Here is a 54,391-nt window from a genome sequence, read left to right as displayed (position 1 = left end):
GGCCCGCGTCGGCCCGCTGCAGGCCCACCGCCGCCTGGGGCAAGGCGGCCTGCCAGAGACCGAACAGCCGTGGCAGGAAGTGGTGGATGCGGGCATCGTGTTCGGCGGCGAAGCACTGGTGGATCAGGCCTTCCAGGCGTCGCCGGTCGGACCAGTGGTGGGCTTCACGCCATTCCAGTGACGATCCCTGGGGGGCGGGGAAAGGACGGTCGCGCATCGGGGCGTCTCCAAGACGGTTCCCCGATACTATGGCGGGAGCAACTTAACGCAGGCTTAAGCGCGCCGCCGGAGCCGGGCCGCTCACTCAGGGGCGGATGTAGGCTCAGCCCGCGTCTTGGTGCTCGGCCAGTCCGAAGCGCAGACGACGCCGGCACGTGGCCGGCGTCGTCGCTGACGATCCCGGGCGCGTCAGCTCGACTTGCCGGGCTGCTTGACCAGGCGGAGATAGGGTTTCTGCTCGTCCCAGCCCTCCGGGAACAGCGTCCTGGCTTCCTCGTTGGTCACCGACGGCACGATGATGCAGTCGTCGCCGTTCTGCCAGTTCACCGGGGTGGCCAGCTTGTGCGTGTCGGTGAGCTGCAGGCTGTCGAGTACGCGCAGGATCTCGTCGAAGTGGCGCCCGGTGCTGGCCGGGTAGGTCAGCGTCAGGCGGATCTTCTTGTTGGGATCGATGATGAAGACGCTGCGCACCGTCAGGGTGTCGTTGGCGTTGGGATGGATCATGTCATAGAGGTCGCTGACCTTGCGGTCGGCGTCCGCCAGCAGCGGAAAGTTCAGGGCGCAGCCCTGGGTCTCCTGGATGTCGCCGACCCAGGCCTTGTGGTCCTCCAGGGGGTCGACGGAGAGCCCGATGACCTTGGTGTTGCGCTTCTCGAACTCCGGCTTGAGGCGTGAGACCTCGCCGAGCTCGGTGGTACACACCGGGGTGAAGTCCTTGGGATGGGAGAACAGGATGACCCAGCTGTCGCCGGCCCATTCATGGAAGTGGATGGGCCCCTCGGTGCTTTCCTGGGTGAAGTCGGGGGCAGTGTCGCCGAGTCGTAGTGACATGGTTTTCTCCAGATCATAAGGTGTGACGGCCTCGCCCCGGCGAGGCCGGTCGGCTTGCGCGCAGGAGCCGTCCCCACGGGACGACCCCGGCCATCGCTCCGGCAGGCGGTGCCATCAGGGGGCCGGGGCGGCGGCTCCCAGGAAGCGTTCCTGCCAGTAGTCCTGGGACAGCGAGGTGATACTGACCCGCCGACCGCGGCCGGGAGCGTGAATCATCTCGCCATCGCCCAGGTAGATGCCCACGTGGCTGGCCTGGCCCCGCCCGGCGGTGGCGAAGAACAGCAGGTCGCCCGGCCTTGCCCGTTCGATCCGCGGCAGGCGCTCGTATTGTCGGCGGGAGGTCCGCGGCACCCGTATGCCGGCCCGGGCGTAGACCCGCTGGACCAGCCCCGAACAGTCCAGGCCGCGGGAGGAAGTGCCGCCATAGCGGTAGGGAGTTCCCAGGGTCTGGCGGGCCTCGGCCAGGATCAGGGCACGATCCACGCTGAGCTGCAGCGTATCGCGGGTCGACAGCTCACGCCCCGCGCAGCCGGCGAGGGCCAGGATCATCAATAGCCACCCGGTCTGGCATCCGAGGCGTCGCAAGCGGGCGTTGGTCGGCATGCGCTGTCTCCCCTGCGTCCTGCCTCCACTCTAGTCCGCCAGGACCGGGCTTGTGAATATCAGCGGAAAGCGATTCGAGTGCCGTGGGTCAGCATCTCGTCCGGGGTCATGGCATGGCCCGGCACGCCGATCATCTCGTCGCCGCACTGGTCGGCCCAGGTGAGGACGCCATGCGTCAGGCCGAGCCCGCCGAGCAGGTCGCGGATCTCGCCGGTGCCGAGGAAGGTGCAGGTGCGCCCCTCCTTGTCGGACAGGGTGGAGACGCCATTGGCATGGTGGAAGCGCACGGTGTAGATGCCGTCCATGGACTCCACCTCGACGATCGGCGACAGGCCATGGGACAGGGCGTGAGACAGCTGCTTGAGGGTGATGTGATCGCCCAGTGACATGTCGATGGCGGTCATGAGGTGCTCCTGGTATCGGTGGGCCGTGTATAGCCAATGTAGAAGCCTTCTCGGCGCCCCGCCAACCCTTAGTGGGGTCAGAAGGCGCCATGGAGAAACGCGGTCGCGGCAGGACCGGCAGGTTGCAGGGGGTGTTGTTCGTGTATAGGTCTTGTATATCATTGACGCACCGCCACGACCGTGCGGGGTGGAAAAGTTCGCCGGTCGCCGCCATACCTGTAGAACGCCTCACCAACCCCCAGACAAGGAGATTCCATGAGCTTCAAGGGCGAGCAGCATCCCGGCGTGAAGACGCCGACCGGCGATACCGACGGTTTCCGCCTCAATCACACCATGCTGCGGGTCAAGGATCCCCAGGCCGCGCTGTCCTTCTACTCGCGGGTCTTCGGCATGCGCGTGCTGCGCCGCCTCGACTTCGAGGAGATGCAGTTCTCGCTGTACTTCCTGGCCAGGCTCGACGACGAGGACCGAGTGCCGGAGGATACCGACGAGCGCACCGTCTGGACCTTCAGCCAGCGGGGCCTGCTCGAGCTGACCCACAACTGGGGGACCGAGGACCAGACCGACTTCGCTTATCATGACGGCAATGCCGAGCCGCAGGGCTTCGGCCATATCTGCTTCTCGGTGCCGAACCTGGATGCCGCCGTGGCCTGGTTCGATGCCAACGAGGTCGAGTTCATCAAGCGTCCCGACCAGGGCAAGATGAAGGACGTGGTCTTCGTCAAGGACGTCGACGGCTACTGGATCGAGGTGATCGAGGCCGCCCGGATGCTGGGCAAGGGCGACTGAGGGCCCGATCCCGTTGACGGCGCGGCATTGATGGGCCGGCGTCAGGGGGATAGGGTCTAGGGCCTGAATCCCACATGGCATGACCTGCCAAGGAGTCCCGATGAAACTGCCCCATCGTCCCCTGACGCTGGCCCTTGCCGGCACCCTGCTGGCGGCCCCGCTGGCCGTGAGCAGCGTGGCCCAGGCCGCCGAGCCTGCCCAGGTCCGCCTCTCCGTCCCGGCCTGGCCGGGTGTCACGGTCAAGACCGCCCTGGCCGCCACCCTGCTCGAGACCCTGGGCTATGAGCCGCGGCAGCAGGAGCTCGGCGCCACCATCACCTACGAGGCCCTTAACCAGGGGGAGCTGGACGCCTTCCTGGCGGCCTGGCTGCCTGCCCAGCAGGGCATGTACGACACCAGCTTCGAGGGCGATGATGTCAAGCTCGTCGACCTGGGGAACAACGTCGATGGAGCCCGCCTGGGCTTCGCCGTGCCGACCTACCTCTACGAGGCCGGCCTCACCTCCGCCGAGGATCTGGACAAGCCCGAGTTTGCCGACAAGCTGGATCGCACCATCTACTCCATCGAGGTGGGCACCGGCATGAGCGATACCCTCAATGAGGCGGTGGACAACGATACCTATGGCCTGGGCGACTGGACCCTCTCCGAGACCTCCACGCCGGGTATGCTGAGCGCCGTGGACAGCGCTCTTGATCGCGAGGAGTGGATTGTCTTCGCCGGCTGGACGCCGCACTGGATGAACATCGAGTACGACGTGAAGTACCTCGACGACACCCAGGACATGTGGGGCCCGGAAGGGGGGCGCAGCGACGTGCGCACCCTGGTGACCCAGGCCTTCGCCGAGGCCAACCCCAATGCCACCCGACTGCTCGACCAAGTCGAGTTCACCGCCGACGACCAGAGCGCCATGATCCGTGGCTTCAGCTACGAGGAGCGTGAGCCCCGTGAGGTCGCGGTCGAGTGGATGCGTGCCAATCCCGGCAAGGTCAAGGCCTTCCTCGACGGCGTGACCACTCGCGAGGGTGAGCCCGCCTGGCCGGTGGTGCAGCAGGCGCTGGAGATTCCCGACGCCTGAATCCCGGTTGCCAGCAACATGACGAGGCCGCCCCGCCCGCGGGGCGGCCTCGTTGCGTTGGCGCAGCGGATTCAACGGCAGGCAGGGATGTCCTCCATGGTTGCCACGCTGCGGTGCTCCCCTCGCCCCGCCCGCCGGGGCCCATGGCCGCCAGCAGGTTGATGGTGGCGCGCTCCTGGCGTTCAGTAGCCGGTCATCTCGAGGTAGCCTTCGCCCCGCGGGAGGCCACCCTCATGGTCGCGCACCGTCACGGCCCCCTCCCAGTAGGGCACCGAGGTGGCCATCCAGCGGTTGGGGTGTCGCGCGGCGACCGTCAGGTCGAGCCCCCGATCCGGCAGGGTCAGCCGCCACCGGGTGGGCAGCTCGCGGCCGGCGACGCGGCGCGTGGTCAGCGGCATCAGTGACAGGGCCTCGGCGTCCAGCGTCCGGGTCTCGCCGTCCGCGGCGATCCAGGTGCCAAACAGGGTCGTATCCGAAGCCGTCTCGCCGCGCAGGTGGTAGACCATCAGCTTGTGGCCGCTCGCCAGGTGCAGCGAGAACCAGTCCCAGCCGCGGTGCCGGGGGGCCATCAGCCGGTTGCCCCACTCACGATCGAGCCAGGCGCGGCCGCTGACCGCCAGGCGCTCGCCCTCCAGGGTGACCGTTCCCGTCACCCGGTAGAAGGGTTGGCTGAGGTAGATCGGTCCCGCGGCCTCGGCGCTCCCCTCGCCGAAAGCCGGCTTGCCATGGCGTACCAGCGGGCCCTGGGCGTCGAGGGCCAGCCGGTAGCCGAAGGCGGCCTCCCCCCGGCCAGCCTCGGCGCTGACCTCGAGGCGGTCCAGGGCATCGCCCGTGCCCTCCGCGACGCGGCTCTCCAGGTGCCAGTCGTCGAGCCAGGCACGGAAGGGTGCGGCGGTGACCCCGGCCTGGTGCCGTTCGAGCGTCGCCTCGCCGACCTTGCCCCGGGCGAAGCGCTCGGCGACCCGGTGGGTGGCGCCGCGGGAGACTGCCACATGCGCCATCCACAGCTGGTCGGCGGCCCAGGCCCCGCTGGTGGGCGCGGTCGGCGGGCGCAGGGCCCGGCGGAACAGGGTCCACTGGATGCCCAGGGGCGCCCCGTCAGGACCTCGGAGGTTGGCGGTGAGGTACCACCACTCGAGGCGGGTGCCGGGGTGCGGGCCGTGATCCTCGGGAAAGGCCAGGGCCGCCTCGGAGGCGAGGGGGGGAAAGCCCTCGGCATCGGCGCCCAGCCCGGCGAAGCCGGCGCGGGGCTCCGTGGGGTCCCGCTCGCAGCCGGCCAGCAGCAGCCCCACGACCAGCAGTCTCCATCCCCTCATGGCGCCTCCTCGGCCAGCAGGGCCCGGGGCGGCGTTCGCCACAGCGCCAGCGACGGCAGCCCCCCCGCCAGCAGGGCGGCCCCCAGGGCGGTCGCCAGGGTCAGCAGCATCCCGCCGGGGAAGACGTGCAGGGGCAGCCGCCAGCCAAAGGCCGCGACGTTGATGCTCCCGACCAGGCAGGCGCTGACAGCCAGGCCCAGCGGCAGGGCGAGCAGGCCCGTGGCCAGGGCCGCCATGCCAAGCTGGGCGAGCTGCACCGCTACCAGCCGGCCGCGTGGCACACCGAGCGCCCATAGCGGGGCCAGCTGCCGGCGCCGCTCCCGGGCCAGGGCCAGCAGGCTCGCCAGCAGGGCCAGGGCCGCCACGGCCAGGGTCAGGGCATTCAGGGCGCGGGTGATGGCGAAGGTGCGCTCGAAGATATCGGTGGCGACCCGCTTCACCTGGCGCTGATCACGCAGTGCCGTCGTGTCGAGATCGAACCGGGTGCGCAGGGCGGACGCCAGGGGCCTGGCCGCCTCGCCGTCGGCGAGCACGATGCCGAGGCTCCCCGACGCTGCCTGGAAGCGGTGGCGCAACTGGGGGGTGGCCAGCAGCACCTCGCCTTGGGGGTTGCCGTAATCGGGATAGATGGCGACCACGCGGAGCCGTTCGCCCCCGTCCGGCGCGGCCAGGGTGAGGCGGTCCCCGGGGACGATGCCCCGGGCGATGGCCAGCTGCTCGTTGACGAAGGCCGCCCCGCCGGTCAGCGCCCGCCAGGCCGCCTCCCGCCCGGCCAGGGTGGCCTTGAGTGGCCAGCCGGGCTTCAGGGTGTCGCCGGGGGTGATGCCGAACAGCGCGACCGGCTGGCGAGGCGTCTCGGCGTCGCCAATCGCCAGCAGGGTCGTCTCGCCGCTGGCGGTGGCCAGGCGTTCGGCCACCTCAGGACGCCCGGCCAGCCAGGCATCGATCTCGTCGAAGCGCGCCGGCGTCGGGCGCAGGTAGAGGTCGGCTACCAGACGCTGGTCGAGCCAGTCGAGGAAGGTCAGGCGAAAGCCGCCGACCATGCTGCCGACCCCCAGGTTGGCGGACAGCGCGATCAACAGGGCCATCATGGCCAGGGCCAGGCGTGGCAGCTGCAGCTGCAGGTCGGCCAGCGCCCACTGGACCAGCGGCCGGCGATGCATCCATCGGCCCAGGCCGGCGAGCCCGGCGGCCAGCAGCGGCGGCAGCCAGAGGGCGCCGGCCAGCAGCAGTGCCGCCACCAGGCCGAAGGCGGCCACCAGGCCCTCGCCGGGTGGGCGTGTGGCCAGCCAGGCCCACAGGCCCAGGGCGAGCAGGGCGCTGGCGGCCCCGGCCAGGGCCTGCCGTCCCAGCTGGCGCTGATAGCCCGCCCGCCAGGCCTGGGCCTGGCCAAGCCCCAGCACCGGCAGGCGGGCCGCGCGCCACAGCACGCCACTGCCGGCGAGGAAGAGCCCGCCCAGGGTGACGCCGAGCCCACCCAGCCAGTAGTGCCAGGGCAGCTGCAGGGTGCGGCCGACCTCGGCGCCATACAGGCTCGACAGGGTGGCGGCCACGTCCGGCAGCAGCGCCCTGGCCAGGCCGACGCCGCTGGCGATCCCGGCCAGCGCGCCGACCAGGCCCAGCAGGGCGAGTTCCAGGGCCAGCAGGCCGATCAGGGTGCGGCCCGGTACGCCCAATGCCCGCAGGGTACGCAGCAGGCTCAGGCGCTGCTCCAGCGCCAGTCCCAGTGCGGCCTGGACGATGAAGAGCCCGACGATCAACGCCAGCAGGGCCATGGCGGTGAGGCTGAGGTGGAAGCTCGCGGTGAGCTCGCCCGGCGCCAGCCGCTGCTCGGCGCGCTCCAGGTCGTAGCCCGGCGGGGCTGCGGCCAGGGCACCGGCCGGCACCACCAAGCGCGAGAGGCCATCGCCGCGCCCCAGCAGCTGGGTGGCCACGGCGATGTCCATCACCAGGGTCGCCGGCGGCAGCGCCGCGCTCGGCGCCAGCGGGGGCAGGCGTCGCCCCCCGGCCAGGCGGGGCGTGGCCCCGCCGGCCGCCTGGCGGGACAGCCCCAGGGCGGCCAGGGTCTCCGGGGCCAGGCGTGTCCGCCAGGGCGGAGTGAGGAAGGCCTCGAGCCCGCTCTCGGCACCCGGCGAGGCGAGGGCACTGTCGCCGGGGAGGGTGAGCGGGTCGATGCCGATCACCGTCAGCCGCTCGCCGCCCGCCGCCGTTACCTCGCCCTCCACGATCGGCGAGACGGGAAGGCCGGCGCGGCGCAGGGTCACGAAGTCTTCATGGTCGAGCGGCCGGCTGTCGGCGGGGGTCAGGCGATCGAGGTCGGCGTCGAACAGCGCCTCGGCGCGAGCATAGCTGTCCCGGGCCGAGGCGTTGATGGCCTGCACGCCGCTCCACAGGGCGCCGGCCACCCACAGGCCGAGCAGCAGCAGGGCCAGCTGGCCGGGGTGGCGCCGGTAGTGGGAGAGCAGGGTGGCCAGGGCCACGCCGAGCGGGCTCATGGCGGCGCTTCCCCGAGGCGACCGTGGGAAAGCCGCAGGCGGCGATCCAGGGGGGCGGCGACCACCGGGCTGTGGGTGACCATCAGCAGCGCACTGCCGGCCTCGCGCACCAGTTCCAGCAGCAGCCTCAGCACCTCGCCGGCGGTGGTCTCGTCCAGGTTGCCGGTGGGCTCGTCGGCGAGCAGCAGGGCGGGGCGGGGCGCCAGGGCGCGGCCGATGGCCAGACGCTGCTGCTGGCCGCCGGAGAGCTGTTCGGGGTAGTGGCGCTCACGGCCGGCGAGCCCCAGCCGCGCGACCAGCCGCGCGGTCCAGTCGGGCGACTCCCGGCCGGCCAGGCGCGCCTGCAGGCGCAGGTTGTCGAGCACGTCGAGGCTCGGCACCAGGTGAAACTGCTGGAACACCAGGCCCAGGCGCTCCCGGCGCAGCCGCGCGCGGCGTGGCTCCGACAGCGACGAGATCGCCCGGCCGTCGAGGCGCACCTCGCCGTGATCGGGCAGGTCGAGGCCCGCGGCCAGGTGCAGCAGGGTCGACTTGCCGCTGCCCGACTCGCCCATCAGCGCCAGGCTCTCGCCAGCCGCCAGGCGCAGGTCGACACCCGCCAGCACCCGCAGCGGGCCCTGGGGCGTGGCGTAGGCCTTGTACACCTGGCGGATGTCGAGCATGACGAGCCTTCCCGGGACGATGACCTTGATCCTCCCATAAAAACGGCGCCACCCGAAGGTGGCGCCGCCGTCAGGCTGGCGCTCTGCCGTCAGTGGCCGTGGCCGGCGGCTGCGTCGTGGGCGTCCTCGTCCTCATGGCCGGGTTCGTCCCTGCCGTCGTCTGCGCCGCCCAGGGCGTCGTGAAGCAGGCGGGCGTTGTGGCGCATCATGCCCAGCCAGCTGCTGGCCTCGCCCTCGGCGGCCAGGGCATCGGCATAGAGGGTGCCGGCGACCGGCAGGCCGGTCTCCTCGGCGAGCTGGTCGATCATCGCCGGGCTGGTCATGTTCTCGTGGAACAGCGCCCCGACGTGTCGTTCGCGGATCACGTCGATCAGCCGGGCCATGTTGGCGGCACTGGGCTCGGCCTCGCTGGACAGGCCCACCGGTGACAGGAAGGTCACCCCGTAGGCCCGGGCGAAGTGGCCGAAGGAGTCGTGGCCGGTGATCACGCTGGTGGACTCGGGCAACGAGTCCAGCAGTGCATGGAGCTCGGCGTCCAGGGCGGCGATCTCCTCCAGGTAGCGTGCGGCACGCGCCCGGTAGGCTTCTTCGTGGTCCGGGTCGGCACTGATCAGCCCGTCGCGGATGTTGGTGACGTAGAGCGGGCCGAGCCCCAGGTCCTGCCAGGCATGGGGGTCCAGTCCGCCGTGGGCGTGATCGTCATGGCTATCCCCGCCGGTCTCGGGGGCGGAGTCGTGAGCGCCGTGCTCCTGGTCAGGGCCCGCAGCATCGTGCGCCCTGTCGTCATGGCCGTGAGCGTCATCGTCGGCCGCCAGGGCGTCCTCGATGCCGTCGGTGGCCACTACCGTCGGCCCGGTATAGTCGCCGGCGTCGGTCAGTCGTGCCATCCAGCCCTCGAACTGCAGGCCGTTGAACACCACCAGGTCGGCCTCGGCCAGGGCCCGGGCATCGGTGGGCCGCGGGGTGAAGACGTGGGCATCGCTGTCGGGGCCCACCAGGGCGGTGACCTCGACATGCTCGCCGCCCACCTGCTCGACCATGTCGGCGAGGATGCTGAAGCTGGCAAGTACCTGAACCCGCTCCGCGGCGGGGGCATTGGCGGACAGGGTGAGCAGCGCCGAGGTGCCGGCGAGCAGGGCGGCTGCCCTGGGCAAGGGCCGGGTCGATGACATCGTGGTTCTCCGATGGCGTCAGGGGGGAGGGGCAGCGTCCAGGGGCCGGGCCGTGCGTCGCCAGCGGGCGGCGAGGCTGTGCTGGCGGCCGAACAGCGCGGAGAGCACATAGGCCACGCCGGCCAACAGGATGATCGCCGGGCCCGAGGGCAGGCTGAGGTGATACGACAGCAGCAGGCCGCCGGTGCTGGCCACCAGGGCGATGCCGATGGCGATGGCGATCAGACCCTCGAGGCGCTGGCTCCAGAAGCGCGCGGTGGTGGCCGGCAGCATCATCAGGCCCACCGCCATCAGGGTGCCCAGGGTCTGGAAGCCGGCGGTGAGGTTGAGTACCACCAGGCCGAGGAAGACGCCGTGCACCACGCCGCCGCGCACGCCCTGGCCGCGCAGGAACAGCGGGTCCAGGCACTCCACTACCAGGGCGCGGAAGATGCCCGCCAGGACGGTGACGATCAGGCTGGCAATGCCGGCGATCAGCACCAGGGCGGTGGTGTCCACGGCCAGGATCGAGCCGAACAACACATGGGTGAGGTCCACGCTGCTGCCGCCCAGCGACACCAGCATCACCCCGGCGGCCAGCGAGATCAGAAAGAAGCTGGCCATGGCCGAGTCCTCCCGATGGCCGGTCATCTGCGACACGCTGCCGGCCAGCACCGCCACCAGCAGCCCCGAGAGGATGCCGCCCAGGCTCATGACCGGCAGCGAGAAGCCGGCGAACAGGAAGCCCAGGGCCACCCCGGGGAGGATGGCGTGAGCCATGGCGTCGCCGATCAGGCTCATGCCGCGCAGCATCAGGAACACGCCCAGCGGCGGGGCGGCCAGCGACAGCGCCAGGCCGGCGACCACGGCGCGGCGCATGAAGCCGTACTCGAAGGGGGCGAACAGCCAGGCGTCAAGCAGTGCCAGCATGGGAGGCTTCCTGAAAGTCGATGGGCAGACGCGGGGCACGGGGCAGCTGGCCGGTGTGATGATCGAGCAGTGCCTCGGGGCTGACCCAGCGGCCGTGGCCGCCGGCCAGCAGCAGGACATCGTCGGCCAGGCGCGCCAGCTGCTCCATGTCGTGGAGCACCACCAGGATGGTGGCACCGGCGCGGGCCATGTCGCGCAGCACGTCCATCAGCATCTCGACGGTCTCGCCGTCGACGTTGGCGAAGGGCTCGTCGAGCAGCAGCAGCTCGGCCTCCTGCATCAGGGTGCGACCAAGCAGGGCGCGCTGGCGCTGGCCGCCGGAGAGTTCGCCGAGCTGGCGGTGGGCCAGGTGCGAGATGCCGAGCCGTGCCATGATGTCCCGCCCCTTGCGGTAGTGGGCCGCGCAGTAGCCCTTGAGGGCGCCATGGCTCGGCCAGGTGCCGGTCATGATCAGCTCCTCCACGCTCATCGGGAAGGTCAGGTCGAGGGCCAGCTGCTGGGGCAGCCAGGCGCAGCGCTCGCGGGGCACGCGGCATTCGACGCGGCCGGCCACCGGGGCCAGCATGCCCATGATCGCTGCGATCAGGGTGCTCTTGCCGGCGCCGTTGGCGCCGATCAGCGCGGTGACAGCGCCATCCTGGAAGCGGCCATCGAGATGTTCGAGCACCGTCTGGCCGCCCCGGGCCAGTTGCAGGTCGTGGAGTTGCAGTCGTGCCATCAGCTTCCCCATCCCGTGGCCCACAGGACCGCCAGCCAGAGCACGGCCAGCGGGGCCAGCGCGAGCAGCAGTCGGCGGGCCGCCGACAGCGACATCAGCGAGAAGTGGCAGGGCCCCTCGGGGCGATGCCGGTGAGTACGGTGCGCCATGCTGGAACGTCTCCGAAAATGCGGAGAAGGTTATAACATAACAATATCGGCACTGGCCACTGTCCCGATGCGCGAATCAGTAGCGCAGCACGACGCCCAGGCGGTCGGGGGCGACCAGCCAGGCATACTCGCCTTTCAGGCGGAGCTCGCCGAACCTCAGCCGGGCCGGCTGGAAGCGGTTGACCGCCGCCATGGCCTGACCCGGCTGGGTGCGCAGCTGCAGCTCGCTGACCAGCATGCCGGTGGCGAAGTTGATCGCGCCATCCCCGGGACGGTCGTCGCCGACGCCGATCACCAGCCCGGCGACGCCGTTCACCGCCAGCGAGGACAGTCTGGCCTGCCAGCTGCGCCGCTGGCGCTCCTCCTCGGCCACCTCCCGCAGCAGGCGGCGGGCGCTGTCGAGGTCGCCTTCGCCATGCTGCAGGCGCCGATAGGCCGCGGGATGCGGCTGGCGGTCGAGGAACAGGCCGCCCAGGGCGAGCGTCGACTTTACCACCCCCACTCGGGCATCGAAGCGGTCCGCGTCGTCGCTCGCCTCGCTGGCCTGCCAGGCGCTCCATGCCAGGCTGCCGGCATAGATGCCGGTCCAGCCTAGCTGCCACAGTTCGGCCTGCCGGGCGCCACGGGACAGGGCATCCGCGTAGGCCTGCCACTCGCTCGACGGCGACTGGGCGAGGGTCGGCAGGGGCAGGCAGAGCAGCAGCAGGGCGAGGCAACGCAGGGCGGGCAGGCGCATGAGACATCTCCAGGGGACGGGGCTTCTGCAGCCTAGCACTGCATCGCCGCTCGAGCAGGGGCGTGTCGTCCTCTCGTGGCTGCCGCCTCTGCCGCAGCGCTTTCGGGCCTGCAGGGACCGGCGGTGGCGCGCTACACTGGATGCCATCCTGTCCTGCTGCAAGGAGCCAAGATGCTGCGTACGACTCCCCTTACCCTGCTGCTTGCCGCCGGCCTCGCCCTGGCGGCCGGCAATGCTCAGGCGACCGGTGATACCGGGCCCTATCTGGGTGGCGGCATCGGCCAGATGCACGGCGATGGCGACTTCGACGACCAGGCCGAGCACTGGAAACTGGTCGGCGGCTACAACGTCGGCTGGCTGCCCTTCCTCGACCTGGGCGCGGAGCTGGCCTATGTGAACGGCGGCACCCTGGACGGGGAGGTCGGTGGTCGCTCGGCGACCCTGGAAGTGGAGAGCGTCCAGGCCATGGGCGTCGCCGGGCTGAGTGTCGGCCCGCTGGGCGTTTACGCCAAGGCCGGCATGGCCGACTGGGACGCCGACCAGCGTGGCCGCGGGGTCAGTCGCGACCGCTCCGGCACTGACCCGGTCTATGGCCTCGGGGCCCGTGTCGGGCTGTTGGGGCTGACCGGCCGACTGGAGGTCGAGCGCCTCGACACCGACGAGATCGGCAATCTCGACATGTTCACCGCCGGGGTGGTCTACACCTTCTGAGGCGGAGCTCAGCGGGGCTTGCGGGCGATGAACTGGACCACCGCCCCGGCCCCGGTGTGCCCCCTGCCTTCCTGAACGTCACGCTCCACCTCTCGGCTGAGCAGGATCTCGAAGTCCGCGAAGGCGGCCTCCAGCTCGGCGGCGGTCGGGGTTCGGTCCGGGGTGTCCGGGCCGCCGGTATCGCGGGGCACCTGGTCCGGAGTATAGGCCTCCAGCAGGAGCAGCCCTCCTGGCGTCAGGGCGCGGGCCACCTGCCGATGCAGGTGTGGTCGCCCGGCTTCGGCCACATGGCAGAAGATCGACACCACGGCATCGAATGCCTCGGCCGGGAAGACATGCTCGGTGAGATCGGCCTGCAGGATCTCCAGGGTCACGCCCTTCGCCTCTGCCAGTCGCGCGGCCTTCGCCAGGCCGACCCGGGACGCATCCACCGAGGTGACCGCATGTCCCAGTTCGGCCAGGTAGACCCCGTTGCGGCCCTCGCCGTCGGCCAGGCACAGCACGCGCTGGGGCGGCGGGCCGAGCCGCCGGACGTGATCGCAGAGAAAGTCGTTGGGCTCGATGCCGTAGAGATAGGCGTCACCGCTGTAACGTTCATCCCACATGGTGACTCTCCTTCATTGCATAAGTTTATCCCTGGACAGCATATCAGGCATCGAGCCGTTTCAGGGCCAATGGGGTCGTTGTGCCAGGACCTCGCGGTCGACGATCTCGAGCTGCCGGGGCCAGGCCATGCTCGTATGCCTGTGCAGTGACCCACCGCTGCGCTTGTGGAGATGGCCAGGCCAGCCCTCGATGGTTTCCGACGAGGTGGGGAATAAAGTCGTGGTCTCGCCCCGTCTCTATGGGCAGCAGGAAATCATCGGGAGCAGCGGGATGTGGTTGCTGGGTCATTACTCGTCGCGAGAGCGGCGCTATCGGCGTCTCGTCGCGCCTCATATCGGGCATCTCTTGCATATCGCGACGCTGCGCACGGGCAGCGTGGCCCTGGCCGAGGATCTGGTGCAGGAGAGTTGTATCGTGGCCTGGGAAAAGCTCGAGGGACTGCGCTCGGTCGAGGCGTCGCGTGCCTGGCTGGTGCGAATCCTGCTGCGCCGGATCGCCGATCACCGGCGGATTCGCGAGCGTCGCCAGTCGCTGCTGCCCATCACGGATATCGAGGAGGCGCACTGGCAGGCCATCGGTGGGGAGGAACCGGGGCCCTTCGAGCGTGCCGTGGCGGCCCAGTCGGACGATCGGGTCGCGGCGATGCTGCGACGCCTGCCCGACGACTTCGCCATCGTCGTCGAGTTGCACGACCTGATGGGCTACCGCTATCGGGAGATCGCCGAGACACTGGAGCTGCCCCTGGGCACGGTCACCAGCCGGCTGGCGCGGGGGCGTCGCCTGCTCGCCGCGCTGTTGGTCGAGCAGGCGGGTCATGGTGGTCATCAGGGAACTCGCGGCCGGGAGGGGCTAGGTCATGAGTGATCACGAGCGTGAACATGCCGGGGCGCATGGCGACTGGCTGGAGCGGGTGGCGCCCTATCTGGATGGCGAGCTGAATGAGGAGGAACACCGCGCCATGGCGCAACACCTCGAAGGCTGCGAGTTGTGTCGCCGGGAACTGGCGCGCCAGCGGGCCCTGGTGCAACGCCTGAGGCCACTCGCCCCCGCACTGGGCGCGACCGACGCCATGGCACGGCGTCTCCGGCGTCGGGGCATGCCGCCGGCTCGGCGGCATGCCCCTCGCCACCTCTGGGGGTGGCTGGGCTGGAGCCTGGCTGCGGTCCAGGCGTGCCTGCTGGCGGTACTGCTGCTGCCGGGCGTGCTGGAGCGGCAGGGTGTGCCCATGGTACGCGATGCCGTGGCCGACTATCAGCGGGTCCTGGCCGATGAGCTGCCGCGACGGACAACGGATACCGCGGCGCTGTCCCGCTCGCTTTCCTTGTCGATCGAGCGCCTCGAAGCCCCCGGGGCGACCTTTCTCGGCGCCTGGAAGACCGTGTTGCAGGAGCAGCCGGCGGCGGCGCTGGCCTATCGGGTCAAGGACCAGACGGTGGTGCAGTACGTGGTCAGCGGTCCGCTGTTCTTCAACCAGGCGCGCGTGCGGGATGCCGTCTCACGCCATGGCCAGTACGTCACCCGGCAGGGCCGCCAGGCGGTGGTCGGCTGGCCGGGCAACAACGCAGGCTCGCTGCTGGTCGGCGAGCTGCCTTCGGAGGAACTGGTGCGGCTCAGGCTCTAGCCGGAACCCGTGCCGTCCTCTCACCCATCGAAAGAAAGGAGTCTTCCCATGACCATGCGTCCGAGCACGCTTGCCATCACCCTGGCCCTTGGTATGTCCGGAACCGCGGTGGCGGCCGGTGCGCCGCAGCTCGAGCTCTCCCCGCAGTCGCCCGGTGCCAGCGTCACCGTGGACGCCGTGACTGTCGGTGAAGATGCCTTCGTCGTGGTGCACGCGAGCGATGCCGGCGGCGATATCGTGGCGCCGGCTTCCATCGGCCATGCCAGCGTGGCCGCCGGCGATCACCAGGCCGTCCGGGTCGCGCTGGACCACGAGGTCGCCTCCGGCGAGCGACTCTTCGTGATGCTGCACCGCGATACCGGCACCCCCGGGGAGTACGCCTTTGGCCCCGGCTCGGTGGACGTCGACCCGCCGATCACCGCCGATGGCAAGCCCGTGGTGCAGCCTGTCGCCGTGAAGTGACCTGTAGGCCGGGTCTGACCCGGCCACTTTCCCTGGCAGGCGCCCCGGCCATGCCGAATGGCATGGCCCGGGGCGCCCGTGCCCCACGACACGAGGTGATGATCATGAAACCTGTTCTGCTCTCCTGGATAACGGCCTGCCTGCTCGGCGGGGCCGGGACGGCGATTGCCGCCGAGCCGCCGAAGGATGATGGTGCGAGGCTCTATGCCCGCCACTGTGCCGCCTGCCATCAGGCCGGCGGCGAAGGGGTGCCTGGCCGCTTCCCTCCTCATCGCGGCCATGTCGGCGAGCTCTATGCGGCCGAGGGTGACCCGGAGGGGCGCCGCTACCTGGCCCGGGTGCTGCTGCATGGCCTGACCGGACCGATCCAGGTCGATGGGGTCCGCTACGACGGCAACATGCCGGCCTGGGGCGGGGCGCTGAGCGACGCCCAGATCGCCGCGGTGCTCAACTACCTGCTGACCGGCCTCGATCCCGCGCAGGTCCCGCCGAGAGGGTTCCATCCCTATACCGCCGAGGAGATCGCCGCTCTGGGCGAGGCCGAGCTGAGCGGTCGTGATGTCCATGCGTTGCGCCGGGGACTGGTGGGTTTCGGCGAGGCGACCCCGGGCTTCGCCGAGACGGCGGGCGGGGCGCCTGACGAGGCCTCGGTGCTTCCTCGGCAGGCGGCCTTTCCCACGCCCGCCTATGTAGCGCTGCAAAACAGCGGCCTGGTCACGTCGCTGCCCTCCGGGACGGCCTGGCCGGGTGTGCCGGGGGCGCACTACAACGCCCTGAGCCCGGACGGCACGCAGCTGCTGGTATCGGGCTTCAAGACCGGCGATGTCTACGTGATGGACGCCCGCAGCGGCGAACTCACCGCGACGCTGTCGATCGGCGCGGTCGCCCAGGGCGTGAAGATCGCCCCCGACGGGCGCCATGGCCTTGCCGTGGCCCCCGGGCAGGGCATCGTGGCGGTGATCGATCTCGGCGCCGGCGAACTGGTCAAGAAGGTCCCGGTCGGCGAGGAACCGCACAACGCCGTGTTCACCGCCGACGGCAGCCGGGCCTACGTGACCCTGCAGGGCGGCGGCGCCATCGCGGTGATCGACATGGCCCGCCTGGAGAAGGTCGACGAGATTCCCACCCCGGGGCTAGACACCCCGCACAACCTCGATCTTTCCGAGGATGGCCAGCGGCTGTGGATCCGCGACTTCTTGGGCCGGGTCGGAGTGCTTGACCTTAAGCGCCGCGCCCTGGTCGAGACCTTCGCGGTCGGCAACGGCCATGGCGGCATCGACGTGGTGCCCGGTGGGCGCTATGTGGCCACCGGCGCCATCGCCGACTCCACGGTCACCGTCATCGACGCCCAGCGCATGGAAGTCGTCGCCGAGGTGGAGGTCGGCAGCGGGCCCCACGGGGTTCGGGCCAGCCGGGACGGCCGCTATCTCTACGTCTCGATTACCGCCGACGATACCCTTGCGGTTATCGATACCGAGACGCTCGAGGTGGTGCAGCAGGTGCCGGCGGGCGGGGCCTTCCCGTTCTGGATCGCCGTGCCGGGCAATCCCTGAGTCGCTTCCGGACCGGGCCTGGGGGTGTCGTGTATCCTGCCGGTAGACGATTCGCAATGTGAGGAGAGCCCATGTCCGCGTCTTCCCCCTACCAACAGGCCCTCGCCGCCCTCGATGCCCTGCACGCAGGGGATCCGCGCCGGGTGACGGTGGACGGCGAGTCGCTGCCCCAGGAGCTGTGGCATGCCGGGCGCATGAGCGCCTGGCTGGAGCAGCTGGACGCCGCCCCCGACGAGCTGGTGCGCCTGGCGGTGCGCGGCCAGCACCTGCAGCGCTGGCAGGTGCCACGTGACGACTATCCCGAGGGCCGGGTCGGTTACCTCACCTGGCGGCGCGACCAGGGCAAGCGGGCGGGCGAGACCACCGCGGCGCTGATGCGCGAGGCCGGCTACCCCGACGAGGCCGCCGAGCAGGTGGCGCGGATGATCCGCAAGCAGGGGCTGGGGCGCGAGGCCGGCACCCAGGCGGTGGAGGACTGCGCCTGCCTGGTGTTCCTGGAGAACTACTTCGCCGACTTTTCCAAGCAGATCGACCACGACCACCTGATCCGCATCGTGCAGATGACCTGGAAGAAGATGTCGCCCCGGGCCCATGCGCTGGCCCTGGAGCTGCCGATGACGGCCGAGGCGCGCGCGCTGGTGGAGGAAGCCCTGGCGAGCTGAGGCCAGGAGCCTGTCGAACGTAACGCTGATCTGCTGCCCAATCCGGGCGTCTCGCGATGCTCGGTCAAATCCGACAGGCTCCTGGCCGCTGTCGCATCAGTCCAGCAGCGGGGCCATCCCCTCCAGGTAGGCCTCGCCGTTGGTACGCACTCGCTCGCGGTCGAAGGCCTCGGACCCGAGGTGAACTTCCTCCAGGGTACCTTCCAGCTGGTAGACCTCCTCGTGGATGCGCGCCAGGGCGTTCTCCATGGTGTAGGAGAGTCGATGAACCTCGGCCATGTCGGCGTCGCTGAGCTCGCCGTCCAGCAACTCGGCGAGCTCCTGGTTGGCCTCGCTGGCATTGGCCACGGCCTCGCTCATGGTGCCGGCGGGCTTGCCGCTGAAGTGCTCGGGCTGGTTCTCGTCGGCCAGGGCCGGGGTGCTCAGCAGGCCGGCCAGCAGCAGGGGCAACAGGCGCTGGATCATGAGGCAATCTCCTTTTCGCTAATGAGAATCAATCCTGCATGAGCAGCATGCACGCGCCGCTGCTCGACGGCAAGCGGCGCCTGGTCCGACGTTGACCCAGATCAGCTCACCCCCTGACCGGCCCGCTGGCTGCCTTGCCCCGATCCTGGCTGCGCCTTGACAGGGCCGCCATGGGCGACGATCATTGCAAATGATAATCGTTATTATTTAATGGGTCGATCGGGAGGACGCCATGGCCTACCACATCAAGACGGCATTTCGCGGGGCGAACCCCATCCTCGAGATCTGCGACATCAGCTCCGGCTCGGTGCGCATGGCCTGGGAATACCCCAGGGTCGACTCCGCCCGGGACGAGGACCTGGAGCTCGCGGCGATGCGGCGTGAGGAGGCCATCCATGAGCTCTTCCGGCGGCTCTTCCTGTTGACCACCGAGCAGTATCTCAAGGGCGAGCTGGACGCGATGCCGCGGCTTGGCGCCTGGCGGCGCTCAGCCCGGGGGCAGGCGGATCGTGAGTGAGTCGGCGCTCTCGCAGGGTTTGCCGTGACGCAGGGTCAGGCGGCCCTCGCTGAGGTTCATGACCACGGCGAACAGCGTCTCCATGCGCTCTTCCGGGGGCTGCTGCGGGTTGAAGTGGCGGCAGATGGACATGGGGGCATTGTCGTGGTCGGCGAGCAGGCCGAACAGGGCCGCCTCGTCGATGGGCGTGCCGAGCGGCAACCGCTCGTGGAGCAGCCGGTCGAGGCGGGTGAGGCGCGAGCGGGAGTCGGGGCGGGGAAAGTCTTCCACCTGGCAGGTGGCGGTCTCGGCGACCAGGTGGTTGGTGTGGGTCACGGTGCCGGCATGGGGGGGCAGGCGCCCCGGCAGGCCGGGATGCACCTCGAAGCCGGTGGCCTGGCCATCGCGGCTGGCCAGCAGGAAGTGCGCCGGGGAGCAGACCCGGTCGTGAGTGGCGACGCGCACCGCCCGGTCCAGGTCGGGGCTCTCGAGGATCTTGCGCAGGGCCACGTGGATCGGCAGTCCCTCGCCGCAGGTCCGCGAACGAATGGCGTTGAGACAGACCCCGAGTCCGCGATCGTTCATGCCGATCTTGGCCACCATGCCGGCCTCGCCGATGCTGACCAGAGCCGGGGCGTCTCCGGGGTGCAGCTCGAGGGCCACCACGTTGTGCAGCTGGTCGGTGCGCCAGTCCCAGTTCTGGGCCAGCCACTGGGTGCCGTCGCGCTCCAGCGAGAAGGCGGTGCAGCCGCCGCTGGCCTGGGTAAGGGAGATCTCGCTGCGGCAGTTGAGGGTAAGGATGTCGGCGAAGTCGAGCCCGGCGCCCCGGGCGATGCCGTCCATCTCCTCGAGGATCGCCGGGAAGCCGCGCTCGATCATCGGCAGGAAGGCCTCGGCGGCGGTGCATGCCTCGGCCCAGCCGATGCCGACGAAGTCGTGGAACAGCCGATCGTAGACCTCGAGGCTGTGGGTGATCAGGGCGGCGTGGGCGTGGCCATGGGCCTCACCGATCTCGCCGCGACTGCCGGAAAGCACGCTGAGCTGCATGGTGACCTCACGACGCTGGACATCATGGGGTCACTCTAGCATGAGCGGGGCCGCGCCGGTCGCCCAGCGCGGCGAGGGGTCAACTCTTGCCCGGAGCGTTGTAGACTGCCGCGTCGAGCTCGCCTTCGCTCTTGCCGACCAGGGTGGTGACCATCAGGTCGCCGGCCACGTTGACGCTGGTGCGGGCCATGTCGAGGATGCGGTCGATGCCGGCGATCACGGCGATGGCCTCCAGGGGCAGGCCGATCTGGGCCATGACGATGGACAGCATCACCAGGCCGGCGCCGGGCACCCCGGCGGTGCCGATGGAGGCCAGGGTGCCGGTGACGATGATCATGCCGTAGTCGGCCAGGCTCAGGTCGACGCCGAGCAACTGGGCGATGAACACCGCGACCACGCCCTGGTAGATGGCGGTGCCGTCCATGTTGATGGTGGCGCCCACCGGCAGCACGAAGCCGGCCACGCCTTCCGAGACCCCCAGGTTCTTCTGGGCGCAGCGCAGCGAGACCGGCAGGGTGCCGGAGGACGAGGCCGAGGAATAGGCCACCACCAGGGCGTCGAGGATGCCCTGCAGGTAGCGCACCGGGTTCAAGCGGCCGAGCAGGGCCAGCAGGCCCGAGTAGACCAGCAGCACGTGCAGCACGCTGGCCAGGTAGGCCACGCCGATCACCTTGGCCAGCGGCAGCAGCACCTCCAGGCCGTAGCTGCCTGCCACATGGGCGATCAGCCCGAAGACGCCGAAGGGCGCGAAGGCCATGACCAGGTTGGTCAGCTTGACCATGGCCTCGGCGAAGCTCTCGAAGACGCGCACCACGGGCTCGCCCTTCTCGCCGATCAGGGTCAGCGAGATGCCCAGCCCGATGGCGAAGACGATGATCTGCAGGATGTTGCCGCTGGCCAGGGCGTCGATGGGGTTCTGGGGCACCAGACCGACCAGGATCTCCACCAGGCTCGGGGCCTGCTTGGCCTCCACCCCGGACTCGAAGCTCATCTCCAGGCCGACGCCGGGCTGGAACACCCAGGAGGCGACCAGGCCGATGGCGATGGCGAAGGCCGTGGTCACCAGGTACAGGGCGAGGGTTCGGGCGCCGATGCGGCCCATCTTCTGCGGGTCGCGCATGGCGGTGATGCCCACCACCAGAGTGGAGAACACCAGGGGCACGATCAGCATCTTGATGGCGCTGATGAAGATATCCCCAATGGGCTTGAAGACGCTGGCGTCCTCGCCCAGCAGGACGCCGGCCAGCACGCCGAGCACCAGGCCGGCGAGGATCTTCTGCCACAGGGGGATGCGCCGCCAGAGGCTCTCGCCGGCGGCCGTCGCGGAATAGGACAAGGGAAGACTCCTTTCTGAGATCGCGCTGTTGGGTGGTGATTATCAATGGAGATCGGCGATTCTACAGAAAGGAATCCTGTGAAACTTGCAGAAATGCGTCCTGCCTTGCCGGGATGCCTCAGAACACCTCGTCGAGGAGGGCCTGAAAGGCCGCCCACGACTTCTCGTCCGCGCGGGCCTGGTAGCGCTCGGTGTCGAAGACGGTGAAGGCATGGGGGGCGCCAGAGTAGACCTCGATCTCGTAGGCCACCTTGGCGGCCTCTAGCTCCCTGGCCAGTGCCACCACGTCCTCCAGCGGTACCGAGGTGTCCGCCCCGCCGTGGGCAACCAGGATCGGCGGGGTCTCCGGGCCGTACTGCTGGCCCTCGGGCGTGGCCAGGCCGCCGTGGAAGGTGGCGTAGCCGTGTATGTCCTCGGCCTCGCCGTGGCGGGCCAGCTCCAGTACCACGGCGCCGCCGAAACAGTAGCCCATCACTACGGTCGGCCTGGCCGCGGCCTGGGCGCGGGCCGCGGCCAGGCCGGCCAGGGTCAGCCGGCGCATGCGGGTGCGGTCGTCATAGAGCCGGGCGGTCTCGGCCTTGCGGGCCGCCGTCGCCACCGGGCGATTGCCCTTGCCGTAGAGGTCCAGGGCGAAGGCGTCGTAGCCGCGGGCGGCCAGCATGTCGGCGCGCCGGCGTTCGTAGTCGGTGAGGCCGTCCCAATCGTGGACGATCAGCACGCTGCCGCGGGCCTCGTCCGGGGCGCTGGCCAGGTAGCCGGCGAAGGTCTCGTCGCCCACGCGGTAGTCGATGGCCTGGCCGGCGGGACGATCGGCCTGGACGCCGCTGGCCAGGACGGCGAGGACAAGGGGCGTCAGCAGTCGCGTCATGGTGGGCCTCGTCGGGAGAAGGGAACGGCTCTCAGTATAGGCCGGGGGCGCGCGGCAGCGTTGAAGCGCCCGTTCGAACGCTTAAGCACCCGGAGTCTGTCTTGCCAATCAAGGGGTTGCCGAAGCCGGCGGGGCTGGAGCGTTGGCAGGCCCGGCTTGTGTTTTGCGCCCCGGCCTTCCAGATTGGGACTGTGTGATTCCATGTAACCAGAGCGAGACCAACAACCATGAAGAAACGCGTTCTAGCGACGGCGGTGGCGGCCACCACCCTGGCCCTGTCCGGACTGGCCCAGGCCGAGGTGAAGGTGGGCTTCCTGGGAGGCTTCACCGGCGGTATCGAGAGCCTGACCCCGCCGATCTTCGACGGCGCCCAGCTGGCCATGCAGCAGATCAACGACCAGGGCGGCCTGCTGGACGGGCAGGACATGGTGATGCCCACTGGTGACACCACCTGTTCCGATGCCTCGGCGGCCTCCAATGCGGCCGACCGCATGGTCAATACCGAGCAGGTCACCGCGATCGTCGGCGCCTTGTGTACCGGCGCGACCATCGCCGCGGCCAATAACGCCGCCATTCCGGGAGGCGTGACCATGGTCTCGCCGGCCTCCACGGCGCCGGCGGTCTCCGAGCTCGACGACAACGACCTGGTGTTCCGCACCGTGCCCTCGGACGCCTTCCAGGGCGAGATGCTGGCCAAGCTGCTGCTCGACAAGGGCATCGAGGAGGTCGCGGTCACCTACGTCAACAATGACTATGGGCGCGGCCTGGCCGACTCCTTCGTCGAAGCGTTCGAGAGCGACGGCGGCACGGTGCTCGAGAACCTCGCCCACGAGGATAACCGCGCGGACTATCGCTCCGAACTGGGCACCCTCTCCGCCACCGGCGCCCAGACCCTGGTGGTGCTGGCCTACGCCGACACCTCCGGCCAGACCGTGCTGCGCCAGGCCTACGAGAGCGGCATGTTCACCCAGTACGTGGGCGGCGACGGCATGGTCGGCGACAGCCTGATCGAGGCCATCGGCGCCGACGTGCTCGATGGCATGATCGCCACCCGGCCGGGCAGCCCGGAACTGCCCGGCACCGCCATCTTCAACCAGGCTGCCCAGGCCGCCGGCATCGACCCGAGTGCGGTGTTCGCCGCCCAGGCCTACGACGCCGCCTTCCTGCTGGGCCTGGCCATCGAGCAGAACGGCAATGCCGAGCGCGAGGGGCTCAACGAGGCGCTGCGCAGCGTCGCCAGCGCCCCGGGCGAAACGGTCCTCCCCGGCGAGTGGGAGAAGGCCAAGGAGCTGATCGCCGCCGGCACCGAGATCAACTACGAGGGCGCCTCCGGCACCCACGAGTTCAACGCGAAGGGTGATGTGCCCGGCGTGGTGCAGGAGATGGTCGTCGAGGACGGCACCTTCACCATCCAGGGCTACATCGACGCCGACGACTGATCGCGACGGCTCTGGTGTAGTGTAGCGAAGGCCCCGGCAGCGATGCCGGGGCCTTGTCGTTGGGGCCTCGTACAGAGGTAAGGGGTGAGGGGTGAGGCTGTGCTCCTCACCCCTCACGGAGCCTCAATCCACATGCTTGACCTTCTCGGGCAGCAGGCCCTTGGGCGCGAAGCGCAGCACCAGGGTAATGAGCAGGCCGATCACCAACACCCGGGCCTGGAGCGCCCGGCTGTCCAGGTTGGTGGGGGCATCCCAGCCGAAGGCGCCCTCGCCGAAGGACACCGCCAGCTCCATCAGGAACAGCGCCAGGGGTTCGGACATCAGCCAGATGATGTATACCGCCACGGCACCGAAGATGGTGCCCAGGTTGTTGCCGGGGCCGCCGAGGATGACCATCACCAGCACCAGGAAGGTGTGGTTCAGCGGCAGGTAGCCCTGGGGATCGAAGAGGCTGTTGAAGCTGCCCAGCACGGCACCGCCGATACCCATCAGGATGCAGCCCAGCACGAAGATCTCCAGCCGGCGCCGGTTGATGTTCTTGCCCATCGCCGAGGCCGAGACCTCGTTGTCGCGGATGGCGCGGATCATGCGGCCCCAGGGGGCGTGATAGGCGCGATGCAGCAGGAAGAAGATCACCGCGATCAGCACCGCCGTCACCGAGAAGTACAGCGCCCGGGCCAGGGTGAAGCCGACCTCGGCGGGCCCCGGCACCGGCCAGGGCAGCGGCGAGACGGTGGCCGTGCCGCGGGTCAGCCAGTCGGAGTTCTTGAGGAAGGCCTTGATGATCTCGGCGATGCCGATGGTGGCGATGGCCAGGTAGTCGCTGCGCAGGCCCAGGCAGATGCGGCCGATGAAGTAGCCCACGCCCCCGGCCAGCGCGCCGCCGAAGATCCAGCCCACCCAGGCCGGCAGGCCCAGCCCGCCGACGAAGTCGGCCCGGGACTCGATCTGGTCGGTCACCTCGCGGAAGGCGCTGATCACCACCATGTAGAGCACCACCGCCAGCAGCACGGCGATCACGGTGCGCAGCTTTTTCGGCACCCCCAGGCGGTCGAGGCGGCAGGCGCCGACCACCAGGATCACGGCGCCGACGCCATACAGCAGCACCCGTCCCAGCTCGCCGGGCAGCTCGCTGCCCCAGAAGGCCTCGTTGACCGGCACGCTGAAGAACATGGCGCAGAAGCCGCCCAGGGCCACGAAGCCCATCACCCCGGCGTTGAACTGGCCGGCGTAGCCCCACTGGATGGTCAGGCCCAGGGCCAGGATGGCGTAGCAGGCGGCCTCCACCAGCATGCGGGTGCTGTAGGCGGCACCCATGACGCCGTAGACGCCGAGCACGGCGGCCAGCAGGACCAGGAAGAGGAGGGCTTCGCGCAGCGGGAAGCGGCGCGGCGCGGCGACGGTATCGGTTCTTGTCTTGTCCATCAGATCACCTTGCCCTTGAAGATGCCGGTGGGGCGCCACACCAGGATGACGACGAGGATGAAGAAGGGCACCACGATCTTGTATTCGGTGCCGACGAAGGCCAGGTTGCCGGGCAGCGACAGCCACTCGGGCAGGCTGTCGCGGAAGGGCCGCAGCAGCACGCTCCAGTTGAACACCGCCAGGGTCTCGGCGAAGCCGACCACGAAGCCGCCGGCGATGGCGCCATAGGGGTGGCCGACGCCGCCGACGATGGCCGCAGCGAAGATCGGCAGCAGCAGGAAGAAGCTGAGATCCGGCTTGAAGGTGACGTCCAGCGACAGCAGGGTGCCGGCGATGGCGGCGAGCCCGCCGGCGATCACCCAGGTCACGGCGACGATGGTGTTGGTGTTGATGCCCGAGGCCTGGGCCAGGTCGGGATTGTCGGACATGGCACGCATGGCCTTGCCCAGCCGCGAGCGGGACAGGAAGAAGTGCAGGCCCACCACGGCGACGAGGGTCAGCACGAAGAGGTAGAGCTGGGGCTCGGTGATTACTACCGGCACCCGCACGCCCTCGATGGGCAGGGCGAGGCGGAAGATCTCCTTGCGGTCGTCGACGTAGAGGCTCTCGCCGCCAGTGCCGGCGAACAGGCGGATCAGACCCTGCAGCATCAGGGTCACCCCCAGCGAACCGATGACTAGCACGATCGGCTTGACCCCGTGGGCGCGCAGCGGCTTGTAGAAGGCGCGGTCGATGCCCACCGCCAGGGCGGCGGTGAGGACCATGGCCAGGGGCAGCATGATCAGCGGGGTGGGTACCCCGATGGCGGCGCCGGCCTGGGGGAAGAGGGTGGTCAGCAGCAGCACCATGAAGGCGCCGAAGGTCATCATGTCGCCATGGGCGAAGTGGGCGAAGCGCATGATGCTGAAGATCAGCGTCACGCCCACCGCACCGATGGCGTAGATCGAGCCGGTCACGCTGCCGGCGATCACCACATTGTTGATGAAGAAAACGAGTTCGTTCACGGGACGTCTCCGATGGTCCGTCGTGGCGGGCTCAGCCGCCCAGGAAGCTCTTGGCGACCTCCGGGTCGGCCAGCAGGGCCGCGCCGGTGTCGGTGAAGCGGTTCTGGCCGGCGGCCAGCACGAAGCCCTTGTCGGCGATGGCCAGCGCCTGCTTGGCGTTCTGCTCGACCATCAGGATGCCGACCCCGGCGGCGTTGACCTCCTTCACTCGCTCGAAGATCTCGTTCATGTACAGCGGCGAGAGCCCGGCGGTGGGCTCGTCGAGCAGCAGCACGTCGGGCTCGGCCATCAGCGCCCGTCCCATGGCGACCATCTGGCGCTGGCCGCCGGAGAGTTCGCCGGCAGGCTGGTGACGCTTGTCATAGAGCGGCGGGAAGAACTCGTAGACCCGGGCCAGCATGCGCTTGACGTTGCCCGGTTTGAGATAGGCGCCCATCTGCAGGTTTTCCTTCACCGTCAGGCTCGGGAAGACATTGTATTCCTGGGGGACGAAGCCCATGCCCTTCTGCACCAGCTTGTTGGGTGGCAGGTTCTGGATGGGCTCGCCACGCAGCAGGATCTCCCCCTGGCTGACGTGGAGCAGGCCGAAGATGGCCTTGAGCATCGTGGACTTGCCGGCCCCGTTGGGGCCGACGATGACTCCGATCTCGTCGGCCTCGATGGTCATGTTCACCCCATTGAGGATGTTCATGCCGCCGTAGCCGCCATGCACGTCCCGTGCGTCGAGTAATGGCATAGGTGCTTCTCTGCGTTGATGGGCGGAGTCAGGCCGCCCGCAATTGTTGTTGTCCCGCGGTCAGGCGGCGCCGGGGCCCTCAGGCGGTGGTGGAGCCGAAGTAGGCCTCGATGACCTCGGGGTTGTTCTGGATCTCCTCGATGGTGCCCTCGACCATCACGCTGCCCTGGGCCAGCACGATGACCGGGTCGCACAGCCGCGCGATCATGTCCATGTCGTGCTCGATGACCAGGAAGGTGTAACCCATCTCGCGGTTGAGGCGCTCGATGTTGCTGACCAGATCCCCCAGCAGGGTGCGATTGACCCCGGCGGCGATCTCGTCGAGCAGCACCACTCGGGCGTCGGTCATCATGGTGCGGCCGAGTTCCAGGAGCTTCTTCTGGCCGCCGGAGAGATTGCCGGCGAGCTCGTTGCGCACATGGTGCAGGCCGACGAAGTCGATGACCTCCAGGGCCCGGCGGCGGACCTCGGCCTCCTCGCGGCCTACCAGGCCCGGCTTGAACCAGGTGGCGAAGAGGTTCTCGCCGGCCTGACGGGGCGGGACCATCATCAGGTTCTCCAGCGCCGTCATGTTCGAGAATTCGTGGGCGATCTGGAAGGTGCGCAGCAGGCCCTTGTGGAAGAGCTCGTCGGCCGGATGGTTGGTGATGTCCTCGCCGTCGAGCAACACCTGGCCGCTGTCCAGGGGCAGGGCCCCGGCGATGATGTTGAACAGCGTCGACTTGCCGGCGCCGTTGGGGCCGATCAGGCCGGTGATCGAGCCCCGCTCCACCTGAAGGGAGCAGTCGTTGATGACCTTCAGGCCGCCAAAGGCCTTGTTGACGTGTCGTACGTCGATGATGGCTGACATGTCACACCCGTGATGAGTTGTTCGTTGTTGTGGCCGGTGCGGTGGTTCACGATTCCTGGCGTTCGGCCAGGAAGGTACGACCGGCGGCGAAGGCGCCGACGATCACCACGGCACCAATGGAGGGCAGCAGGTAGCCCTCCACCTGGGGGATGGTGCGCAGGAAGACGAAGGCCACCGCCGCCGGGGCGATGAAGCGCACCAGGAAGCGCCAGAGGCGGAACCAGCTCTCGTTGGTGCGCATCTCCTTCATCACCTCTCCATGGGTCAGGGCCCAGCCGGCGAAGAGCGCGATCAGCATGCCCCCCAGCGGCATGAAGATATTGGTGAGCAGCTCCAGCAGCCCGAAGGCGCTGCGCCCGAACAGCGTGTGGAAAAGGGTGTCCTCGGCCATCAGGTTGAAGCTGAACACCGTGAGCAGGCCCAGGGCCCAGCTGGCGATGACCATGGCCGACACGGCCTGGGGACGCTCGAGATCGAAGCGTTCCACCAGGAAGGCGGCCACCGGCTCGATCAGCGAGATCGAGGAGCTGATGGCGGCGCCCAGCACCAGGATGAAGAAGACTCCGCCCAGCAGCGGCCCTGCGGGCATCTCGGCGAAGGCCAGCGGCAGGGTGACGAACATCAGTCCGGGGCCCTCTCCGGGGTCGAGGCCGGCGCCGAACACCAGGGCGAAGATCGCCAGGCCGGCGATCATGGCCACCGCAGTGTCGACCACGGCGATGGCGAAGGCGGTGCGGGTCAGGGAAGCGTCGCTGGACATGTAGGCCCCGTAGGCCATGATTGCCCCCATGCCCAGGCTCAGGGTGAAGAATGACTGGCCCATGGCCTGCAACCAGCCTTCCAGGCTGAGGTCGGCGACGTTGAAGGTGAACAGGAAGGTCGCCGCCGCGGAGAGGTCGCCGATGGCGGCGGAATAGACCAGCACCACCATGAGGATCACGAACAGCGCCGGCATCAGCACGCGCAGGCCGTTCTCGATGCCGCGGTGGATGCCCAGGCCGACGATCAGCGCCGAGGCACCGATGAACAGGGTGTGATAGAGGGTCAGCAGCGGCGGGGAGGCCAGCAGGGCGTCGAAGCTGGCGCCGATGGTCTCGGCGTCGGCCCCGTCGAGGCTGCCGGTGAGCATCAGGCCGGTGTAGTGCAGTGCCCACCCGGCGATCACCGAGTAGAAGCTCAGGATGATGAAGGCCGAGGCCGCACCCAGCCAGCCGATCGTCTCCCAGCCCCGGGAGGTCTTGTGGGTGCTGGTCAAAAAGCGCATGCCCATGATCGGGCTCCGCCGGCTGTTGCGACCCAGCATGATCTCGGCGATCAGGATGGGGATGCCTACCGCAAAGATGGTCAGGGCGTAGATCAGGATGAAGGCGCCGCCGCCGTTCTCGCCGGTCAAGTAGGGGAAGCGCCACAGGTTGCCGAGTCCCACCGCCGAGCCGACCGCGGCCAGCAGGAAGGTGCCCTTGTGCGTCCAGACGTTGTGCGTGCTCATCGGGTGTCCGCAATTGCGTGTCGGCCTTGTGGGCCGCGTTTCCTGCGCTGGGGTGCCAGCTCGAGTAGCGCCAACTGTGCGACAGACCCGGGGGGCTTGACCAGTCGACTTGCGTTTAGCAGCCGTTGGCGGGGGTGGATGGTAACCCTGCGGCGAATCAGTCCCGGTCGTCGTCCACTTCCGGGTGGCGCGGCTCCATGGCCCGGTAGGCGTCGGGCAGCCGGACGAGGTCGCCGAGTTCCAGGTCACCGACGCTGTGCTGGCGCCGGCCGTTGTCCTTGGCGATCAGCGCCACCACCTCGCCGATGCTGGTTTCCTCGACCCGGGCCTCGACCCGCACCCGCACCGTGAAGCCACGGAAGAGCGCGCTGACGATGCTGCCCACATGGGGCTCCGGGGAGTCCTGGGGGTGGTCGGCGTAATAGCGCAGCACGCCGGCGCTGCCGGGATCGTCCCATTCCACATGCTTGTGCATCGTCGTTCTCCTCCTGGTGGTGACAGGCAAAGGCTGCTTCAGCATAGCCCGCGCCGTGGACACACGGCCACAAAGGAAGGACGCGCCGATGGCTGTCGCGGGCGACCAGGGTGGCCGGGTTCGCTCCCGGCGAATCCATGCGCTTCCCGTGCAGCCCGCGCGTCATCGGGCGCCGCGATCAATCCGTGTCGACGAAAGAGCCCGCCGGGTCGGCGGGCTCTAGGCTTACTTCTTCTTGGCGCGCTTGCGCTCGTTCTCGCTGAGGTGCTTCTTGCGCAGGCGGATGTGGTTGGGAGTGATCTCCACCAGTTCGTCGTCATCCAGGAACTCGATGGCCTGCTCCAGGGTGAAGCGCACCGGCGGGGTCAGCACCAGGTTCTCGTCGTTGCCGGAGGCGCGCATGTTGTCGAGCTTCTTGGCCTTGGTGGGATTGACCACCATGTCCTCGGCGCGGTTGTTGATGCCCACCAGCATGCCCTCGTAGACCTCGGTGCCGTGCTCGACGATCAGCTTGCCGCGGTCCTGCAGGGCGAACAGGGCGTAGGCCAGGGCCTTGCCGGAGACCATGGAGACCAGCACGCCGTTGCGCCGCTCGATGGAGGCGTCGGGCTTGAGCGGGCCGTAGTGGTCGAAGCGGCTGGTGAGGATGCCGGTCCCGGAGGTCAGGGTCAGGAACTGGCCGCGGAAGCCGATCAGCCCGCGGGCGGGGATGATGAAGTCGAGGCGTACCCGGCCCTTGCCATCGGGGTTCATGTTGGACAGCTCGCCCTTGCGGTAGCCGAGCTCCTCCATGATGGCGCCCTGGTGCTCCTCCTCGCAGTCGATGATGACCTCTTCGTAGGGCTCCTGCTTGACGCCGTCGATCTCGCGGATGATCACCTCGGGGCGGCCCACGGCCAGCTCGAAGCCCTCGCGACGCATGGTCTCGATCAGTACCGAGAGGTGCAGCTCGCCGCGGCCGGAGACGATGAACTTCTCCGGGGTCTCGCCCTGCTCGACGCGCAGCGCCACGTTGTGGATCAACTCCTGGTCGAGGCGATCCTTGATGTTGCGGCTGGTGACGAACTTGCCGTCCTTGCCGGCGAAGGGCGAGTCATTGACCTGGAAGGTCATGGACACGGTGGGCTCGTCGACGGACAGCGGCGGCAGCGCCTCGACGGCGGCCGGATCGCACAGGGTGTCGGAGATGGCCAGGTTATCGATGCCGGTGATGCAGACGATGTCGCCGGCAGTGGCCTGCTCGGTCTGTACCCGCTCCAGGCCCATGTGGGTCATCACCTGGCCGATCTTGCCACGGCGCTCCTTGCCCTCCTTGGTGACCACCATGACCTGCTGGTTGGGCTGGATGGCGCCGCGGGTGATGCGGCCCAGGCCGATGACGCCGACGTAGCTATTGTAGTCCAGGGCCGAGATCTGCATCTGCAGCGGGCCGTCGAGCTCGACCTTGGGCGGCTCGACGATGTCGACGATGGCCTGGAACATCGGCGTCATGTCGTCGGCCAGCTCGTCGGGCTCGGGGCCGGCGACGCCGTTGAGGGCAGAGCAGTAGATGATTGGAAAGTCGAGCTGCTCGTCGGAGGCGCCGAGATTGTCGAACAGGTCGAAGATCTGGTCGATGACCCAGTCGGGGCGGGCGCCGGGGCGGTCGATCTTGTTGACCACCACGATGGGCTTGAGGCCCTGGTCGAAGGCCTTCTGGGTCACGAAGCGGGTCTGCGGCATGGGGCCATCCACCGCATCGACCATCAGCAGCACCGAATCGACCATGGACATCACGCGCTCGACCTCACCGCCGAAGTCGGCGTGTCCGGGAGTGTCGACGATATTGATGTGGTAGTCCTGCTCGTCCGGGCTCTGCCAGCGGATCGCCGTGTTCTTGGCCAGGATGGTGATGCCGCGTTCCTTCTCCTGGTCGTTGGAGTCCATGATGCGCTCCTGGCCCTCCGCCTTGCGGTCCAGGGTGCCGGACTGCTGGAGGAGTTTGTCGACCAGGGTGGTCTTGCCGTGGTCGACGTGAGCGATGATGGCGATGTTGCGAAGATTCTCGATCACGACGGGATCCTGCTGGGAAAAGTGGGGCCGCATTATAGGGTCAGGGCCATGACCGCTACCAGCCTTGTTGACGGGAATCCATCGAACAAGTGTGGCGACCCCGTGGATTCAATGACCTGCAGGTAGCGCCGCGAGTTCCCGGGCGGGGCCCCTGAGGAGTGATCCGAGCCTGGGCAATGCCCGAGGTATGCATCATTTTGGTGCGTTCATTTCCATCATGCGCCATTAAGGGGCATTTTCATGGCCCCGAGGTGCTTCATGGCAGGGCATGGCTGCTAGGCGGGTGGCCAGGAAGGGGGCGGTCGACAAGTTTTTTCTGCCTTTCAGTCAGTGGCTTATCTTGGAATAGGGCGGGTGTGTCATCAGGGTGGCACACTTTCTGCTTCCCAATGGGCAGTGCCATGGCTGTGCATGGCGTCGTGGGCAGTGGGCCCATGGCATGCTACAACATCGTCTGGACAGGCCGGCTTGCCGGCAACCGGCGACCAGAGAACAAGCGGAATACCCGAAACCAAGCCATCCAGTGGAGGACCTCATGTCCGAGAAGACGCTCGCCCTGATCGAAGAGCACGATGTGAAGTGGATCGACCTGCGCTTCACCGATACCAAAGGCAAGGAACAGCACGTCACCATTCCGGCCCGCGACGTGGACGAGGAGTTCTTCGAGAACGGTCAGATGTTCGATGGTTCCTCCATCTCCGGCTGGAAGGGCATCAACGAGTCCGACATGATCCTGCGTCCGGAGGACGGTACCGGCTTCCTCGACCCCTTCACCGAGGATGCCACCCTGGTGCTGCGCTGTGACATCATCGAGCCGGCCACCATGCAGGGCTACGAGCGTGACCCGCGCTCCATCGCCAAGCGTGCCGAGGCCTACCTGCAGTCCACCGGCCTGGGTGATACCGCCTTCTTTGGCCCCGAGCCCGAGTTCTTCATCTTTGACGAGGTGCACTGGAAGGCCGATATCGAAGGCGCCATGTACAAGATCACCTCCGAGGAAGGCGCCTGGTCCACCGATCGCCCGGTCGAAGGCGGCAACCTGGGGCACCGTCCGCGGGTCAAGGGTGGCTACTTCCCGGTGCCGCCGGTGGACAGCTTCCACGATATCCGCGGTGCCATGTGCAACACCCTGGAGGCCATCGGCCAGAGCGTCGAGGTGCACCACCACGAGGTGTCCAACGCCGGCCAGAACGAGATCGGCGTGAAGTTCAATACGCTGGTCAAGAAGGCCGACGAGGTCCAGGAGATGAAGTACGTGATCCACAACGTGGCTCACGCCTATGGCAAGACCGCCACCTTCATGCCCAAGCCCCTGGTCGGTGACAACGGTAGCGGCATGCATGTCCACCAGTCCTTCTGGAAGGAAGGCCAGAACCAGTTCGCCGGCGACGAGTATGCGGGCCTCTCCGAGATGGCGCTCTACTACATCGGTGGCATCATCAAGCACGCCCGTGCCCTGAACGCCTTCACCAACGCTTCCACCAACTCCTACAAGCGACTGGTGCCGGGCTTCGAGGCGCCGGTGATGCTGGCCTACAGTGCCCGCAACCGTTCTGCCTCCATCCGCATCCCCTACACCGCCAGCCCCAAGGGCAAGCGTGTCGAGGCCCGCTTCCCGGATCCGACCGCCAACCCCTACCTGTGCTTCGCGGCGATGCTGATGGCCGGTATCGACGGCATCAAGAACAAGATCCATCCCGGCGATGCGATGGACAAGAACCTCTATGACCTGCCGCCGGAAGAGGGCAAGTCCATCCCGACCGTGGCCAACAGCCTCGACCAGGCCCTGGAGTCGCTGGACGCCGACCGTGGCTTCCTCACCGAGGGTGGCGTCTTCACCGACGAGATGATCGATGCCTATATCGAGCTGCTCAGCGAGGACGTCGAGCGCCTGCGCATGACCACCCATCCGGTCGAGTTCGACATGTACTACAGCTGCTGATGGCAGCGGCGCCCAGGCGCCGCGTCCGGCACGCAGAGGCACGCCCAAGGGGCGTGCCTTTTTTCATGAAGGGGCGAGAGGCAAGGGGTAAGGGGCATGGAGTCAGGCGCGAGGCACAAGGGACAGCCAGGTCGCCACTTGTGCTAACGGAAGGAGGGCGCAGACTTGGCTCACACCTCACACCTCACACCTCACACCTCACACCTCACACCTCACACCTCACACCTCACACCTCACACCTCACACCTCACACCTCACACCTCACACCTCACACCTCGCTCCTCGTCCCTATGACCTGTCAGTGGAGCAGCATATGGCCGGCGACTCCCAGTCCGAAGCCCAGCACCGCGCCCAGGGGTGGGCCCCAGTGGCGCTCGAGCTTGGCCTGGGGGGCCAGGTCCTGGAACACCGAATAGAGGATACCGCCGGCGGCGAACAGCATGATGGCGCCCACTGCCGAGGGGAAGGGGGCCAGCCACAGGAAGCCGCTGAGTCCGGCCAGGGGCCCCAGCCAGGCCATGGTGAAGAACAGCCCGAGCAGGCGCCGGGTCGAGTAATGGGTGCTGTCGCGAAGCTCCCGGTAGGCGTTGAAGCCCTCGGGCAGGTTCTGCAGGGCCATCAGCAGGGCGAGCAGTATGCCGCCGCTGCCGCCATAGGCGAAGGCCGCGCCCAGGGCCAGGGCCTCGGGCAGAAAGTCGGAGAGCATGGCCGCCAGCTGACTGGCCGAGGCACCACTGATGTTGAGCAGGATGTCCAGGCCCATGAAGGCCAGCCCGCCGGCGAGGAACCAGGCCAGGGCGGTGCCGACGGTCAGGTCGTCGACGCCGTTGGGCACCAGCACCAGGGCCACCGCCGAGAGCAGGGCGCCGCCGCCGAAGGCGATGATGCCGTGGCGCAGTTCCGTCTCCAGCCAGCGCGGGCCGATGCGCTCCTCCAGGGCGATCCAGCCGCCCAGGGGCATGGCCATGCCCGCCATCAGGGTCAGGGCCACCACGGTCTGCCATGCGTCCATGCGTCTTCTCCTCGGGCACTCGCCAGCTTCCCATCCTACACCGCGATCGCGGTCCGGCCACTCGGCGGACGGCAATGCCGTTCCGTGACTCGCCACTTCTGGGCTAGGCTTGTAACAGGGTGTCGCCCTGCTGCCTCACGGGCGGGCCAGGGGCGCCTAACGGCCATCCAGGAGAGACGCATGAACAAGGCACTCGTGATGCTGGTGCTGGGGTTGTCGGTAAGCCTGACAGCCGGCGCCCAGACCATCTATCGCACCACCGACGCCCAGGGCAACGTGATCTTCACCGACGATCCGGAGCGCGGCGGCGAGAAGGTGGAGCTGGACCCGCTGACCGTGGTGCCCTCCCGGGAGGTCCGCGCGCCGAGCCTGTCGCCGGTGGTGCAGGGCGACGGGCCAGCCAATACCGCGGGCACTGCCCCGGGGCAGCCCTTCATGCCCTATGACATGTTCTCGATCCTGGCGCCGGAGAACCAGGCGACCCTGCCCACCGGGGCCGCCGGCAACATCCAGGTGCGCCTGGGCATCCGGCCCGAGCTGCGCGATGACCATCGGGTGCGGTTGCTGCTCGATGGCCGTGTCAGCCAGTCGGCCATGCACACCGATACCTTCCTGCTCTCCAACCTCAACCGTGGCGAGCACCAGCTGCAGGCCGAGTTGCTCGATGCCAGTGGTGCCGTGCGCCACCGCACCGCGCCATTGACGCTCTACGTCCAGCGGGCCAGCGTCAACCTGCCCCAGAATCCCAACAACCCGGGCAGTTAGCTGCCCCTTCGCCGGCCACATCGACCGCTGTGTCCGGACGGCACCTTCAGGCCCTGTCATCCGCCCCCCATGCGCGATGACGGGGGCTTCAATGCCTTCGACCATGCCGAGCGGGTGAAGGAGGGCAGTGCCTTCCGGCATTCCGACCGGGTCAGCGGCGATCTGCCCCCGGAGGACGATCGTCCCGAGGAAGCGCCGCCCTTCCCGCATCCCCATCCCCATTCGCCTCACCCCTCGGATCCTCATCCCTGAGGTGCCGTCCGAGAGTGCGTGCACCATTGTGGTGCACTAGGATGGTGCATAGATCGGGTGCCGAGTCGGCACCAGGGCCCGTCATACCGCCTGTACCAGAGTGGCGCACTTCTTGCAGGTTGTCTGGGAGTGGCGCCTGGGGCGACCCCCACTTCGATACCGGGAATGCACCATGTATCAACGCCTGATGGAACATCTCACCACCGCCGTCCTCCTGCTGGACGGCGAGCTGCGGCTGCGCTGGATGAATCCGGCGGCGGAGGCGCTGCTGGCGCTTAGTCGGGCTCGGGTGATGGGAGTGGGCCTGCCGGAGCTGGTGAACGGCGAAGAGGATATCGGCACCTTGCTGATCAAGGCCCGGGACGAATTCCATCCCTTTACCCAGCGCGAGGCGCGACTGATCCGGCCCACCGGCGAGCCGCTGACCGTGGACTACACCGTCACCCCCCTCTCCGCGGACGAGTTGCTGCTGGAGATGGAGCCCCGTGACCGGCTGCTGCGCATCTCCCGTGAGGAGGCGCTGCAGACCCGCCAGGAGACCATCAAGGTGCTGGCCCGCGGGCTGGCCCATGAGGTGAAGAATCCCTTGGGCGGCATCCGGGGCGCAGCCCAGCTGCTGGAGCGTGACCTGGAGAGCCCGCAGCTCACCGAGTTCACCCGCATCATCATCGAGGAGGTCGATCGGCTGCGTGACCTGGTCGACTCGATGCTGGGCCCCAATCGGCTCAACCGCCACGAGCCGCTGAATATCCACAAGGTGCTGGAGCGGGTCCGGGCCCTGCTGGCCGTGGAGCATCCCGAGGTGACGATCAGTCGCGACTACGATCCCAGCCTTCCGGACCTGATGGGCGACGAGTCGCAGATGATCCAGGCCATGCTCAACGTGGCCCGCAACGCCGTCGAGGCCATGACCGAGTCGGGCATGGCTACGCCCACCCTGGTCCTGCGCACTCGGGCCCGCCGCCAGTTCACCCTGGGGGCGGAGCGCCATCGGCTGGTCTGCGAGGTGTCGATCATCGACAACGGGCCGGGCATTCCCGACAGCCTGCGCGAGACACTGTTCTATCCGATGGTCTCGGGGCGCGCCGAAGGCAGTGGCCTGGGGCTGTCCATTGCCCAGTCGATCCTGCACCAGCACCAGGGCCTGATCGAGTGTGATTCCGCACCGGGCCATACCGAATTTCGACTGCTGATACCGCTGGAGAAGTGCCATGACTGAAGCCGCTCGTGTCATGGTCGTCGATGACGATCGTGCCATCCGCTGGGTCCTCGAACGCGCCCTGGCGCAGCCCGACCTGGCCGTCGAATGCGTGGAGCGGGCCGACCAGGTTCTTCCCCGGCTTCTCGAGAATCCGCCCGATGTCCTGGTCACCGATATCCGCATGCCGGGCATCGACGGCCTGGACCTGATGGCCCGGGTACGCGAGGCCCACCCGGACCTGCCGGTGATCGTGATGACCGCCCACTCGGACCTCGACAGCGCGGTGGCCTCCTATCAGGGGGGGGCCTTCGAGTACCTGCCCAAGCCCTTCGACGTGGACGAGGCCCTGGCCCTGGTGCGCCGGGCCGTGGCCCATGCCCGCGAGCGCAAGCGCCCGGTCAGTGCCCCCGAGGGTCTCGACACCGAGATCATCGGCGAGGCGCCGGCGATGCAGGAGGTATTCCGTGCCATCGGCCGCCTCTCCCAGTCGCACATCACGGTGCTGATCAACGGTGAGTCCGGCACCGGCAAGGAGCGGGTCGCCCAGGCGCTGCACCAGCACAGCCCGCGGGCCGGCAAGCCGTTCATCGCCCTGAACATGGCGGCGATTCCCCGCGACCTGATCGAGTCCGAGCTGTTCGGCCACGAGAAGGGCGCCTTCACGGGGGCCACCGCCCAGCGCCAGGGGCGCTTCGAGCAGGCCGATGGCGGCACCCTGTTCCTCGACGAGATCGGCGACATGCCCGCCGAGACCCAGACCCGCCTGCTGCGAGTGCTGGCCGACGGCGAGTTCTACCGGGTCGGTGGCCACACCTCGGTGAAGGTGGACGTGCGCATCATCGCCGCCACCCACCAGAACCTGGAGGGCCTGGTGGGCGAGGGGCGCTTCCGGGAGGACCTCTTCCATCGCCTCAACGTGATCCGCATCCACCTGCCGCGGCTGGCGGACCGCCGCGAGGACATTCCCCGCCTGGCTCGCCACTTCCTCGCCGAAGCGGCCAAGGAGCTGTCCACCGACGTCAAGGTGCTGACCGAGGAGGCCGAGGTGCACCTGACGCGGCTGGCCTGGCCGGGCAACGTGCGTCAGCTGGAAAACACCTGCCGCTGGCTGACGGTGATGGCCTCGGGGCGCGAGGTGCTGGTCGAGGATCTGCCGCCTGAGCTGCGCGACGGCGACGATGGCGGGGTCTCCGGCGACTGGCGCCTGGCCTTCCGCGACTGGGCCGACCGGGCGCTGGCCGCCGGTCATACCCATCTGCTCGAGGAGGCCGTGCCGGACTTCGAGAAGATCCTGATCGAGACGGCGCTCAAGCACACCGGAGGTCGCAAGGGCGAGGCCGCCGAGCTCCTGGGCTGGGGACGCAATACCCTTACCCGCAAGCTCAAGACGCTGCTGCCGGAGATGGCGGAGGATTGAGCCTGCCATGGGAGGCCGTGCCGCTATCTAGACTCGGCGAGAAGATCCTGATCGAGACGGCGCTCAAGCACACCGGAGGTCGCAAGGGCGAGGCCGCCGAGCTCCTGGGCTGGGGACGCAATACCCTTACCCGCAAGCTCAAGACGCTGCTGCCGGAGATGGCGGAGGAGTAGTGAGGAGCTAGGTGCGAGGGGCGAGGGGTGAGTAGGAAGTGGAAAGTGACAAGGGTCACCTCAGAGGTGACCCTTGTCGTGTCGGGAGCCGCTCAATGGGTGAGCAGAATCCCGGTCAGCCGCGGTCGAGCGGCCTGGTGCGGGCCTCGAGCCATTCCAGGGCGGCGCCGGAGAGCTTTGGCGCCAGGCGCTCGCGCACCTCGGCGTGGTAGGCATCGAGCCAGTCGGCCTCGGCGGGGTCGAGCAGTTCGACATCGATGGGCCGGGTGTCGATGGGGCACAGGGTCAGCGTCTCGAAGCGCAGGAAGTCGCCGAACTCGCTCTCCCCGGCGGGTCGGTTGGCGACCAGGTTCTCGATGCGGATGCCCCACTGGCCCGGGCGATACACGCCGGGCTCGATGGAGGTGATCATTCCCGGCTGCATGGCGGTTTGCGGTGCCGGCGAGGCGTACCAGGCGATCACCTGGGGCCCCTCGTGGACGTTGAGGAAGTAGCCCACGCCGTGGCCGGTGCCGTGCCCGTAGTCGCGGCCGCTGGCCCACAGCGGCGCCCGGGCGATGGCGTCGAGCTGCGGCGACGGAATCCCGCGCGGGAACCGGGCTCGGGACAGGGCGATGGTGCCCTTGAGCACCCGGGTGTAGTCCTCGCGCTGGGCCGCCGAGAGCGTGCCCACCGGCACCACCCGGGTGATGTCGGTGGTGCCGCCGTGGTACTGGCCGCCGGAATCGATGAGCAGCAGGCCGTCGCCCTCGATGGTGGCGTGGGCCTCCGAGGTGGCGTGGTAGTGGGGCAGGGCGCCGTTGGCGTTGAAGGCGGCGATGGTGCCGAAACTGCGGCTGACGAAGCCGGGGCGCCGCGCCCGGGCGGCGGTGAGCCGCTCGTCCACGGTCAGCTCGGTGACCGTCTCGCCCCGGGCCAGGGCATCCTCCAGCCAGGCGAAGAACTCGCACAGGGCGGCGCCGTCCTCCTCCATGGCCTGGCGCACGTGGGCCAGGTCGGCATCGCTCTTGCGGCCCTTGGCCAGGGTGCTGGGCTGGTAGGCCTCGACCAGGGTCACGCCCTCGGGCAGTGCCAGGCGGGTGCCCAGGGTCAGCTTGGCCGGGTCGAGCAGTACCCGGGTGTCTGTGGGGAGTTCGCCCAGCCGGCGATGCCAGTCGGCGTAGTCCGCCACCGCGATGCCGTCGGCGGCCAGGGCCTCGGCCAGCTCGTCGCCGAGCTTGCCGGGAGCGACGAACAGGATGGCCGCGTCGCGTCCCACCAGCAGGTGGGCGAGGAACACCGGATTGAACGCGACGTCGGCGCCACGCAGCTGGGTCAGCCAGGCGATATCGTCCAGGGTCGAGATCGGGTGCCAGTCGGCGCCGTGCTCGGCCATGGCCGAGCGGAGCCGGGCCAGCCGCTCGGCGCGGGACTCGTCCAGGTAGGCCGCGGGGTGGGCGTAGAGGGGGGCCTCGGGCAGCGCGGGACGCGCCGGCCAGATGGCTTCGAGCAGGTCCAGGTCGCCGCGCAGGCGGATGCCCGCCGGGGCCAGGTGGGCCTCCAGCTGGCGGGCGTTGGCCAGCGACACCACGTCGGCGTCGAAGCCCAGGGTGGCGCCCTCGTCGAGCTGCTCGGCCAGCCAGCGCATTGGCGCATCGGCCTGGCCGGGCTGGAGCTTCATCAGCGCGATGCCGCTGCCCGCCAGCTGCGCCTCGGCCTGCACCCAGTAGCGGCTGTCGACCCACAGGCCGGCAGCGTCCCGGGTCACCACCAGGGTGCCCACCGAGCCGTCGAAGCCCGACAGCCAGGCCCGGCCGGCCCAGTGCTCCGGCAGGTACTCGGAATTGTGCGGGTCGGAGGAGGGCAGCCACCAGGCGTCGATGGCATGGTCGCGCATGGCCTCGCGCAGGGCGGCCAGGCGTGCCGCGGGGGAGGGGTTGGCTTCGCTGGACATAGCGGGCTCCGGTTGGGGTGGACGGTGCCGTGCCGTCGGCGGGGATCGGCCCGCCGACGGTCGCGCCCAGCAGGCGCGATGGCGGAATGATTCTAGGCAAGCGGCATCCCGGGGGAAAGCGTCGTGCCGCCCGACAGGCCGTGTTGATGGCAATTCGCCATGCCCCGGTGACAGAATGGAGACCTCAAGGAGGAACGCCCATGACGCAGATGACCTGGGAGCGACTGCTCGACCCGGCCCGGCTCCACGACCGGCGCGGCGTGGCCCGCGACGAGGTCGGTCGCAGTCCCTTCCACAAGGACCACGACCGCATCGTGTTCGCCGGCTCCTTCCGCCGCCTGGGTCGCAAGACCCAGGTGCATCCCCTCACCGACAACGACCATATCCACACCCGGCTCACCCACTCCCTGGAGGTGGGCTGTGTGGGCCGCTCGCTGGGCATGAGCGTCGGCGAGGAGCTGCGCCATCGGCTGCCCCGATGGATCACCCCGGCGGATCTCGGTGTGATCGTCCAGGCCGCCTGCCTGGGGCACGACATCGGCAATCCGCCCTTCGGCCATGCCGGCGAGTACGCCATCCGCGACTGGTTCACCCGGGCCGAGGGCGACGGCAGCGGCTTGCTCGACGGGCTCTCCGATGCCGAGCGGGCCGACCTGCTCACCTACGAGGGCAATGCCCAGGGCTTTCGGATCGTCACCCAGGTCGAGTACAACCAGTTCCGCGGCGGCATGCGCCTCACCGCCGCGACGCTGGGCACCCTGCTCAAGTACCCCTGGACGGTGGAACACGGCGGCAGTGCCGGCAAGTTCGGCTGCTACCAGAGCGAGGCGCCGCTGCTGGCCGAGGTGGCGGGGCGCCTGGGCCTGCTGCCCCAGGGCGAGAACCGCTGGTGCCGCCATCCCCTGGCCTGGCTGGTGGAGGCCGCCGACGATATCTGCTATGCCCTGCTCGATCTGGAGGACGGCCTGGAGATGGGCATCCTGGGCTTCGACGAGGTGGCCGACGTGCTGACCCAGATCGCCGGCGGCGAGCCCCCGGACTACGCCGCCATGCAGCAGGGCGGGGTCTCCCAGCGCCGGCGGATCGCTGCCCTGCGCGGGGCGGCCATGGAGCGGGCGGTCACCGACGTCAGCCAGGTGTTCGTGCAGCACGAGGGCGAGCTGCTCGGCGGGACCCTGCGCAACGACCTCCTCGAGCTCTGCCATCCGGACCTGGACTGGGGGGTGAAGGCAGCCAAGCAGCTGGCCCGCAAGCGCATCTTCCGCAACGAGCGCAAGGCCAAGCTGGAGATCGGCGCCTACACCACCCTGGGGATCCTGCTCGAGGCCTTTATCGGCGCCGCCCATGAGCTTCACCATTCCGGCGCCTCGACCTTCAAGCACCAGCGGGTGCTGGCGCTGATCGGCGAGAACACCCCGCGGCCCTCCTGGTCACTCTATGACAGCTACCGGCGCATGCTCGACTTCATCGGCGGCATGACCGACCACTACGCGGTGGACCTGGCCCAGGAGATGGGCGGGCGGCTGAAGGGCGACTAGGCCGCGTCAGGCGGTCAGCTGCAGCGGCGGCTCGCCGTCGGGGTCGCGGTCGTCGTCGCCGAGGTCCAGCACGCGCTGGATGGCGGCGCCGATGCGCCGGCTGCTGTCGTGGATGCCCTGGTTGCCGAACAGGCGGTTGAACTCGAACACATAGGGATGGCCGTCGACCAGGGCGATGTCGAAGCCGGCATGGTCGATATCGAGGTCCCGGGCCAGCCGCCGGGCCAATGCGATGGCGGCCTCGGGGATGGTCTCGTGACAGATCCGGCCGCCCTGGCTGACGTTGGCGCGGTAGCCGCCGAGGGGCGTCACGCGCCAGTAGGCGGCGATCACCTTGCCGCCGACCAGCACGATGCGCAGGTCGCGGTCGATGGGCAGTCGCTGCTGGGCGTAGAGCACCGTTTCCTCCGCCACGTGCTCGAGCAGTGCGTCCCGTGAGGCGATCAGGCTCACGCCCTCGCCCATGGCGCTCTTGATGCGCTTGACGATGAAGGGATAGCCGAAGCGGGCCTCGACATGGTCGAGGGAGGCCCGGGAGGTGCCGAGGATCTCGGTGGGCGGCACGTGTTCCGGGCACCGCGCCAGGAAGGCGCGGGTCTGCTCGACCTTGTTATGGCCCAGGTGATAGCTGGCCAGGCTCGGGAAGATCCGCTTGCCGAGCCCGTAGACCAGGCTGTTGACCTGCCAGTACTCGGGAAACAGCAACCAGTCGGCCTGGCGGATCTCCTCGAGGTGATCGTACATGCGCTCGGGCTTGATATAGCGCACGCCCGGAATGCCGAGGGTGCGAAAAACATCGAACGTGATGAGTTTCATGGGTGTGAAAAGACCATTTCCAGCGAAGCGCGCGGATTATTATCCGCCTTCCCGCCCCTGGCAAGCGTTATCGACGCCCCGGGGGCGCGGCGTCCTGCTGGCGCTGCTGCTGGGCGGGCTGGTCGCGGTCGCCGGCGCGGCCCGGGCGGAGGTGCCGGCCCTCGCGGCCGAGGGCGTCGATCACTACACCCTGGCCCTCACCTGGCACCCCGGCTTCTGTGCCACCCGCGCCCGTCCGCCCCGGGAGTGCCGGGAGCCGTCGCTGCGCCGCGGCGCGGGGGACGGCTTCGTGCTGCATGGGCTGTGGCCCTCGCTGCCGGCGCGTTTTCGCGCACGGGGCGTGGCGCGGCGGCGCTGGTGGCAGCAGGGCTGCTTCCTCGAGCGGCCGCGGCCGGACGGCGGCTTCTGCCGCGCCCATTCGCCGCTGGCGCTGCCCGAGGCCCTGGGGAGCGCGCTGGATCGGTCAATGCCCGGCCGCGCCAGCTGTCTCGATCGCTACCAGTACGCCAAGCATGCCGCCTGCCTGGACCTTGAGGCCGAGGACCTCTTCGCCACGGCGCTGGCCATGCTGGCGGTGGTCAATGCCAGCGCCTTCGCCGACTTCGTCAGCGTCCATCGAGGCGGCGAGGTGAGGCGCAACGACCTGGTCGGCGCCTTCGAGGCGGCTTTCGGCGAGGGCACGGGCCGGGCGTTGCGCCTGGAGTGTGGGGGACGGGGGCAGCGACGGCTGACCGAGGTGCGCATCGGCATCGCCGCCGAGGCCGTGGCGCGGTTTCCTGACGCCGGGAGCCTGGTGCGGCTGGACCGCGGCGACTGTGCCCGCCGCGTGGGGATTGCGGCCTTCGACTGAGGCCGGCTCGTCTAGGCGGCGAGGCCGCGGGCGGCGTGGCGGTGCAGGGCGCCGATCACGGCATCGTGGGTGGCGGCGTCGAGTTCGCCGAGTCGCTGGCTGGCGAGCCGCTCCGCCAGGGCCTCGCCGCTGACCACCAGCAGGTCGCCCGCGGCGCTATCCGCCTCGATTCGCCAGCCTGGCAGGGCCAGCACCCCCTGCACCGGCACCGTCCGGCCCACCTCCTTCTCCAGCCAGACGCCCAGCCAGCGCACCGCGCGCCGCGTATCGCCCAGCGGGCGGCGCTCGAACCATCCGGGGAAGCGCAGCCGTTCAGCCTCCACGGTGACCCGGTTGTCCTCCTCACCGGACGGCGTCACGGCCGGCGTGCGGGCGCGGGTCTCGATGACGAAGACGCCATGGGGCGTCACGGCCACATGGTCCAGGGTATCGTCGCCGCCGGGCACGTCATGGAAGACCACGTAGGGATGGGCCTCGGGACGCAGCATCCGCTCGAGCTCCTGGCCCACCGCCAGCTCGCAGGCCAGTCCCAGCTTGAGGCGCCGGATACGCTGGAAGTCGCGAATCAACCGGAAGCAGAACACCAGCACCAGCGCCGTGGAGAGGGCGCCATAGAAGCTCCACTCGAGCCAGTTCTGCTCGCTGGCGAACAGCATGCGCCCCATGCCGTAGACCAGCGGCACCAGGGTGATGATGGGCCCCAGGGCGCCGTTCAGGAAGAGTCCGGCGAAGGCCCGGTCGAGGCGGTCGCGCAGCGATTGCCCGGGCTCGCGCAGCGGATGGGCGTCGAAGGGGGAGCTCACCCGGGCGTCGTGGAGGTTGCGCAGCGCCACCACGATCACCGCGCACGCCGCCAGGGGAAACAGGAAGATCAGGGGAAGCAGGTATTCCAGCCAGGCCATCGGGTATCCTTGCCCGTGGGATATCCTGCTCATTCTAGACAACCTTGCCCCCCGGGGGCCATGTTTGGCGAGGGGCAAGGAATGAGGAGCGAGGAGTGAAGAGCGAGATCAGCGACATCGAGGCCCTGGCGGCCTTCGTGGCGGACACGCCGCGCCTCGCCGTGCTCAGCGGCGCGGGCATCAGTACCGCCAGCGGCATCCCCGACTACCGGGACGATCGCGGCGACTGGAAGCGCTCGCCGCCCATGCAGCACCAGCTGTTCATGGCCAGCCACGCCGCCCGGCAGCGCTATTGGGCACGGGCGCTGATCGGCTTCCGGGCCCTGCAGCAGGCCGAGCCCAATGCCGCCCATCGGGCGCTGGCCCGGCTCGAGGCGACGGGGCGGGTGGCCGGGGTGATCACCCAGAACGTCGACGGCCTGCATCGTCGGGCCGGCTCGCGACGGGTGATCGAGCTGCACGGCCGCGCCGACCTGGTGCGCTGCATGGGCTGCGGGGCATCGCGGATGCGCCACGACCTGCACGCCGAGCTGGCCAGCCGCAATCCCGGCTGGCTCGACACCGGCGCCCGGGCCGGGCCGGACGGCGACGCCGACCTCGAGGCCGATTTCGCCGGCTTCCGGGTGCCGAGCTGCACGCGCTGCGGCGACGGCATCTGGAAGCCTGACGTGGTGTTCTTCGGCGACAGCGTGCCCAGGCCACGAGTGGCCGAGGCCTTCGCCCTGCTGGAGGAGGCCGGGGGGCTGCTGGTGGTGGGGTCCTCGCTGATGGTCTATTCGGGCTTCCGTTTTGCCCGTGAGGCCGCCCGGGCGGGCAAGCCGGTGGCCTGTCTCAACCTGGGGCGCACCCGGGCGGACGAGCTCTATTCGCTCAAGGTATCGGCCAGTGCCGAAACGTGCCTGGCGGCGCTGGCCGAAGCGCTGGAGGGGCTAACAGCATCCGATCAAGCGGATGGAGCCTCACCCCAAGAGTCGACGAGTCCCGACACGTTTTCGACGCTTGGCCAGCGCTGATCGATGTCGCGAGCGACGAGAGGCTAGCCGCCGGCCAGCTTGACCTTATACCCCTGCTTCTCGAGCTCGGTCTTGAGCACCTCGCGCTGGTCGCCCTGGATCTCGATCACCCCTTCCTTGAGGGCGCCGCCGGTGCCGCAGCGTTTCTTGAGGGTCTTGGCCAGGCCCTTGAGATCGTCGCCCTTGAGCGGCACGCCCTCGACGAGGGTCACGCCCTTGCCCTTGCGGCCCTTGGTCTCGCGGCGCAGGCGCACGATGCCGTCGAGGCCCGCCAGGCGTTCGTCCTCGGCGGCCTCGGCGCAGCGGCAGTCGGCGAGGGGCTCGCGGCACTCGGGGCAGATGTCGCCGTGCTCTGTGGAGTAGACCAGGCCGCGCAGCTGGTCATGCAGGGATGCCATGGGGCCTCCTGGGGGTGCGGGTGTGGCCACGATGATACCGGCCGACCTGATCGGCCGCATCCCTCCACAGGCCCTGCCGATGATGAGGCTGTGGATATCAGGCCTGGGAGGCCGCCAGGTGGCGGCTGTTCTCCAGGCGCGAGATCACGGTGGGCAGCTGGAACATGCTGGTGATCGTGATGGCGCCCTCCGGGGTCTCCTCGGCGTCGGGAAAGCGGTTGAGGTGGATCACCGTCATGCCGGCGGCCAGCGCGGCCTTCACGCCGACGATCGCGTCGTCGATGGCCACGCAGTCCTCGGCGGCATAGCCCATCAGGCTGGCGGCATGGTGGTAGAGGCAGGGGTCGGGCTTCCAGCACTGGGCCTCGTAGGCGCTGAACAGGTGATCGCCGAAGACAGCCTCCAGGTCGGTGGCCATCAGCGAGGTGCGAATCTTGTTCACCGGGCCATTGGAGACCACGCCCATGGGATGCCCGGTGAGGCTGGCCAGGGCCTCGGTGGCGCCGGTGATGGGCTTGAGGTCGGTGGCCAGGCGGCGGTTGAGGTTGGCGCGCATGTTGCGCTCCAGGACCTCGAGCCGCTGCGGATCCACCTCGCCATGGCGGCGTTCCAGCTCGGCGACGATATGGCGGAAGCGGGCCCCCCGGAACTCCCCGGTGTAATCGCAGGCCTGGAAGGGCAGTCCCACGGCGGTGAGGCTCGTCTCCATCTCGTCGGCCAGCAGGGGCTCACTGTCGACCAGGGTGCCGTCGCAATCGAAGAGCAGGCAGAGAGGGCGTGCCATTACCAGACCTCGCGGGCATGTCAGGAAGTTGTGAACGCTATTGTGTCATATCGGCAGCGCTCAGAATTCATTAAAGCCCAGTTTCCCTATTTTGTGAACACTGTTTTCAAAGTTGCAAGCCCCGTCTCCCGAGCCAGACGGGGTCAGCCGGATGTGAGCAGCAGGGACAGCACGCCGGCCAGGTAGCAGCCGGCGATGGCCAGGCTCTCGAAGCCGATGCGGCCCGGCCCCAGCCGCTCGCGGTGGATCATCCCGACCATCAGGATGGCGGTCATCAGCAGCGACAGCGCGACCCACAGCGCCACTGGGTCGGGGATGGCGTGATAGATCGACCCGCCCCGATAGGCGACGTCCGAGGCGGCCACGAAGAGGGTGTCGAAGGCGTTGCCGCCGATGATGCCGGCCACGGCCAGGGTCAGGGCGCCCCGTCGCACCGCCGCCACCGAGGTGACCAGTTCCGGCAGGGAGGTTACCACTGCGGTCATCAGGGCGCCCACCACCGACTGGCCGAGGCCGGTGTCCGCGGCGATCACCGAGGCGGCTCGCTCGAGCAGCCAGCCACTGGCCCCTAGCGCCAGGGCCAGGCCCAGGAAGCTTAGCCACAGCGTCACCGCCGAGCGGGCCATGGCCTGTTCGTCGGGGATGTCGGGCTGGGTCTCGCGAGTCTGGGCCGGGCGCCACATGGGCCGGTCCTTGGTGCGGTCCGCCAGGCGCAGCCCGAACAGGTAGGCCAGCAACAGCAGCGGGGTCACCGGATGCACCTGCCACAGGGTCCACTCGGGGGCGAAGCGGCCCACCAGCACCAGCGCCAGCAGGCACAGCAGCAGGCCACCCTGCATCAGGTTGCCGATGGAGGCGGCGGCATGCTCCAGGTTAGCCCGTCGGTGGACCAGGTCGGCGATGGTCAGGAAGAGAGTCTGCACGGCGATGCCGCCCAGGGCATTGCTCATGGCCAGGGTCGGTCGGTCGGCCAGCGCCGCGGACACCGACAGCACCAGCCCCGACAGCGACGTGGCCATGCCCAGCAGCACGGCGCCGGCAATGGCCTCGCCGAGCCCGGTGCGGTCGGCGAGGTCGTCGACGATATGCGTCAGCCGGGTGCCTGCCACGCCGATCACCAGGCTACCACCGACAAAGAGGGCGACGGCGGTGCCGAGCGTGAGGTCCGTCAGCAAGGGGACGCTCCCGTCGCATGGGGTGGGGGAGGCGCGTATCGCCCGGCGCATGTCGCCAGGATGCTGAGGGTGTCGGTCATGTCGGTTCCTGTCGAGGGGCGCGGGACTATGAAGGCGGCGCCCTGCCGTGATACTCAGGGAGGGGTGGCACTGATCCGCCAGTCCACAGCGTTCACCCGGAGGCCGTCAAGCGATGAAACGGAAAATGCTCTGGTCGGTGGTCGGCTACACGGCCGTCATCGGCGCCAGCCTGTTGACCCGGCACAGTGCCCGGGAGGCCTACCGCAAGACGACCGGAACGGCGCCGCCGGAGAATCCCGGCCGCCGTGACACCCAGTGGCGGGAGGCCCTGGTCTGGGGCATGGCGAGCGGCGCCCTGGTCGGGGTGGCCCGAGTGGTCGGCCAGCGCCTGGGCGACGAAGCGCGCCGTCGCCGCGAGCGCCGCCGGCCCCTGGAACACCTGAGGGACTAGTCCCCGGTGCTCGCCTCCGGCGCGTCGGGCGCCGACTGGCGCTGCCCCCGCTCGATCTTCTCGCCCGCCGGCAAGACCCGGTACCAGGGCCGCCCAGGTGCAGCACATCCTGGCCGAGGGCGTCGCCGGCCTCCTTGTCGCCGCTGAAGTAGTACAGCGGCCAGTCGGCGTAGGTCACCTGGCGGGTGTAGGGGGGGCAGCACAACGACGGATCCCGTGCGTGGTATTCGCCCCTTCATCTCGCTCTCCCGTGTGATGAGCTCACCCCCACACTAGGACAGGTCCCGCCCTCAACCCCGAGATCGTCGCGGTGATCCGTAACGACGTCGGCGACGAGAGGCACTTCCTCACGCGCGACTGAGCCTGGGCTTGAGGGATGGGCAATGCAAAAGGGCGGCCCCGCGGGGCCGCCCTCTGGCGATCAGCAGACTGCTCGGCAGGCGATCACTTCACCCGCGGGTCCAGTTCGCCGCGCTCGTAGCGCAGGAACATCTCCTCGAGGTTGATCGGCTTGATCTTGCTGGCCTGGCCGGCGGTGCCGAAGGCCTCGTAGCGGGCCTTGCAGACCTCCTTCATGGCCGCGGTGCTCACCTTGAGGAACTTGCGGGGGTCGAACTCGGCCGGGTTCTGGGCCAGGAAGCGACGCACGGCAGCGGTGGAGGCCAGGCGCAGGTCGGTGTCGATGTTGACCTTGCGCACGCCGTGGCGGATGCCCTCGACGATCTCCTCGACTGGCACGCCGTAGGTCTCGGGAATGGCGCCACCGAACTCGTTGATCACCTCGAGCCACTCCTGGGGTACCGAGGAGGAGCCGTGCATCACCAGGTGGGTCTCCGGGATGCGCTCGTGGATTTCCTTGATGCGCTGGATGGAGAGGGTGTCGCCGGTGGGCGGCTGGGTGAACTTGTAGGCGCCGTGGCTGGTGCCGATGGCGATGGCCAGGGCGTCCACGCCGGTGGCCTTGACGAAGTCGGCGGCCTCTTCCGGATCGGTGAGCAGCTGGTCGTGGTCGAGCTTGCCCTCGGCCCCCACGCCGTCTTCCTCGCCGGCCATGCCGGTCTCCAGGCTGCCCAGGCAGCCCAGCTCGCCCTCGACGGAAACGCCGCAGGCATGAGCCATCTCGACGGTGCGCCGGGTCACGTCGACGTTGTAGTCATAGTCGGCGGGGGTCTTGCCGTCTTCCTTGAGCGAGCCGTCCATCATCACCGAGGAGAAGCCCAGCTGGATGGAGCGCTGGCACACCGCGGGGCTGGTGCCGTGGTCCTGATGCATGACCACCGGGATGTGCGGGAACTCCTCGACGGCGGCCAGGATCAGGTGGCGCAGGAAGGGGGCGCCGGCATACTTGCGGGCCCCGGCGGAGGCCTGGACGATCACCGGGGAGTCGGTCTCGTCGGCGGCTTCCATGATGGCGCGCATCTGCTCGAGATTGTTGACGTTGAAGGCCGGGACGCCGTAGCCGTGCTCGGCGGCGTGGTCCAGCAGTTGGCGCATGCTGATCAGTGCCATGAAGTCACCTTGTATCGCGTGATGGAACGCGGCGGGCCGGCGCCGCGTTCTCTCTCGTGGGGTAGGGGAAAAGGGGTTAGCGGGCCGCCGCTTCCAGGGCCGCCACGGCCGGCAGGGTCTTGCCTTCCACGTACTCGAGGAAGGCGCCACCGCCGGTGGAGATGTAGGAGACCCGTTCGGCGATGCCGTACTTGTCGATGGCCGCCAGGGTGTCGCCGCCGCCGGCGATGGAGAAGCCGTCACTCTCGGCGATGGCCAGCGACAGGGCCTCGGTGCCCTTGCCGAACTGGTCGATCTCGAAGACGCCGACCGGGCCGTTCCATAGGATGGTGCCGGCGGCCTTGAGCTGCTCGGCCAGGCGCCCGGCGGTCTCGGGACCGATGTCGAGGATCATCTCGTCATCATTCACCTGGTCGACGGGCTTGGTCACGGCAGAGGCGCTCTCGGAGAACTCGGTGGCCACCACCACGTCGCTGGGCAGCGGGATCTCGACCTTGGCCATCAGCGCCTTGGCCTGGTCGATCAGGTCGGCCTCGTGCAGCGACTTGCCGACGTTGTAGCCGGCCGCGGCGATGAAGGTATTGGCGATCCCGCCGCCGACGATCAGCCGGTCACACTTCTCGGACAGCGCGGTGAGCACCTCGAGCTTGGTGGAGACCTTGGAGCCGCCGACGATGGCGGTCATCGGCCGCTTGGGCGTGGCCAGCGCCTTCTCCAGCGCCTCGAGCTCGCTGGCGAGCAGCGGGCCGGCACAGGCGGCGGGCGCGAAACGCGCCACGCCGTGGGTAGAGGCCTGGGCGCGGTGGGCGGTGCCGAAGGCGTCCATCACGAAGACGTCGCACAGCGCGGCATACTGCCGGGCCAGGGTCTCGTCGTCCTTCTTCTCGCCGGCGTTGAAGCGCACGTTCTCGAGCAGGGCGACCTCACCGTCCTCGAGGGCGACGTCGCTGCCCAGGTAGTCTTTGACCAGCCGGACCCGGCGCTCGAGCAGGCTGCCCAGGTGGTCGGCCACGGGGGCCAGCGAGAACTCCTCGGCCGGCTCTCCCTCGGTGGGACGCCCCAGGTGGCTCATCAGCAGCACCTTGGCGCCGGCCTCCAGGGCGGCGTTGATGGTCGGCAGACAGGCCCGCAGGCGGGCGTCGCTGGTCACCTGGCCGTGCTTGACGGGCACGTTGAGGTCCTCGCGGATCAGCACCCGCTTGCCGCGGAGGTCGAGGTCGGTCATCTTGCGCACGTTCATGGAAGCAGGTTCCTCGTCTGGGAAAACCGAAGGGAAGTCACGAGTCGGCGGGCGGTACCGGGCCCAGCCTGGCGATGCGGTCGGCGACGTCGAGCATGCGGTTGGCGAAGCCCCACTCGTTGTCGAACCAGCACATCAGTTTGATCAGGCGGCCGCCGGCCACCCGGGTCTGGGTGGCGTCCACGATACCGGAGCGCGGATCGTGGTTGAAGTCGACCGAGGCCATGGGCTCCTCGGTGAAGCCCAGCAGGCCGGCCAGCCGGGTCCGGGTGGCCTCGCGCAGCAATTCATTGACCGCCGCGGCCGAGGTGTCGGTGCGCACGCACAGCGACAGGTCCATGGCCGAGACGTTGATGGTCGGCACCCGCACGTGCAGGCACTCGAAGCGGCCGTGGAGGTGCGGCATCAGGCGGTCGATGCCCCGTGCCAGGCCGGTATCCACCGGCACGATGGAGTGCATGGCGGAGCGGGTCAGGCGCAGGTCGGTCTGGTGATAGGCGTCGATCACCGGCTGGTCGTTCATCGCCGAGTGGATGGTGGTGGTCACGCCATGCTCGATGCCCAGCACCTCGTCGAGCACGGTGAGCACTGGCACCAGGCAGTTGGTGGTGCAGGAGGCCGCGGAGACGATGCGGCAGCCCGGGGCCAGGTCGGCGTCGTTGATGCCGGTGACGATGGTGGCGTCGACGTCGCTCTCGGCCGGCTGGGAGAACAGCAGGCGGCCGGCGCCGGCGGCCAGGTGGCGCTCGGCGGTGGCGCGATCCTTGAAGCTGCCGGAGCACTCCAGCACCAGGTCGATGCCGAGCGCGTCCCAGGGCAGCCGCCCGGCGTCGGGCTCGCTGAGCACGCGGATGGCCCGACCATCGATCACCAGGTGGTCGCCGTCCACCTCGACATGGCCGGGAAAGCGGCCATGGGTGGTGTCGTAGCGGGTCAGGTAGGCGATGGTGTCGAGGCCCGACAGCTCGTTGATGGCCACCACCTCGAGCGCCGGCTCGTCGCGCTCGATGAGCGCACGCAGCACGCACTGGCCGATGCGGCCGTAACCGTTGATGGCGATGCGGAGGGCCATGACGTTGCCGGGGACTCCAGAACCGTTGAACACAAACCGGCGATTCTACCGCAATTCGTGCCCGTCGTCGCGGCCGCCCCGGTCCCTTGAAAAGCGCCCGGGAGCATCTATTTCAGCTAGTGGAGGGCGGTGGTTCCCGCCCTCGCCACATCATCCACAGCAGGTGATCAGGAGGTGTTCGATATGTTCGGAGATCTCAGGCGGTTCGATACCGATTGGGCGCCCGGCACGGACTGGTTCCGGCGCTTCTTCGACGAGATGTGGCCCGATCCCGGCGCCGCCGATATCCGCTCGGTGCCTCGGGGCAGCTTCCCGATGATCAACGTGGGGCGCACCGACGATGCGGTGCGGGTCTATGTCTTCGCCCCCGGGCTCACGCCCGAGGCGCTGGACATCAGCCTGCAGGACAACGTGCTGACCGTCGGTGGCCAGCGCAGCGAGACAGCGGCCGAGGACGAGGCGTCGGCCCAGCGCAGCCACTTTCGCCGCGAGCGACAGCAGGGCGCGTTCAGCCGCTCCCTGGCCCTGCCGGAGGGGCTGGACGTCGAGCGTGCCGAGGCCCGCTTCCACAACGGTGTCTGCGAGGTGGTGCTGCCCAAGCGTGAGGAGCTCAAGCCGCGCCGCATCGAGATCAAGGCATCGTGATGTCTGTCGTCGCATCCCGTAAAGGAGGTGAGTCGTCATGAACGAGGTTGCCAAGCAAGACGCTCCCCGTGAGGTCATCGAGGGCCGCGAGCGCCGTCGCGAGGCGATGCTGCCCGCGGTGGACATCTTCGAGGAGGACAATGCCCTGCACCTGATCGCCGACATGCCCGGCGTGCAGCGCGACACCCTGTCCATCGAGGTCAACGACAACGTGCTCAGCCTCGAGGGCGAGCTGGCCCTGGGGATGCCCGAGGGGCTCACGTCCCTCTACGCCGAGGTGCGCGCCCAGCGGTTCTCGCGGCGCTTCACCCTGAGCCACGAGATCGAGGTGGAGGGCATCCAGGCAAACATCGACAACGGCGTGCTGCGGCTGGTGCTGCCCAAGAAGGAGACCCACCGCCGGCGTCGCATCGAGATCAAGACGGCCTGAGCCGTCGCGCTTCCCGCCCCCGTCCCCGGGGGCTTTTCTTTGCCGGGCCGCCGACCGCGGCGTGACCGTCACGCGTGTCACCGTTCCGGTACGGTAGCGGAGAAGCACGACGACAAGTCTGATTCGGCTCGGGACAGTCCGTGGCCCTATAGGCCCGTCGATGGGCTGTCGGCGACCGCTGCTTGCTCTAGGCTAGAGGGGAGGTAGCGACATCCCGTCAGTCAACCATCAAGGAGAGAGGGAGCGATGACCGATATAGCGCAGCTGCTCGGCAACGAGACAGAAAGCCTGCTGACCCATGAGTGCCGGGGCATCCCTGCCGCGTCGATCCATGCGCCGGGCCCGGACTACATCGACCGGGTGATGGCCCACAGCGATCGTCAGCCCCACGTGCTGCGCAACATGCAGGCCCTGTTCGACCACGGCCGGCTGGGCGGCACCGGTTACCTCAGCATCCTCCCGGTGGATCAGGGCATCGAGCACTCCGCCGGGGCGTCCTTCGCGCCCAACCCGATCTACTTCGATCCGGCCAACATCGTCGAGCTGGCCATTGAGGGCGGCTGCAACGCCGTGGCCTCGACGCTGGGCGGCCTGGCCTCGGTGGCCCGGCAGTATGCCCACAAGATCCCCATGCTGCTCAAGCTCAACCACAACGAGACGCTGACCTATCCAGCGGCCTACGACCAGACGCTGTTCGCCCAGGTCGAGCAGGCCTTCGAGATGGGCTGCGTGGCGGTGGGGGCCACCATCTACTTCGGCTCGCCGGAGAGCCGACGCCAGATCACCGAGATCAGCGAGGCCTTCGAGCGCGCCCACCAGCTGGGCATGGTCACGGTGCTCTGGGCCTACCTGCGCAACCCCGAGTTCAAGCGCGAGGGCCGCGACTACCACACCGCCGCCGACCTCACCGGCCAGGCCATCCACCTGGCGGCGACCCTCAAGGCCGACATCGTCAAGCAGAAGATGGCCGAGACCAACGCCGGCTACCGCGACATCGGCTTCGGCCACACCCACGACAAGGTCTACGACGAGCTGACCTCGGAGCATCCCATCGACCTGGCCCGCTACCAGGTGGCGAGCAGCTACATGGGGCGTGCCGGGCTGATCAACTCCGGCGGCGCCTCGGGCGGGGCCAGCGACCTGGGCCAGGCGGTGCGCACCGCGGTGATCAACAAGCGCGCCGGCGGCATGGGGCTGATCTCCGGGCGCAAGGCCTTCCAGAAGTCCATGGCCGAGGGCGTCGAGCTGCTCAACGCCATCCAGGACGTGTACCTGGACGAGTCCATCACCCTCGCCTGACCCCGCCGCGGCGGTGGCCGGGGCCCGGCGGTGACCGAGCAGGGCCCCAACGAGAAGGGCACGGCCGACGCCGTGCCCTTTGTGCGTGTGCCGAACGCCTCGATCAGTCGTCGGCATCCTCCAGCAACTGCTCGGCTTCGGCCAGCAGGTTCTCCACGGTGAAGCCGAAGTACTTGAA

57 protein-coding genes and 1 pseudogene (1 of these 58 cut by a window edge) are annotated in these 54,391 nt (G+C 69.0%); 23 read left to right on the top strand and 35 right to left on the bottom strand.

Annotated features, from left to right (window positions below; translation table 11 throughout):
- The 4 genes from EKG36_RS18170 to EKG36_RS18155 form a co-directional block, all read right to left on the bottom strand.
- Positions 1-217: the start of a thermostable hemolysin gene (locus EKG36_RS18170; protein WP_126486632.1), read on the bottom strand. 419 nt of this gene lie to the left of the window's left edge; 217 of the gene's 636 nt are visible here — the first part of the coding sequence; it begins with the start codon at positions 215-217; its stop codon lies off the left edge, out of view.
- Positions 218-408: 191 nt separating this feature from the next.
- On the bottom strand, positions 409-1,050 hold the full coding sequence (locus EKG36_RS18165; protein ID WP_126486631.1) for a peroxiredoxin: 642 nt from the start codon (positions 1,048-1,050) through the stop codon (positions 409-411).
- A gap of 114 nt (positions 1,051-1,164) precedes the next feature.
- Entirely contained in the window at positions 1,165-1,653 is a 489-nt protein-coding gene (locus EKG36_RS18160) for a C40 family peptidase (protein WP_126486630.1), read from the bottom strand.
- 59 nt (positions 1,654-1,712) lie between these two features.
- Positions 1,713-2,057: a DUF6482 family protein gene (locus EKG36_RS18155; RefSeq protein ID WP_126486629.1), complete on the bottom strand. Its 345-nt coding sequence runs from the start codon at positions 2,055-2,057 to the stop codon at positions 1,713-1,715.
- A 255-nt stretch (positions 2,058-2,312) separates the two neighbouring features.
- On the opposite strand from EKG36_RS18155, the gene gloA reads away from it, so the two are divergent.
- Together gloA and EKG36_RS18145 are read left to right on the top strand one after the other, a co-directional pair.
- Positions 2,313-2,846 carry a lactoylglutathione lyase gene (gene gloA, locus EKG36_RS18150; RefSeq protein ID WP_126486628.1) on the top strand — a complete coding sequence of 178 codons (534 nt, stop codon included), beginning with the start codon at positions 2,313-2,315 and terminating at the stop codon, positions 2,844-2,846.
- A 100-nt stretch (positions 2,847-2,946) separates the two neighbouring features.
- A complete protein-coding gene (locus EKG36_RS18145) occupies positions 2,947-3,921 on the top strand; it encodes an ABC transporter substrate-binding protein (RefSeq protein WP_126486627.1) in 975 nt (324 codons plus the stop codon).
- Positions 3,922-4,103: 182 nt separating this feature from the next.
- On the opposite strand, the gene EKG36_RS18140 is transcribed toward EKG36_RS18145, so the two are convergent.
- The 8 genes from EKG36_RS18140 to EKG36_RS18110 all read right to left on the bottom strand — a co-directional run bounded on the left by EKG36_RS18140 (position 4,104) and on the right by EKG36_RS18110 (position 12,078).
- On the bottom strand, positions 4,104-5,237 hold the full coding sequence (locus EKG36_RS18140; RefSeq protein ID WP_126486626.1) for a lipocalin-like domain-containing protein: 1,134 nt from the start codon (positions 5,235-5,237) through the stop codon (positions 4,104-4,106).
- Positions 5,234-7,732: an ABC transporter permease gene (locus tag EKG36_RS18135; RefSeq protein ID WP_126486625.1), complete on the bottom strand. Its 2,499-nt coding sequence runs from the start codon at positions 7,730-7,732 to the stop codon at positions 5,234-5,236. The genes EKG36_RS18140 and EKG36_RS18135 overlap by 4 nt, the downstream gene beginning before the upstream one ends.
- Positions 7,729-8,394 carry an ABC transporter ATP-binding protein gene (locus tag EKG36_RS18130; RefSeq protein WP_126486624.1) on the bottom strand — a complete coding sequence of 222 codons (666 nt, stop codon included), beginning with the start codon at positions 8,392-8,394 and terminating at the stop codon, positions 7,729-7,731. The genes EKG36_RS18135 and EKG36_RS18130 overlap by 4 nt, the downstream gene beginning before the upstream one ends.
- A gap of 89 nt (positions 8,395-8,483) precedes the next feature.
- Entirely contained in the window at positions 8,484-9,566 is a 1,083-nt protein-coding gene (locus EKG36_RS18125) for a metal ABC transporter solute-binding protein, Zn/Mn family (protein ID WP_126486623.1), read from the bottom strand.
- Positions 9,567-9,584: 18 nt separating this feature from the next.
- On the bottom strand, positions 9,585-10,475 hold the full coding sequence (locus EKG36_RS18120) for a metal ABC transporter permease (protein WP_126486622.1): 891 nt from the start codon (positions 10,473-10,475) through the stop codon (positions 9,585-9,587).
- On the bottom strand, positions 10,459-11,193 hold the full coding sequence (locus EKG36_RS18115; RefSeq protein ID WP_126486621.1) for a metal ABC transporter ATP-binding protein: 735 nt from the start codon (positions 11,191-11,193) through the stop codon (positions 10,459-10,461). The genes EKG36_RS18120 and EKG36_RS18115 overlap by 17 nt, the downstream gene beginning before the upstream one ends.
- A complete protein-coding gene (locus tag EKG36_RS20545; RefSeq protein WP_185827609.1) occupies positions 11,193-11,342 on the bottom strand; it encodes a hypothetical protein in 150 nt (49 codons plus the stop codon). The genes EKG36_RS18115 and EKG36_RS20545 overlap by 1 nt, the downstream gene beginning before the upstream one ends.
- A 76-nt stretch (positions 11,343-11,418) precedes the next feature.
- Positions 11,419-12,078 (bottom strand): hypothetical protein, encoded by a 660-nt coding sequence (locus EKG36_RS18110; RefSeq protein WP_126486620.1) that lies wholly within the window; start codon positions 12,076-12,078, stop codon positions 11,419-11,421.
- Between the two features lie 171 nt (positions 12,079-12,249).
- Here EKG36_RS18110 and EKG36_RS18105 point away from each other — a divergent pair, with 171 nt between their 5' ends.
- A complete protein-coding gene (locus EKG36_RS18105; protein WP_126486619.1) occupies positions 12,250-12,789 on the top strand; it encodes an outer membrane beta-barrel protein in 540 nt (179 codons plus the stop codon).
- Positions 12,790-12,797: 8 nt separating this feature from the next.
- Here EKG36_RS18105 and EKG36_RS18100 read toward each other — a convergent pair whose 3' ends face one another.
- Positions 12,798-13,394 carry an SAM-dependent methyltransferase gene (locus EKG36_RS18100; RefSeq protein WP_126486618.1) on the bottom strand — a complete coding sequence of 199 codons (597 nt, stop codon included), beginning with the start codon at positions 13,392-13,394 and terminating at the stop codon, positions 12,798-12,800.
- 271 nt (positions 13,395-13,665) lie between these two features.
- Here EKG36_RS18100 and EKG36_RS18095 point away from each other — a divergent pair, with 271 nt between their 5' ends.
- From EKG36_RS18095 to EKG36_RS18075, 5 genes are all read left to right on the top strand, one after another.
- Entirely contained in the window at positions 13,666-14,259 is a 594-nt protein-coding gene (locus tag EKG36_RS18095) for an RNA polymerase sigma factor (RefSeq protein WP_185827608.1), read from the top strand.
- Positions 14,252-15,016, top strand: coding sequence for an anti-sigma factor family protein (locus EKG36_RS18090; RefSeq protein ID WP_126486616.1), 765 nt, complete (start codon positions 14,252-14,254; stop codon positions 15,014-15,016). The genes EKG36_RS18095 and EKG36_RS18090 overlap by 8 nt, the downstream gene beginning before the upstream one ends.
- A gap of 48 nt (positions 15,017-15,064) precedes the next feature.
- Positions 15,065-15,478: a DUF7282 domain-containing protein gene (locus EKG36_RS18085; RefSeq protein ID WP_221766118.1), complete on the top strand. Its 414-nt coding sequence runs from the start codon at positions 15,065-15,067 to the stop codon at positions 15,476-15,478.
- 104 nt (positions 15,479-15,582) lie between these two features.
- Positions 15,583-17,031: a cytochrome D1 domain-containing protein gene (locus EKG36_RS18080; protein WP_221766117.1), complete on the top strand. Its 1,449-nt coding sequence runs from the start codon at positions 15,583-15,585 to the stop codon at positions 17,029-17,031.
- 71 nt (positions 17,032-17,102) lie between these two features.
- Entirely contained in the window at positions 17,103-17,693 is a 591-nt protein-coding gene (locus EKG36_RS18075; protein ID WP_126486615.1) for a DUF4202 domain-containing protein, read from the top strand.
- Between the two features lie 96 nt (positions 17,694-17,789).
- Here EKG36_RS18075 and EKG36_RS18070 read toward each other — a convergent pair whose 3' ends face one another.
- Complete coding sequence (locus EKG36_RS18070; RefSeq protein ID WP_126486614.1) at positions 17,790-18,158, bottom strand: DUF6746 family protein; 369 nt, start codon at positions 18,156-18,158, stop codon at positions 17,790-17,792.
- A 232-nt stretch (positions 18,159-18,390) separates the two neighbouring features.
- Between EKG36_RS18070 and EKG36_RS18065 the strand changes: the two genes are divergently transcribed.
- Positions 18,391-18,675: a hypothetical protein gene (locus EKG36_RS18065; RefSeq protein WP_126486613.1), complete on the top strand. Its 285-nt coding sequence runs from the start codon at positions 18,391-18,393 to the stop codon at positions 18,673-18,675.
- On the opposite strand, the gene EKG36_RS18060 is transcribed toward EKG36_RS18065, so the two are convergent.
- The 3 genes from EKG36_RS18060 to EKG36_RS18050 form a co-directional block, all read right to left on the bottom strand.
- A complete protein-coding gene (locus EKG36_RS18060; protein ID WP_126486612.1) occupies positions 18,646-19,701 on the bottom strand; it encodes a C45 family autoproteolytic acyltransferase/hydrolase in 1,056 nt (351 codons plus the stop codon). The two genes, EKG36_RS18065 and EKG36_RS18060, sit on opposite strands and share 30 nt — an antisense overlap.
- A gap of 79 nt (positions 19,702-19,780) precedes the next feature.
- Positions 19,781-21,037, bottom strand: coding sequence for a dicarboxylate/amino acid:cation symporter (locus tag EKG36_RS18055; protein ID WP_126486611.1), 1,257 nt, complete (start codon positions 21,035-21,037; stop codon positions 19,781-19,783).
- A 118-nt stretch (positions 21,038-21,155) separates the two neighbouring features.
- Positions 21,156-21,905 carry a dienelactone hydrolase family protein gene (locus EKG36_RS18050; RefSeq protein WP_126486610.1) on the bottom strand — a complete coding sequence of 250 codons (750 nt, stop codon included), beginning with the start codon at positions 21,903-21,905 and terminating at the stop codon, positions 21,156-21,158.
- Between the two features lie 227 nt (positions 21,906-22,132).
- On the opposite strand from EKG36_RS18050, the gene EKG36_RS18045 reads away from it, so the two are divergent.
- Positions 22,133-23,344, top strand: coding sequence for an ABC transporter substrate-binding protein (locus EKG36_RS18045; RefSeq protein ID WP_126486609.1), 1,212 nt, complete (start codon positions 22,133-22,135; stop codon positions 23,342-23,344).
- A gap of 123 nt (positions 23,345-23,467) precedes the next feature.
- Here the strand turns inward: EKG36_RS18045 and EKG36_RS18040 are convergent, their stop codons facing one another.
- From EKG36_RS18040 to typA, 7 genes are all read right to left on the bottom strand, one after another.
- Positions 23,468-24,769, bottom strand: a complete 1,302-nt coding sequence (locus EKG36_RS18040; RefSeq protein ID WP_126486608.1) for a branched-chain amino acid ABC transporter permease — start codon at positions 24,767-24,769, stop codon at positions 23,468-23,470.
- The gene (locus EKG36_RS18035; RefSeq protein ID WP_126486607.1) at positions 24,769-25,773 is read right to left on the bottom strand and encodes a branched-chain amino acid ABC transporter permease; all 1,005 of its coding nucleotides are present in this window, start codon (positions 25,771-25,773) and stop codon (positions 24,769-24,771) included. The genes EKG36_RS18040 and EKG36_RS18035 overlap by 1 nt, the downstream gene beginning before the upstream one ends.
- 31 nt (positions 25,774-25,804) lie before the next feature.
- Positions 25,805-26,509, bottom strand: a complete 705-nt coding sequence (locus EKG36_RS18030) for an ABC transporter ATP-binding protein (RefSeq protein ID WP_126486606.1) — start codon at positions 26,507-26,509, stop codon at positions 25,805-25,807.
- 79 nt (positions 26,510-26,588) lie between these two features.
- Positions 26,589-27,359: an ABC transporter ATP-binding protein gene (locus EKG36_RS18025; protein ID WP_126486605.1), complete on the bottom strand. Its 771-nt coding sequence runs from the start codon at positions 27,357-27,359 to the stop codon at positions 26,589-26,591.
- Positions 27,360-27,405: 46 nt separating this feature from the next.
- Entirely contained in the window at positions 27,406-28,848 is a 1,443-nt protein-coding gene (locus EKG36_RS18020) for a sodium-dependent transporter (protein ID WP_126486604.1), read from the bottom strand.
- A gap of 157 nt (positions 28,849-29,005) precedes the next feature.
- Positions 29,006-29,323: a hypothetical protein gene (locus EKG36_RS18015; protein ID WP_126486603.1), complete on the bottom strand. Its 318-nt coding sequence runs from the start codon at positions 29,321-29,323 to the stop codon at positions 29,006-29,008.
- A gap of 225 nt (positions 29,324-29,548) precedes the next feature.
- The gene (typA, locus tag EKG36_RS18010) at positions 29,549-31,375 is read right to left on the bottom strand and encodes a translational GTPase TypA (RefSeq protein WP_126486602.1); all 1,827 of its coding nucleotides are present in this window, start codon (positions 31,373-31,375) and stop codon (positions 29,549-29,551) included.
- 535 nt (positions 31,376-31,910) lie between these two features.
- Here typA and glnA point away from each other — a divergent pair.
- The gene (gene glnA / locus EKG36_RS18005) at positions 31,911-33,317 is read left to right on the top strand and encodes a glutamate--ammonia ligase (protein WP_126486601.1); all 1,407 of its coding nucleotides are present in this window, start codon (positions 31,911-31,913) and stop codon (positions 33,315-33,317) included.
- 298 nt (positions 33,318-33,615) lie between these two features.
- Here glnA and EKG36_RS17995 read toward each other — a convergent pair whose 3' ends face one another.
- The gene (locus EKG36_RS17995) at positions 33,616-34,329 is read right to left on the bottom strand and encodes a ZIP family metal transporter (protein ID WP_126486599.1); all 714 of its coding nucleotides are present in this window, start codon (positions 34,327-34,329) and stop codon (positions 33,616-33,618) included.
- 180 nt (positions 34,330-34,509) lie between these two features.
- Between EKG36_RS17995 and EKG36_RS17990 the strand changes: the two genes are divergently transcribed.
- The 5 genes from EKG36_RS17990 to EKG36_RS17970 all read left to right on the top strand — a co-directional run bounded on the left by EKG36_RS17990 (position 34,510) and on the right by EKG36_RS17970 (position 38,137).
- Positions 34,510-35,094 (top strand): DUF4124 domain-containing protein, encoded by a 585-nt coding sequence (locus EKG36_RS17990; protein ID WP_126486598.1) that lies wholly within the window; start codon positions 34,510-34,512, stop codon positions 35,092-35,094.
- Positions 35,095-35,163: 69 nt separating this feature from the next.
- The gene (locus EKG36_RS17985) at positions 35,164-35,346 is read left to right on the top strand and encodes a hypothetical protein (RefSeq protein WP_126486597.1); all 183 of its coding nucleotides are present in this window, start codon (positions 35,164-35,166) and stop codon (positions 35,344-35,346) included.
- 172 nt (positions 35,347-35,518) lie between these two features.
- Positions 35,519-36,565: a nitrogen regulation protein NR(II) gene (gene glnL, locus EKG36_RS17980; RefSeq protein ID WP_126486596.1), complete on the top strand. Its 1,047-nt coding sequence runs from the start codon at positions 35,519-35,521 to the stop codon at positions 36,563-36,565.
- Positions 36,558-37,964, top strand: coding sequence for a nitrogen regulation protein NR(I) (gene glnG, locus EKG36_RS17975; protein WP_126486595.1), 1,407 nt, complete (start codon positions 36,558-36,560; stop codon positions 37,962-37,964). Before glnL ends, glnG begins: the two co-directional genes overlap by 8 nt.
- Entirely contained in the window at positions 37,961-38,137 is a 177-nt protein-coding gene (locus tag EKG36_RS17970) for a helix-turn-helix domain-containing protein (RefSeq protein ID WP_185827607.1), read from the top strand. The genes glnG and EKG36_RS17970 overlap by 4 nt, the downstream gene beginning before the upstream one ends.
- Positions 38,138-38,252: 115 nt before the next feature.
- Here the strand turns inward: EKG36_RS17970 and EKG36_RS17965 are convergent, their stop codons facing one another.
- The gene (locus tag EKG36_RS17965) at positions 38,253-40,070 is read right to left on the bottom strand and encodes an aminopeptidase P family protein (protein WP_126486593.1); all 1,818 of its coding nucleotides are present in this window, start codon (positions 40,068-40,070) and stop codon (positions 38,253-38,255) included.
- A gap of 200 nt (positions 40,071-40,270) precedes the next feature.
- Between EKG36_RS17965 and EKG36_RS17960 the strand changes: the two genes are divergently transcribed.
- Positions 40,271-41,608, top strand: a complete 1,338-nt coding sequence (locus EKG36_RS17960) for a deoxyguanosinetriphosphate triphosphohydrolase (RefSeq protein ID WP_126486592.1) — start codon at positions 40,271-40,273, stop codon at positions 41,606-41,608.
- 6 nt (positions 41,609-41,614) lie between these two features.
- Here the strand turns inward: EKG36_RS17960 and EKG36_RS17955 are convergent, their stop codons facing one another.
- Complete coding sequence (locus EKG36_RS17955; protein WP_126486591.1) at positions 41,615-42,424, bottom strand: ATP-grasp domain-containing protein; 810 nt, start codon at positions 42,422-42,424, stop codon at positions 41,615-41,617.
- A gap of 4 nt (positions 42,425-42,428) precedes the next feature.
- Between EKG36_RS17955 and EKG36_RS17950 the strand changes: the two genes are divergently transcribed.
- Positions 42,429-43,274 (top strand): ribonuclease T2 family protein, encoded by an 846-nt coding sequence (locus EKG36_RS17950; RefSeq protein ID WP_246007562.1) that lies wholly within the window; start codon positions 42,429-42,431, stop codon positions 43,272-43,274.
- An 11-nt stretch (positions 43,275-43,285) separates the two neighbouring features.
- On the opposite strand, the gene EKG36_RS17945 is transcribed toward EKG36_RS17950, so the two are convergent.
- Positions 43,286-44,176, bottom strand: coding sequence for a nuclease-related domain-containing protein (locus EKG36_RS17945; RefSeq protein ID WP_126486589.1), 891 nt, complete (start codon positions 44,174-44,176; stop codon positions 43,286-43,288).
- 95 nt (positions 44,177-44,271) lie between these two features.
- On the opposite strand from EKG36_RS17945, the gene EKG36_RS17940 reads away from it, so the two are divergent.
- Positions 44,272-45,189: an NAD-dependent protein deacetylase gene (locus EKG36_RS17940; RefSeq protein ID WP_185827606.1), complete on the top strand. Its 918-nt coding sequence runs from the start codon at positions 44,272-44,274 to the stop codon at positions 45,187-45,189.
- 23 nt (positions 45,190-45,212) lie between these two features.
- Here the strand turns inward: EKG36_RS17940 and EKG36_RS17935 are convergent, their stop codons facing one another.
- The 3 genes from EKG36_RS17935 to EKG36_RS17925 form a co-directional block, all read right to left on the bottom strand.
- Positions 45,213-45,587: a translation initiation factor Sui1 gene (locus EKG36_RS17935; RefSeq protein WP_126486588.1), complete on the bottom strand. Its 375-nt coding sequence runs from the start codon at positions 45,585-45,587 to the stop codon at positions 45,213-45,215.
- A 97-nt stretch (positions 45,588-45,684) separates the two neighbouring features.
- Positions 45,685-46,371 carry an HAD-IA family hydrolase gene (locus tag EKG36_RS17930; protein ID WP_126486587.1) on the bottom strand — a complete coding sequence of 229 codons (687 nt, stop codon included), beginning with the start codon at positions 46,369-46,371 and terminating at the stop codon, positions 45,685-45,687.
- 143 nt (positions 46,372-46,514) lie between these two features.
- A complete protein-coding gene (locus EKG36_RS17925; protein ID WP_126486586.1) occupies positions 46,515-47,546 on the bottom strand; it encodes a sodium:calcium antiporter in 1,032 nt (343 codons plus the stop codon).
- A 193-nt stretch (positions 47,547-47,739) separates the two neighbouring features.
- Here EKG36_RS17925 and EKG36_RS17920 point away from each other — a divergent pair, with 193 nt between their 5' ends.
- Positions 47,740-48,018, top strand: a complete 279-nt coding sequence (locus EKG36_RS17920) for a DUF4235 domain-containing protein (protein ID WP_126486585.1) — start codon at positions 47,740-47,742, stop codon at positions 48,016-48,018.
- 115 nt (positions 48,019-48,133) lie between these two features.
- Here EKG36_RS17920 and EKG36_RS21135 read toward each other — a convergent pair.
- The 4 genes and pseudogenes from EKG36_RS21135 to EKG36_RS17900 form a co-directional block, all read right to left on the bottom strand.
- A pseudogene (locus tag EKG36_RS21135) lies at positions 48,134-48,196 on the bottom strand (hypothetical protein); the annotation flags it as partial.
- 266 nt (positions 48,197-48,462) lie between these two features.
- On the bottom strand, positions 48,463-49,527 hold the full coding sequence (gene fba, locus EKG36_RS17910; protein WP_126486584.1) for a class II fructose-bisphosphate aldolase: 1,065 nt from the start codon (positions 49,525-49,527) through the stop codon (positions 48,463-48,465).
- A gap of 76 nt (positions 49,528-49,603) precedes the next feature.
- Positions 49,604-50,767, bottom strand: coding sequence for a phosphoglycerate kinase (locus EKG36_RS17905; protein WP_126486583.1), 1,164 nt, complete (start codon positions 50,765-50,767; stop codon positions 49,604-49,606).
- Between the two features lie 37 nt (positions 50,768-50,804).
- Positions 50,805-51,839 (bottom strand): type I glyceraldehyde-3-phosphate dehydrogenase, encoded by a 1,035-nt coding sequence (locus EKG36_RS17900; protein WP_126486582.1) that lies wholly within the window; start codon positions 51,837-51,839, stop codon positions 50,805-50,807.
- 183 nt (positions 51,840-52,022) lie between these two features.
- Here EKG36_RS17900 and EKG36_RS17895 point away from each other — a divergent pair, with 183 nt between their 5' ends.
- From EKG36_RS17895 to EKG36_RS17885, 3 genes are all read left to right on the top strand, one after another.
- Positions 52,023-52,484, top strand: coding sequence for an Hsp20/alpha crystallin family protein (locus EKG36_RS17895; protein WP_126486581.1), 462 nt, complete (start codon positions 52,023-52,025; stop codon positions 52,482-52,484).
- Between the two features lie 37 nt (positions 52,485-52,521).
- A complete protein-coding gene (locus EKG36_RS17890) occupies positions 52,522-52,914 on the top strand; it encodes an Hsp20/alpha crystallin family protein (RefSeq protein WP_126486580.1) in 393 nt (130 codons plus the stop codon).
- Positions 52,915-53,160: 246 nt separating this feature from the next.
- On the top strand, positions 53,161-54,213 hold the full coding sequence (locus EKG36_RS17885) for a class I fructose-bisphosphate aldolase (protein WP_126486579.1): 1,053 nt from the start codon (positions 53,161-53,163) through the stop codon (positions 54,211-54,213).
- Positions 54,214-54,391 lie beyond the last annotated feature (178 nt).

Source organism: Halomonas nitroreducens (assembly GCF_003966155.1).
Lineage (GTDB): Bacteria > Pseudomonadota > Gammaproteobacteria > Pseudomonadales > Halomonadaceae > Halomonas > Halomonas nitroreducens.
This window is presented reverse-complemented; position numbering and strand designations above follow the sequence as displayed.

Coding starts and splice junctions, on each gene's coding strand:
- glnA (WP_126486601.1), top strand. CDS start 31,911: ATGTCCGAGAAGACGCTCGCCCTGATCGAAGAGCACGATGTGAAGTGG.
- EKG36_RS17965 (WP_126486593.1), bottom strand. CDS start 40,070: ATGTCCAGCGAAGCCAACCCCTCCCCCGCGGCACGCCTGGCCGCCCTG.
- EKG36_RS17945 (WP_126486589.1), bottom strand. CDS start 44,176: ATGGCCTGGCTGGAATACCTGCTTCCCCTGATCTTCCTGTTTCCCCTG.
- EKG36_RS18090 (WP_126486616.1), top strand. CDS start 14,252: ATGAGTGATCACGAGCGTGAACATGCCGGGGCGCATGGCGACTGGCTG.
- EKG36_RS18160 (WP_126486630.1), bottom strand. CDS start 1,653: ATGCCGACCAACGCCCGCTTGCGACGCCTCGGATGCCAGACCGGGTGG.
- EKG36_RS17995 (WP_126486599.1), bottom strand. CDS start 34,329: ATGGACGCATGGCAGACCGTGGTGGCCCTGACCCTGATGGCGGGCATG.
- EKG36_RS18110 (WP_126486620.1), bottom strand. CDS start 12,078: ATGCGCCTGCCCGCCCTGCGTTGCCTCGCCCTGCTGCTGCTCTGCCTG.
- EKG36_RS18015 (WP_126486603.1), bottom strand. CDS start 29,323: ATGCACAAGCATGTGGAATGGGACGATCCCGGCAGCGCCGGCGTGCTG.
- EKG36_RS18060 (WP_126486612.1), bottom strand. CDS start 19,701: ATGCAGCTCAGCGTGCTTTCCGGCAGTCGCGGCGAGATCGGTGAGGCC.
- EKG36_RS18025 (WP_126486605.1), bottom strand. CDS start 27,359: ATGTCAGCCATCATCGACGTACGACACGTCAACAAGGCCTTTGGCGGC.
- EKG36_RS18140 (WP_126486626.1), bottom strand. CDS start 5,237: ATGAGGGGATGGAGACTGCTGGTCGTGGGGCTGCTGCTGGCCGGCTGC.
- EKG36_RS18155 (WP_126486629.1), bottom strand. CDS start 2,057: ATGACCGCCATCGACATGTCACTGGGCGATCACATCACCCTCAAGCAG.
- EKG36_RS18145 (WP_126486627.1), top strand. CDS start 2,947: ATGAAACTGCCCCATCGTCCCCTGACGCTGGCCCTTGCCGGCACCCTG.
- EKG36_RS17920 (WP_126486585.1), top strand. CDS start 47,740: ATGAAACGGAAAATGCTCTGGTCGGTGGTCGGCTACACGGCCGTCATC.
- EKG36_RS17895 (WP_126486581.1), top strand. CDS start 52,023: ATGTTCGGAGATCTCAGGCGGTTCGATACCGATTGGGCGCCCGGCACG.
- glnG (WP_126486595.1), top strand. CDS start 36,558: ATGACTGAAGCCGCTCGTGTCATGGTCGTCGATGACGATCGTGCCATC.
- EKG36_RS18085 (WP_221766118.1), top strand. CDS start 15,065: ATGACCATGCGTCCGAGCACGCTTGCCATCACCCTGGCCCTTGGTATG.
- EKG36_RS17890 (WP_126486580.1), top strand. CDS start 52,522: ATGAACGAGGTTGCCAAGCAAGACGCTCCCCGTGAGGTCATCGAGGGC.
- EKG36_RS18020 (WP_126486604.1), bottom strand. CDS start 28,848: ATGAGCACGCACAACGTCTGGACGCACAAGGGCACCTTCCTGCTGGCC.
- glnL (WP_126486596.1), top strand. CDS start 35,519: ATGTATCAACGCCTGATGGAACATCTCACCACCGCCGTCCTCCTGCTG.
- EKG36_RS18135 (WP_126486625.1), bottom strand. CDS start 7,732: ATGAGCCCGCTCGGCGTGGCCCTGGCCACCCTGCTCTCCCACTACCGG.
- EKG36_RS17930 (WP_126486587.1), bottom strand. CDS start 46,371: ATGGCACGCCCTCTCTGCCTGCTCTTCGATTGCGACGGCACCCTGGTC.
- EKG36_RS18040 (WP_126486608.1), bottom strand. CDS start 24,769: ATGGACAAGACAAGAACCGATACCGTCGCCGCGCCGCGCCGCTTCCCG.
- EKG36_RS18115 (WP_126486621.1), bottom strand. CDS start 11,193: ATGGCACGACTGCAACTCCACGACCTGCAACTGGCCCGGGGCGGCCAG.
- EKG36_RS18095 (WP_185827608.1), top strand. CDS start 13,666: ATGTGGTTGCTGGGTCATTACTCGTCGCGAGAGCGGCGCTATCGGCGT.
- EKG36_RS18105 (WP_126486619.1), top strand. CDS start 12,250: ATGCTGCGTACGACTCCCCTTACCCTGCTGCTTGCCGCCGGCCTCGCC.
- EKG36_RS18050 (WP_126486610.1), bottom strand. CDS start 21,905: ATGACGCGACTGCTGACGCCCCTTGTCCTCGCCGTCCTGGCCAGCGGC.
- EKG36_RS18125 (WP_126486623.1), bottom strand. CDS start 9,566: ATGTCATCGACCCGGCCCTTGCCCAGGGCAGCCGCCCTGCTCGCCGGC.
- EKG36_RS18080 (WP_221766117.1), top strand. CDS start 15,583: ATGAAACCTGTTCTGCTCTCCTGGATAACGGCCTGCCTGCTCGGCGGG.
- EKG36_RS18065 (WP_126486613.1), top strand. CDS start 18,391: ATGGCCTACCACATCAAGACGGCATTTCGCGGGGCGAACCCCATCCTC.
- EKG36_RS17900 (WP_126486582.1), bottom strand. CDS start 51,839: ATGGCCCTCCGCATCGCCATCAACGGTTACGGCCGCATCGGCCAGTGC.
- EKG36_RS18130 (WP_126486624.1), bottom strand. CDS start 8,394: ATGCTCGACATCCGCCAGGTGTACAAGGCCTACGCCACGCCCCAGGGC.
- gloA (WP_126486628.1), top strand. CDS start 2,313: ATGAGCTTCAAGGGCGAGCAGCATCCCGGCGTGAAGACGCCGACCGGC.
- EKG36_RS17990 (WP_126486598.1), top strand. CDS start 34,510: ATGAACAAGGCACTCGTGATGCTGGTGCTGGGGTTGTCGGTAAGCCTG.
- EKG36_RS18070 (WP_126486614.1), bottom strand. CDS start 18,158: ATGATCCAGCGCCTGTTGCCCCTGCTGCTGGCCGGCCTGCTGAGCACC.
- EKG36_RS17985 (WP_126486597.1), top strand. CDS start 35,164: ATGCGCGATGACGGGGGCTTCAATGCCTTCGACCATGCCGAGCGGGTG.
- EKG36_RS18030 (WP_126486606.1), bottom strand. CDS start 26,509: ATGCCATTACTCGACGCACGGGACGTGCATGGCGGCTACGGCGGCATG.
- EKG36_RS18120 (WP_126486622.1), bottom strand. CDS start 10,475: ATGCTGGCACTGCTTGACGCCTGGCTGTTCGCCCCCTTCGAGTACGGC.
- EKG36_RS17905 (WP_126486583.1), bottom strand. CDS start 50,767: ATGAACGTGCGCAAGATGACCGACCTCGACCTCCGCGGCAAGCGGGTG.
- EKG36_RS20545 (WP_185827609.1), bottom strand. CDS start 11,342: ATGGCGCACCGTACTCACCGGCATCGCCCCGAGGGGCCCTGCCACTTC.
- EKG36_RS18165 (WP_126486631.1), bottom strand. CDS start 1,050: ATGTCACTACGACTCGGCGACACTGCCCCCGACTTCACCCAGGAAAGC.
- EKG36_RS17955 (WP_126486591.1), bottom strand. CDS start 42,424: ATGAAACTCATCACGTTCGATGTTTTTCGCACCCTCGGCATTCCGGGC.
- EKG36_RS18045 (WP_126486609.1), top strand. CDS start 22,133: ATGAAGAAACGCGTTCTAGCGACGGCGGTGGCGGCCACCACCCTGGCC.
- EKG36_RS18075 (WP_126486615.1), top strand. CDS start 17,103: ATGTCCGCGTCTTCCCCCTACCAACAGGCCCTCGCCGCCCTCGATGCC.
- fba (WP_126486584.1), bottom strand. CDS start 49,527: ATGGCACTGATCAGCATGCGCCAACTGCTGGACCACGCCGCCGAGCAC.
- EKG36_RS17935 (WP_126486588.1), bottom strand. CDS start 45,587: ATGGCATCCCTGCATGACCAGCTGCGCGGCCTGGTCTACTCCACAGAG.
- EKG36_RS18100 (WP_126486618.1), bottom strand. CDS start 13,394: ATGTGGGATGAACGTTACAGCGGTGACGCCTATCTCTACGGCATCGAG.
- EKG36_RS17885 (WP_126486579.1), top strand. CDS start 53,161: ATGACCGATATAGCGCAGCTGCTCGGCAACGAGACAGAAAGCCTGCTG.
- EKG36_RS17960 (WP_126486592.1), top strand. CDS start 40,271: ATGACGCAGATGACCTGGGAGCGACTGCTCGACCCGGCCCGGCTCCAC.